Below are 57671 nucleotides of genomic sequence, written 5' to 3'. Positions count from 1 at the left end.
CGAATGGCTGCTCTTCCTCGATGCCGACGACCGCCTGCGCCCCGGTGCGGTCGCGGCGCTGCTGGCGGCGGCCCGCAATGCTCCGCGCGCGGTTCTCGTCTACGGCGACTACAACACGATCGACAGCGAGGGACGGCAGATCGGCCGGCGGGGCCTGCTGAAGGGACGCCGCAAGCCGTCCGGCGACGTGCTGGCGCGGCTCGCGGCCGGCAATTTCATCGTCAATGGCGGCATCGCGCTCGCACGTGCGGAGGCCTTCCGCGCCATCGGCGGCTTCGACCCTTCCCTCAGATATTGCGAGGACTGGCATTGCTGGTGCCGCCTCGCCGCCATCGGCGAGTTCGAGTTCGCACCAAAGCTTCTGCTCGACTATCGCCTGCACACCGCCAACACCATGAATGCGGCCGTGCGGACGCCGAAGGACTTCTTCCCTGCGATCGCGCGGGTGTTCGACGATGGGCTGATCCTGGCGAGACTGCCCGAGGGTACGGCGGCCGGGCTGCGCCAGGCCGCCGAGGTCCATCTCGTCACCTATTCGGCGATGCAGGCCGTCCGCTTCGGCAGATATCGCGACGCCTTGGCTTATCTCGGGATGGTCGGCCGGCGCTCGCTCAAATCGCTGCCCCGCGCCGCGGTCAGGGTCGCCCTCGCCCGTTTGGGCATCTAACCCGCGTCAAGATACGATTTTCGACGCTTCGTAGGGCTTCGGTGCGAAGCCGAATGCTGCGAGCATGGAGCCAAGCGCGACCAGCGCGGGATGCATGGCGACGACGGCCTTCGATGTCGCGAGAAGACGAGCGGAACGCGCCAGCGACAGCGGCAGCCGTCCGAGCATCTGCGCGAACACTCGCGCCCGCGCGCCCGCGCCCTGTGCGGCCTTGTACTGCACGCGATAATTGATAGCGCCAATACGCAGGCCGCGCTTGGCGATCCAGCCGAGGCTGGTGCGGCTTTGCGGCACGGTCTCGGTGATGACCGCCTCAGCCGTCCAGTGGAAGATCATGCCGGCATCGCGGCACCGCACGAAGAAATCGCAATCGCCGCCGCCGAGGAAATTGAAGCGCAGGTCGAACGCGGGACGATCGAACCGCTCGAACGCCGCACGCGTGATCAGGCAGTTGCCACAGCCATAGATCAGCGGCACCGCGCCGCTGTAATCATAGGCGGGGCAGAAGGCGGGATGATGTGCGAGCCAGGGCTTGCTGTCGTCGTCGAAGACCGGCAGCACCGGCCCGCCGACCACGTCGGCGCCGGTCGCCTCCGCGGTGCGAACCATCAGCTCGAGCCAGTCGGGCGAAGCGATCTCGTCGTCGTCGATCATCAGGAAGCGGGTCGCGGCGGGAAACAGCGCCTGCGCCGTCTCGAAGGCGGCGTTGATCGCCTGGCAATTGCCCTGCCGCTTCTCGACCAGGCAAACGCCCTGGAGCCGGCCGTCGGCCAGATACTCCGCGGCAACCGGCGCGCTTTCGCGCCCCGCCGCGTCGTTCTCGACCATGACCACCGCGAAGGAGCGCGGGGTGCGCTGGCTCACGAGCGAGTCCAGTGTCAGCCGCAGATGGTGCGGGCGGCGGAAGCAGGGAATGCAGACGACGATGCCGACCGACAGGTCGATGACGCGGGAGCTCGCCGCGATCTCCCGGTTGGGATCGCGCACGGCATCCGAGATCCGGCTGGCGGAAAGGTCTGTCGGGATCAGCGTCATGGCATCCTAGATGTCCGATATGTATTGAAAAAGCCCTGCGTCAATCACGCAGTAATCGGCGCTGTCCTGCGACGGCACATCGCCGCGGGACAGATCAGTCCCAAAATGAACGGCGGGCCCGAGGCTCGCGACGGCGCAACGCCGCGGATCTCCCGCCCTTCATACGCTTAACCGCTTTTGCGCGTTTCTCCTGCAAGTCCCCGCATACGTGATAGTGCAATTCGCAGTCCATCACGCGCACGACAGCGCAACATGGACAATGCCGTAGTTAACGCCTGCCCGCATTAACCCGACCGTAAGCACCGCGACCGGTGAAGCGGCGCGGCATCGGATTTGCTCTTCGGGCATGCGAGATTTTTCCTGTAAATTTGAGTCGAACAAGCGCGGTCAGAAAAAATGAACAAGCCAGCCTCGATCGATTTCGCGACAGCCACGGCGATTCAAATCCCAGCGGCCGGTGCACGCACCCAGGCGCTGCACGATCTGGTCCCCGGCGAAGCCCGCGACAGCCTGCTCGCCGTCCACGACGTGCTACGCCGCGAGCTGCCGCAGGGCCAGCTCGCCACCTACGAGGCCGGCGGCGGCTCGTGCAGCGTCCTGCCACCGGAACTGCTCAACCGCAGCAAGGTCACCGTCGTCGACATCGACGAGGACCAGGTCCGCAACAACACCTACGCGGACGAGGCGATCCTCGGCGACGTGCAGACTTACAGCTTTGGACGCGAAACCTTCGATCTGGTGATCTGCTACAACGTGATCGAGCATCTGCCCCATGTCGATGCCGCGCTCCTGAATTTCCGCGACGCGCTCAAGCCCGGCGGAATGATCCTGATCGGCGCACCCAATCCGCGCTCGCTGTCGGGCGTCGTCACCAAATACTCGCCGCACTGGTTTCATGTCTGGTTCTACCGGAATATCCGCGGCATCAAGGATGCCGGCCTGCCCGGCGAGCCGCCGTTCCCGACCTTCTTCCATCCGCTGGTGACGCTGCCGCGGCTCGAAGCATTCGCCGCGGCCAACGGCCTCGAGACGATCTACCGCCGCGAGGTCGAGAGTCCGCGCTATCCCGAGATGCGCCGGCGCAAGCCGCTGTTCGCCGCTCTGGTCGATGCCGGCGCCGCCGTGATGAACGCCGTGCTGCCGGACAGGATCGACGTTCGCCGCGGCGATTACCACGTCATCCTACGGAAGCGCTGACAATCATGACACGCGCGCGGTCCATCGCAGGACGAGCGAAGCCTGGCGGCCTCGCTGCGCGCGGTAACGAACCGTTAATTCCTTGGGGACCTCAGCGTCACCGCGACGCGTCGAAGAGTGGCATGCGCTTAAACGCTTTGTTTGCCATTTCGGTGAATAGTCCCTCAATGAGTATGGTTAATTTTCCCTGTTGCGTTGATTGGGCACCTATATCCCGGGTGCGTGGCGTAAAGCGAAGAGTAACCCCTCAGCCCGCGGTCGTTGGAATGAAAGCTGGGGACTATGCTTGACTACAACCAGCCGATAGATCGGGCCGGACCGGAGGCCCCGCAGCAGAGGTCTCAAGCCGGCTTCAACGTGCTGGAGCTCGTCAATCTGCTCTGGCGGCGGAAGATCGCGATTGCCGCTGCCGCGCTCCTCGGCGCGACGCTTGCCGTCACCGCGGGCAAGAGCGTGACGCCCCGCTACACCGCCACCGCCCAGCTCTATGTCGACCCGCGCGAGCTTCAGCTCGTCGATCGCGAGCTCACGCCGCGTGCCCAGGACGTCTCCGGCATGGCCATGGTGGTGGAGAGCCAGGCGCGCCTGATTACCTCGAACAGCGTGCTGCTCCAGGTGATCCAGCAGGCCAATCTGGACAAGGATCCCGAATTCGGCGGCGGCGGTGATGCCAGGAGCCTGCTGTCGTCGCTGCTCGGCCTGATCGGCCTTCAGCCCCGCGCGCCCTCCGCCGCGGAGACGAAGGAAGTGCAGCTCGCGGCGCTCGACGCGCTGAACAGGCACATCACGGTCCGCAAGACCGAGAAGAGCTTCATCGTCGACATCGAGGTCTGGTCGACCGATCCGGCGAAAGCGGCGATGCTCGCCAACACGCTGACAAATGCCTACCTCGCCGAATCCCGCAACTCGCAGGCTTCGGCCGCGCGGCGCGCCACCAACGATCTCTCCGGCCGCCTCAAGGAGTTGCGCGAGCGGCTGCGCAGTGCCGAGACCGCGCTCGCCACCTACAAGGCCCAGAACAATTTCGTCGGCACCCAGGACGCGCTGATCAGCGACCAGCAGCTCTCCGCCAGCAACCAGCGGCTTTCCGCGGCCCGCGCGGCGACGATGGACGCACAGGCGCGGCTCGACCAGATCGAGGCGAGCCGGCGCACCGCTGCCGATGCCGGCGCGAATTCGGAAGCGCTGCAATCGCCGACCATCGCGAACCTGCGCGCGCAATATGCCGACGCGCGCAAGAAGTATGCGGAGCAGGCCGGCGAGCTCGGCCCGCGGCATCCGGCGCTGCGCCAGACCGAGAAGCAGGTCGAGGATCTCAAGCGCACCATCAACGAAGAGATCGATCGCTTCGCGCAGTCCGCCAAGAACGATCTGACGCGCGCCCGCGACTTTGAAGCCTCGCTCAACCGGGCGCTGGAAGCGCAGAAGCGGCAGAGCGTCCAGCTGAGCCAGGCCGCCGTGCGCCTGCGCGAGCTCGAACGCGAGGCCGATGCCAGCCGCGACGTCTATCAATCCTTCCTCAAGCGCTCGCGCGAGACCGAGGAGCAGGAGACCCTGAACACCTCGGCGGCCCGCGTCATCGGCGAAGCCACCGTGCCGCAGCGGCGCTCGTTCCCGCCGGCGATGAGCATGTTCGCCATGATCGGCTTCATCTTCGGCGCGCTCGCTGCTGCAAGCTGGTTCGTCGCGGCCGAGCTGCTGTCCGCCGGTGCGACCGCGCCGGCAGCGCCCACACCGGCCCGTCGTGAGCGCACGCCGGCACAGCGGCCTCCGCGCGCGCCGGAGGTTTCACGGACACCGGAGGTAGCCCAGCCGCAGCCGGCTCCGCGAGCTCCGGAAATTGCGCAATCTCTACCGGAGCTCGCCGCGCCATCGCTGCAGCCGGAGATGGACGAAAATACGCTGATCGGAAAGCCGCTGATCGCGCGCCTCCAGGAGGCCGACGTCATTCACACGCTCGGCGCCATCCTCGCCACCGGCGGCGGTGTCGATCTGACCCGGCTTGGCTGGCCGACGCTGCGCCCCGGCTTTCCGCTGACGACGCTGCTCAACGCCTGGCGCGACATGCGCACTGCTGTGGCCCGGCGTGCCGGCGGCAAGGCCATGCCGGTCATCGCGCTCGTCGGCGCGGGCGAGACCACCGGGCGCAGCGTGACCGCGCTGAATTTCGCACTCGCGGCCGCGCGCGACGGCGCCCGCGTGCTGATGATCGATGCCGACCATCAGGCACACTCGCTCTCCAACAAGGTGAGCCGCCCCGGCAAGAGCGAGCCGAGCCGACTCGGCTGGCTCTCGATCGGCAGCAAGGCCTCGCGCGAGATCAAGACGGTCAACGGCATCTCGGTGCTGCCGGCCGCCGACGGCGATGCCGGCAAGGCGACTGAAGCCATGCGCAAGGCCATCGAGCAGGCGCGCGCCGCCGGCGGCTACGATCTCGTGATCCTCGACGGCCCCGTGACGCCGCTTGGTGCGGCCAGCCGCAAGCTGCTCGACGACGCCGACGCGCTGGTGGCGGTGCTGCCGACCAGCCTCGACATCAACGACGGCCTGGAAGAAATCCTGAACACGCTCGGCCGCGCCGAGCGCAAGCTCGTCGGCGTCGTGCTCGACGAGCTCACCCCCGCAACTCAAGCGCGCCAGCGAGGCAGACAATATGCTTGAGCGCCGCGTCAATCTGGACGGCCGGGCCGCAACCGCCGACGTGCCGCGGATCACTATCGGCGGCCTTCGCATGGCCGCGCTCGACCTGGAAGCAACTGCCGATTTCATGATCGAGGCGACCGATCCTGACAATCGCATCGGCCGTCCGCTGCACCTGACCTCGGCCAATGGCGAGGTGTTGGCGCGCTGCTCGACCGAACCGGAGACCGAACGCCTGTTCCGCGGCGCCGACCTCATCAACGCCGATGGCCAGCCCCTGGTCGCGGCGTCAAAGCTGCAATCCTGGTTTCCGCTGCCGGAGCGCGTCGCCACCACCGATTTGTTCCACGTGGTCGCGCGCAAGGCCGAAGCCGTCGGCCGCACTTTCTACATGTTCGGTGCCAGCGAGGAAGAGAACGCCGCGGCGGTCGCGAATGTCCAGCAGCTGTATCCAAACCTCAAGATCGTCGGGTACAGCCACGGCTATCTGCGCGGCGACGCCCTGCGCGCGAAAGTCGAGGAGATCAACGCGCTCGCGCCGGATTACCTCTGGGTCGCGCTCGGCGTGCCCAACGAGCAGGCATTCGTCGAGCAATACACGCCGCTGCTGACCAATGTTGGCGTTATCAAGACATCCGGCGGCTTGTTCAACTTTTTATCGGGCAGCCGGTCCCGCGCGCCGCAATGGATGCAGAAGATCGGGCTCGAATGGGCCTGGCGCACAATGCTCGAGCCACGCCGCCTGCTCTGGCGCTATTTGACCACCAACCCTCGCGCGCTCTATCTTCTCTTCAGCCGCAAACGGCCTTCCAATCGCTGAGAGAAGAGTAGAAGACGACATGACCGACCGACCGACCGTCCTCGTCACCGGGGGCGCGGGCTATATTGGCTCGCATGCCTGCCGCGCACTGTCTGCCGCCGGCTATCAGCCCGTCGTTTATGACAATCTCTCGACAGGTCATCGCAGCTTCGTCGCGGGTCCGCTGGTGACGGGCGACCTGCTCGACGGCGCCGCGCTGGCGCGCGCCTTCGCCGACCACAAGGTCACGGCGGTGATGCATTTCGCGGCGGCAAGCCTCGTCGGCGAGTCCATGACCGACCCGCAGAAATACTACATCAACAACGTCCAGGGCACGCTGTCGCTGCTGCAGGCGATGCGCAACGCAGGCTGCCAGCGCATCGTGTTCTCCTCGACCGGCGCCGTCTACGGCAACGCCGATTCCAAGGAGCTGCCGGAGGACTTCCCCTGCGCACCGATCAATCCCTACGGCGCGTCGAAATGGATGATCGAGCGCATGCTCGCCGATTATCGCGCAGCCTATGGCTTCGGCGCGTTCTGCCTGCGCTATTTCAACGCCAGCGGCGCCGACCAGGCCGGCGGCATCGGCGAGTTGCGTGACAACGAAACGCATCTCATTCCGCGCGCCATGATGGCGCTCCAGGGCCATGTCGACTTCGCCGTGTTCGGCGACGATTACGACACGCCCGACGGCACCGCGATCCGCGACTACATCCACGTCACCGACCTCGCTGCGGCGCATGTCGCAGCACTGAAGCTCCTGGAAACGGGACATGCCGGCGGCAGCTTCAATCTCGGCACCGGTTCCGGCTTTTCGGTCCGCGAGATCCTGAACGCCATCAGGCAGGAGACCGGCCGCGAGGTGCCGCACACCATGAAGCCGCGTCGCGCCGGCGATCCCACTTATCTGGTCGCCGATGCCTCCGCCGCGCGAAAAGTGCTGAACTTCGTGCCGCGCCATTCCGATCTAAAGACGGTGATCCGGACTGCCTGGGCCTGGCACCAGACAGCGCATCCGCTCAGGACGCGCTAGACACCCGTATTACGGCTTGCCGGTCGGGCCCCCGAGCGGCTAAAGAGATGATCACAGCCGGCGGCGGCGCATGTCCCGACCGCCGCATGTTGCTCTTATGGCCGCCAATGGAAGCGGCATGTGAGGCTCCGCCAATAGCGCGAGCCTGTTCTTCACAGCGAAGGCCACGATCGAGTCCGGGCATCGGCCTGCTTTCAGGCGCGGCCCAGGGAGCACGGAGCGAATGCATCAGGCCGCAAGCCTGCAATTCGAGCGCGTGATGGACGAGCTCGTCCTATGGCACGCCGTGCCGGAGGACGAACGCTCGCCCGCACCGGCCTGGTGGTGGGGACCGGCGATGGCGGTGGTCGACGCGCACGAGCCGATGCGACAGGTGTGGTGTTGTGAGCTGGGCCTCGGCGACGGCTCGAGCTTTGCCGAAGGTGCGCATGCCCTCCTCGAGCTGTTCGCCGAGCAAACCTCGCAGCCCTGGCCGGATGATTTTCCGCGCAAAGCGGACATCAAGCAAGACAACGTCCGCGAGCTGCACCCGCAGCCGTCAGATGACAGCGCGTTTCAGCCGTAACGCCGCGGCTTCGGTCGCAGCGAGGTCAGGCTCCGGCTGGAGCGGCGGCGCGACAGGCAGCTCCATCGGCCGCAGCAGCTCGGCCATCTGCCGCGCCGGCACCGGTTTGGAGATGAGGAAGCCCTGCATCTCGTCGCAGCCATGGGCGCGCAGGAACGCCTCCTGCTCGGCGTTCTCGACACCTTCGGCGACCACGGTCATGCCGAGCGCCTTGCCCATGCTGATGATCGCCTGCGCGATCGCCTGGTCCTCCGAATCCTGCGGCAGGTCGCGCACGAAGGAGCGGTCGATCTTGATGGTGTCGATCGGAAAATGCTTCATCAGCGACATCGACGAATAGCCGGTGCCGAAATCGTCGATGGCGAGGCGGATGCCGCGGCTCTGGATGGCGTCGAGCACCTTCAGCGCGCGACCGACATTGCGCATCATCATGCTCTCGGTGACCTCGAGCTGGAGCAGCACCGGCGACATGCCGGAGGCCGCCAGCGCCTCGTCGACGTCCTGCAACAGATGTTCGTCGACAAACTGTCGCGGCGACAGGTTGACCGCCATCGACACCGGCAACAGACCGCGGCGCTGCCAGGCCATGGCCTGCGCGCAAGCCTCTTTCACGACCCAGCGGCCGATCGGAACGATCAACCCGGTCTCTTCCGCAAGCGGAATGAATTGCGCCGGCGAGATGCTGCCGAGATCCGGGTGCGTCCAGCGCAGCAGCGCTTCCACGCCGGTGATCTGGCCGGTCTCCATGTCCACCTTGGGCTGGTAGTTCAGCGAGAACTGCTCGCGCTCCAGCGCCCGGCGCAACGCGCTCTCGAGCGACAGCCGCTCGATCGACTGCGTCTTCACCTCCTTGGAGAAGAAGCGATAGCCGTTCTTGCCGTCTTCCTTGGCGAGATACATCGCCATGTCGGCGTTCTTGGTCAGCGTCTGAACGTCGGAGCCGTTGGCCGGATACATCGCGATGCCGATCGAGGCCGTGGTGTGGCACTCGTGGCCGGCCAGCTCCATGGGCTCGGCGAGCGCCACGAGCAGTCCGGTCGCGATGCGCTGGACGTCGTCGATCTCACCGCACTGGTCGAGGATCACCACGAACTCGTCGCCGCCGAGGCGTGCGACAACGTCGGTTTCCCGCAGCGCGCCGCGCAGCCGGCTCCCCACTTCGAGCAGGAGCAGATCGCCGGCCTCATGGCCGAGCGAATCGTTGATGACCTTGAAGCGGTCGAGATCGATGAACAACACCGCGAAGCGGTGATCGTGGCGCTGAGCTTCGTCGATCGCCTCCCGCAACAGCCCGTTGAAGGTCTCGCGGTTCGGCAGGTCGGTCAGGCTGTCATGCGAGGCGAGGTATTCGATCCGCTCGTCGGCCTCGTTCTTCTCGTCGGCGCGATCGAAATTCTCCATCGCGAAGGAGACGTTGTCGGCGAGGCGCTGCAACAGCTCGACGAACTCGGCCGTGAAAGTCTCCTGCTCGGTCGACATGTAGATCATGACGCCGACGGGCTGATCGTGCGTGATCAACGGGAACGCCGCGCCGGAGCGCGCGCCGTCGCCTTGCAGGACGGCGTGGAAGGCGCTCACACGGCTGTCGTTGACATAGTCGTTGCTGACACAGGGCTGCCGGGTGCGGAACGCGGTGCCGCTCATGCCGCGCCCCTCGGGCCGGTCGGCGTCGATGGAGAGACGAACGTTCCTCGTGGTCTCGGCGGACGGCCCTGCGGCCGCGACGATCGCGAGCTGGTCGCTGTCGGCCTTGGCGAGCGCAATGGTCGTCGAGGTGAACTTGCCGCCGGTGGACGCGGCCTGACACACCAGCTCGAACAGCTCGGTGCGCGACTTGGCCCGCACGATCGCCTCATTGGTGGCGCTCAGCGCGGCGAACATGCGCGTCAGGCGCTCCTTCTGCGCCTCGGCCCGTGACCGCTCCTCGGCCCGGGCGAAATTGTCGAGCGCAAAAGAGACGTTCTCCGCGAGGCGCCCCAGCAACTGGATGAGGTCGGGCGTGAATGTGCCTTCGTCCGGCGAAAGGAACAGAAGGACGCCGACGGCATCGGTGCCGTTCTTCAGCAGCGGGAAGCAGCCGCCGGATTTCGTCCCTTGATCCCGCGCGATGCGACGCCAGTGCGTCGCACGAACGTCCGTGAGGAGCTCGTTCGCGACGCAAGGAGCCTTGGTGCGAAATGCGGTGCCGGCGAGCCCGCGTCCTTCGGGCTCGTCGGCAGACGTTCCGAAACGCCAGTTCTCGACGTGACTGCGACACTCGCCCTTGGTGACGACGATGTCGAGATAGCGCCCCGTCGGATCGACCATGGCGATGGTGGCAGACGTGAACGTGCCGCCGAGCACGGCGGCCTCGCACACGGCTTCGAACAACTCGGCGCGGGACTTCACGCGCATGATCGCTTCGTTGGTCGCGCTCAGCGCCTCCAACATGCCCCGAAGACGGTTGCGCTGCATTTCGGCCTTCGCCTTCTCGTCGGCGCGATCGAAGTTCTCGAGCGCGAAGGCGACATTGGCCTGGAGCCGTTGCAGCAGCTCGACGAATTCGGGCGTGAACGTGCCGCGTTCCGGCGAGTTGAAGAGGAAGACGCCTTCGACGCTGTCGCCATTGAACAGCGGCAGCGCCGCGGAGGAGCCGATGCCGTTCCGACGAGCGTTGGCCGCCCAGGGCGCGATCCGGTCGTCGGACTGCACATCATTGCTGATGCAAGGCTGGCGCGTGCGGAAAGCGGTTCCCGTCAGCCCTCGGCCTTCAGGCACCTGGTCGGACGTGGAGAATTTGAAATTTCGGACCATATCCGCGTTCGGCCCGTAGCAAGCAACGACGCGAAGCAGCTCGGCATCGTGATCGACGAGCGCGATGTTGGCCGAGGTGAACTTGGCGCCTTTCGCCGTCGCTTCGCAAACGAGGTCGAACAGCTCGGCCCGCGAGCGTGCGCGCAGGATCGCCTCATTGGTCGCGCTCAGCGCCGCGTACATGCGCGCCAGGCGGTCTTCCTCCTCGGCGATCCGCGCCTTCTCGGCCTCACGGTCGAAATTGTCGATCGCGAAGCAGACGTTCTCGGCGATGCGCAGCATGAGTGCGACGACCCCCTCGTCCTTCGCCCAGGACTTGCTGAGGAAGGACAGGATGACGCCGATGCTCTCGCCGTTCCGGATCAGGGGGGCCGCGATGCAGGCGGCAACACCCGTGTTGAGATTGGCCTGCTCCCACGGCGTTCCCCTGGTGCGACGCGCGAGATCGCGTTCGACATGGGGCTTCTGGGTTCGAAACACCTCGCCGGAAATGCCGCGACCATAGGGATTCTCGGGGTCGACGGAGTAGTGGGTCCGGGCCACGATCTCCAGATTCTCGCCGGTGCCGGCGACAGGCTTCAGCCAATGCGAGTCCTGCTCCTTCAGCAGAACGAAGGTCGCCAGCGACTTGCCGCCGTGCACCGAGGCGTCGCACACGAGCTGATACAATTCCCGCTCGGTCTTCGCACGCAGGATGGCTTCGTTGGTAGCGCTGAGCGCGCCAAACATGCGGTTGAGCCGCCGCGTCGCGAGCTCGCTGGTCTGCCGCGCGGTCTCGCGCGCGAAATTGTCGAGCGCATAGGAGATGTTGGCCGACATCCGCTCGAACAGCGACACCATCTGCTCGTTCAGCGAGCCGGCTTCCCTGCGGGTCACATACAGCACGCCGACGCTCTTACCGCTGCAGAGCAGCGGCAGCGCAGCCGCCGCGCCGATGTGGGCCTTGGCTGCGCCCTCGCGCCACGCCAGCGAGCGAGGATCATTCAGGTAATCGTTGCTGATGCTCAGCTTCTGATTGCGAAAGGCTTCGCCGCCGACACCCGCTCCCTCGGGCGTGACGGAGTCGGTCGTGATCTCGAGCGAACGCAGCCGCGCAACGTCATCGCCGCAACCGGCCGCAAAGCACAGCCGCCGGCCATCCGGCCCCACCAGGAAAACCGCAACGGCCAAAAAGTTTCCGCTCGAAAACCCGGCGTCGCAGACCTTCTGGTACAGCTCGTCCGGCGATTTCGCGTAAAGGATCGCTTCGTTGATGGCGCTCAACGCTGCAAAGGTGCGCGCGAGGGTCGTCTGCACGGTCTCAGCTCCCGGGCATTTCTGCCTAATTCTCCCGGGTGCTTTATGAACGGCGACGGCCTAAGTGGTCGTTATTGCGCGCTGCAAACCCTCGATCAAAGTGAACGAGCTGCGAACGGCCGGCGCCAAACTGTCGGGAATGCCGCCGCACGGGAGGATTCTTCGACGAAAGGCGCGCTCTCTTTACGATTTTGCAGCCCTGTATTGGTTTACGGGAGATTGATATCGCTCCCACGCTTTGAGACGATGGCTCCCAACAAGCAGCCCGTTAAGGGCACAATGCCGAGGGAACGCCATGCCCGTCGTCAAGACCGACCGCCTCACGCTCATCAGCGCCGCGCTGCTCCGCGCCGCCGGAGCTTCCGACGAAGAGGCCGATGCGGTGGCCACAGGCTGCGTCAACGCCAACCTCGCCGGTCACGACTCTCACGGCGTGATCGCGGTTCCGACCTACATCGATCGCATCAAGGCCGGCCACATCGTGCCCGGCGCCAAATGGACCATCGTCCAGGAATCGCCGACCACGACCGTGATCGACGGCCAGTGGGGGTTCGGCTTCCACGTCAACGCCAAGGCGATGGCGCTGACGATCGAGAAGGCGAAGACGGCGAACGTCGCCGCCTGCACCGTGTTCCGGCAAAGCCATGTCGGCCGCCTCGCCGCCTATCCGTTGATGGCGATGCGCGAAGGCATGATCGGGATTGCGACGGCGGATTCCGGCCGCTCGCCGAAGCACGTGGCGCCGTTCGGCGGCAAGGAGGCGCGGCTCGGCACCAACCCGATCTCGATCGCGGTGCCGTCCGATCTCGACGCGCCGTTCTATCTCGACATGGCAACCTCGGCGGTTGCGGCCGGCAAGATCCAGCTCGCGGTCGCCCGCGGCGAGGAGATTCCGACGGGCTGGATCATCGATGCCGAGGGACGGCACACCACCGACCCCACGCAATATCGCAAGGGCGGCGCGCTGCTGCCGCTCGGCGGCACCGAGGGCTACAAGGGCAGCGGTCTCGCCGCGATGGTCGAGGTGCTGTGCGGCCTGCTCACCGGCCTCGGCTTCGGCGTCGAACCGACCGGACGTCACAATGACGGCTGCTTCATGGCCGTGTTCAACGTCGCCGCGTTCCGTCCGCTGAAGGATTTCAAGCGCGAGGTCGCCGAATTCGCGCGCTATCTGAAATCGACGCCACCCTCCGAAGGGAGCAAGGGCGTGTACTATCCCGGCGAGATCGAGGGGTTGCGCGAGCAGCAACGCCTGCGCGACGGCATCGAGATCGAGGATGCGACCTGGGAAAAGCTGCGCGCGCTGGCGGGCGAGTACCGGCTCGACACCGTCCTTGATCTGGCCTGACGGAATTTGGGAGAACAGCATGACGCGGCAGATGGTACTGGTCGGCTTCCTCCAGGCGCAGAACTGCACGAATTTGCCGAGCTCGTGGCGGCATCCGGACTCGCGCGACGATTCGATGTCGGCGGACTATTATCAAGAGATCGCGAAAATCCTCGAAGCCGGCAAGTTCCACATGGCGTTCTTCGACGATCGGCTGGCGATGCCGGACCGCTACGGCAACGATCATGCCCACACCGTCGAATACGGCATCCGCTGCGTGAAGATGGATCCGCTGATCGTGCTGACCACGATGGGCATGGTCACCGACAAGCTCGGCCTCGGCGCCACTTGCTCGACCACCTATTACGAGCCCTTCGACGTCGCCCGCCGCTTCGCGACCCTCGATTTGATGTCCGGCGGGCGCGCGGGCTGGAACGTCGTCACCTCGCTCAATGACGGCGAGGCCCTCAACATGGGTCGCGATTCCCATCCCGAACATGATTCGCGCTACGACCGCGCCGACGAATTCATGGAAGTCGTGCTCGGGCATTGGGACACTTGGGAAGACGGCGCGCTCATCATGGACAAAAAGAGCGGCCGTTTTGCCGATCCGGCCAAGGTGAAGCGGCTCGATCACAAGGGGGCGGCCTTCAAGTCCCGCGGACCCTTCACCGTGCCGCGCTCGGACCAGGGCCATCCCGTCATCATCCAGGCCGGCGCATCCGGCCGCGGCCAACGCTTTGCCGGCCATTGGGGTGAGGTGATCTTCACGGCTGCGCGCAATCTCGCTGGTGCCAAGGAAGGTTATGCCGCCGTTCGAAACGAGGCAGCCAAGGCTGGCCGCGATCCCGATCAGATGCGCCTTTGCAATTTGACGACGCCGGTCTGCGCCGCGACCAGGGCCGAGGCTGAGGACAAGATGGCGCTGATCAACAAACTGCCGCTCGAGATCGACGCGCTGTCGCTGCTGGCCGAAGCGCTCAACTACGATTTCGCCTCCAAGGACCTCGACGAGCCTTTGACGACGGACGATCTGAAGAGCATGCAGGGCATTCTGGGCCTCCGCGACGGTGTGCTGAAGAATTCCGGCAAGAGCAATCCGAGCGCGCGCGACTTCGTCACCTTCTCCGGCCGCGGCCAGGTCCACGACGCCATGGTCGGCGGTCCCAAGGAGATCGCAGACAGGCTGGAAGAGATGTTCGTCGAGCGTGGCTGTGATGGGTTCGTCATCGCCGCGACCTATGTGCCCGGTTCCTACGCCGATTTCGTGCAACATATCGTACCGGAATTGCAGCGCCGCGGCCTGTTCCAGAAGGACTATCGCGGCAAAACGCTGCGGGAAAATCTCGGGCTGAAGCGGCCCGTGGCCGGCGCCTGGAAGGTACAGCCGCGCGATGCCGCGGAATAACTGGAGGATCCGACATGCGCTGGCTGAAATTCACTGCCTCGGACAAGACCTCCTGGGGAATTGCCGAGGGCGACCAGGTGATCGCGGTCGACGGCGATCCCTTTGGCGAATGGCAGCGCACCTCGCGCACGCATCCGCTGGCGCAGGTTCGGATCGAGCTGCCGCTGATCCCGCGCACCTTCTATTGCGTGGGCTTGAACTATCTGAAGCACCTGAAGGAAGCCGCCGACAAGCGCGGCGAGGTGCCGGCCGTCCCTGATAGACCCGAGATCGGCTACCGCGCCCAGAACGCGCTGATCGCGCATGACGAGGACGTCGTGATCCCGTCCTTTGCGACGGACAAGATCCACTATGAAGGCGAGCTCGTCGTCGTGATCGGCAAGAAGGTGAAGCATCTCACCAAGCAGAATGCGATGGATTGCGTGTTCGGCTACACCATCGGCAACGACGTCAGCGAACGCAGCTGGCAGAAGGCCGACCGCAGCCTGTGGCGCTCGAAGAATGCCGACACGTTCAAGCCGATGGGCCCGTGGATCGAAACCGAGGCCAATCTGGCGAAAATGGAAACCGTCGTCCGGGTCAACGGCAAGGAGACCAACCGCTTCTACACCAACGACATGATCTTCGGCGTCGTGCCGTTCCTGGTCGAGCTGACCAAGTACTTCACGCTGTGGCCCGGCGACGTGATCTGGATGGGCACGGACGGCGCCTCGCCTGACATCGGGCACGGCGACGTGGTGGAGATCGACATCACGGGCGTGGGGACGTTGCGGAACAGGTTTGTGCGGGAGCAACGGTAGTCCTCATCCTGAGGAGCTTGCGAAGCAAGCGTCTCGAAGGATGAAGGCCCGGCTCTCGGCCTCGCCCTTCGAGACGGCCGCTGCGCGGCCTCCTCAGGGTGAGGAGATAGAGTTGTATACGCCGCGAGATCAACGGTGCCGTAGGGTGGGCAAAGCGAAGCGTGCCCACCACCTTCGCAAATCGAGGCGAGATGGTGGGCACGGCGCTATGCGCCTTTGCCTACCCTACGGCACTTCCCGCGCAATCAAAACGGCAGCGCCACACTCGTCTTGATCTCCTTCAGCACCACGTTGCTGCGCACGTAGCGGATGCCGGGAATGCGGAACATGAACTCGTCGAGGAACCTGTTGTAGGCCGCCATGTCCTGCACGACGACGCGCAAATGATAGTCGGCGTCGCCCGTGGTCGCGAAACACTCCAGCACTTCGCGCCGCGTGGTCACCCGCGCGACGAACTCGTCGACGAATTTGGCATCGTGCCGCTCCAGCGAGACATGCAGGATGGCTGACATCGCAAAGCCCGCCTGCTCGCGCGCGATCAGCGCGGCATAGCCCTGGATGACGCCGGCCTCCTCCAGCGCACGCACCCGGCGCCAGCACGCCGAGGTGGACATGCCGACCTCGTCGGCGAGCTGCTGGTTAGTGGCGCGGCCGTCCGTCTGGAGATGGGCGAGAATCCGCGCGTCCTGCTCTTCAATCATGGAAGCCCCCGATTCGGTAACTTCTACCGAATCATGCCATTTTCCGCAAAATTTTACCGAATTATCGATCAAGACAGGGTGAATAGGCAAGACCTACCAGCCTCCCCGGCATACCCTACCGTCATCAGGCAGGATGCCGCACGAGGTCCGCCATGGACGCCGTTCCATCACTCGACAGCTACGAGCTCTCAGACCGCTACGACCGCGAGGAGGGCCGCGTCTTCCTCACGGGCACGCAGGCCATCGTCCGCATCACGCTCGACCAGGCGCGGCGCGACCGCGCCGCCGGGCTGAACACCGCCGGCTTCATCTCCGGCTATCGCGGCTCGCCGCTCGGCGGCGTCGATCTCGAGCTCTGGCGCATCCAGGAGCGGCTCAAGCGGGATCGCATCGAATTTCTCCCTGCGGTGAACGAGGACCTCGCGGCAACGGCAGTGCTCGGCTCGCAGCAGGTCGAGACGCAGGCAGATCGCGAAGTCGATGGCGTGTTCGGGCTCTGGTACGGCAAGGGCCCCGGCGTCGATCGCTCCGGCGACGCCCTCAAGCACGGCAACGCCTATGGCTCCTCGCCGCGTGGCGGCGTGCTGGTCGTCGCCGGCGACGACCATGGCTGCGTCTCCTCCTCGATGCCGCACCAGTCCGATGTCGCCTTCATGAGCTGGTTCATGCCGACGCTGCACCCCGCAAGCGTCAGCGAATATCTCGAATTCGGCGAATATGGTTACGCGCTGAGCCGCTTCTCCGGCATGTGGGTCGGCTTCAAGGCGATTTCGGAAATCGTGGAGTCAGGCGCATCCGTCGCGCTGCGCCCGCCACGCGTCTTCAACACGCCCGATTTCACTCCGCCGCCGGGTGGCCTGCACTATCGCTGGCCCGACCTGCCGGGCCCCCAGATCGAGGAGCGGCTGGAGGCGAAGAAGCACGCGGTTTACGCCTTTGCAAAAGCCAATCCGATCGATCGCCACATCTACGATATTCCCAACGCCACATACGGCATCGTCACGACGGGCAAGGCGCATCTCGACCTGATGGAGGCCCTGCGGCTGATGGGCCTCGATGAAGCGGCCTGCCGCAACATCGGGATCGACGTCTACAAGGTCGGCATGGTCTGGCCGCTGGCGCTGCATGACGCGATGGACTTCGTGAAGGGCAAGCGCGAGATCCTCGTGGTCGAGGAAAAGCGCGGCATCATCGAGAGCCAGTTCAAGGAATATTTTTACGACTATCCAGGCTCAAAGCCCGAGCGCATGGTCGGCAAGCACGACGAGCGAGGGGCGCGGCTGATCTCCTGGATCGGCGAATTGTCGCCGCGTGCGCTTGCTGGCGTGCTCGCACGCCGGCTCGATCCGATGTTCCCAGGCCTCAATCTCGCCGCACGCGCGGCCGGCTTGATGCCCGAGGCCGCGCGCGCGATCAACGTCAGCGGTGCGACGCGCACGCCGTATTTCTGCTCCGGATGTCCGCACAACACGTCGACGAAGGTGCCGGAAGGCTCAAAGGCACTGGCCGGCATCGGCTGCCATTTCATGGCGAGCTGGATGGACCGCGAGACCTCCTCGCTGATCCAGATGGGCGGCGAAGGCGTCAACTGGGCGGCGTCGTCTCGCTTCACCGGCCACAAGCACGTGTTCCAGAATCTCGGCGAAGGCACCTACTACCACTCCGGCTCGATGGCGATCCGGCAGGCGATCGCCGCCAGGGCCAACATCACCTACAAGATCCTGTTCAACGATGCCGTGGCGATGACCGGCGGCCAGCCGGTCGACGGTCCCATCAGCGTGCATGCTATCGCCCACAGCGTTCGCGCCGAAGGCGTGGGGCGCATCGCGCTGGTGTCGGACGATCCCGCGCAGTTCTTGCCGGCAGACCTGCCGATCGGCGTGACCATCCATCCTCGCGAGGAAATGGACGCCGTGCAGCGCGAGCTGCGAGACATTTCCGGCGTCTCTGTCCTGATCTATCAACAGACCTGCGCCACCGAGAAGCGTCGCCGGCGCAAACGCGGACAGATGGCCGACCCAAGGCGCTTTGCCTATATCAACGATCTCGTCTGCGAAGGCTGCGGCGACTGCTCGGTCGAATCCAACTGCCTCAGTGTCGAGCCGAGGGAGACGCCGTTCGGTCGCAAGCGCCAGATCAATCTCTCGTCCTGCAACAAGGATTTTTCCTGCCTCAACGGCTTCTGCCCGAGCTTCGTCACCGTCGAAGGCGCGACGCGCCGGAAGAAGAGTGCGAGCGAGATCGACGTAGTCGGTCGCGCGGCTACGCTTCCCCTGCCCGCTCCCGCCACGCTCGATCGTCCCTACGATTTGCTCGTGACCGGCGTCGGCGGCACCGGCGTGATCACGGTCGGCGCGCTGATCGGCATGGCCGCGCATCTGGAGCGGCGTGGCGTCTCCGTGCTGGATTTCACCGGCTTTGCACAGAAATTTGGTCCCGTGCTGAGCTTCATCCGCCTTGCGTCAAGTCCGGACGCGCTGCACCAGGTCCGCATCGACCAGGGCGCGGCCGACGCGCTGATCGGCTGCGACCTCGTCGTCAGTTCCTCACCTAAGGCGTCCGGCACCTATCGCCGCGGCATGCGCGCCGCGGTCAACACCGCGGAGATGCCGACCGGCGACGTCGTCCGCTTCCGCGACGCCGATCTCGCCTCGCCTGCCCGCCTGCGCGCGATCCGGCAAGTCATTGGCAACGACAATCTCGACACCATCAACGCCAACGCGCTCGCCGAGCGGCTGCTCGGCGATGCCGTCTATGCCAACATCATCATGCTCGGTTTCGCCTGGCAGCGCGGGCTGATTCCGGTCGCGCTGCCGGCGCTGCTGCGCGCGATCGAGCTCAACGGCGTCGCGGTCGAGCGCAACAAGCAGGCCCTTGCCTGGGGCCGGATCGCCGTAGCCGATCCGGAATTTTTGCCGGGGGGCGACGAGGCGCCCGAAGCCGAGACGCTCGATCAGATCATCGATCGCCGCGCCGATTTCCTCGCCGCCTATCAAGACGCCGCCTATGCGATGCGCTATCGGGCGACCGTCGCGAGGGTCCGCCGGGCCGAAGCCGCTCTGAGCAGTGAGGTGCTGACCGAGGCGGTCGCGCGCGCCCTGTTCAAGCTGATGGCCTACAAGGACGAATACGAGGTGGCGCGTCTGCACATGCAGAGCGGTTTCCTCGGCGAGCTGAAGCGCGAGTTCGAGGACGGTTTTCGCGTCCAATATCACCTCGCGCCACCGTTCCTGCCGTCAAAACCTGACGCACGCGGCCGTCCGCGCAAGCGCGCTTTCGGCCAGTGGATCCAGATGCCGCTCGCGATGCTGGCGCGGTTGAAGGGATTGCGCGGGACACCGTTCGATCCGTTCGGCTACACGGATGAGCGGCGCACTGAACGGGAATTGATCGCCTGGTATGAAGGCCTGATCGAACGCATGCTCGGGCAGCTCGACGCAGCGCATCTACCCGACCTCGTTGCCGTCGCAAAGGCGCCGATGGAGATCCGCGGCTACGGACCAGTGAAGGACACCGCGATCGCCAAGGTGAAGCCCGAGGTCGCGCGGCTGCTCACGAATTTGACGACGTCGGTAACGCAAAAGATGCACGCCCACGGTTGACGCGGCACCAGTGAGGCCTCAGCCTCCGGACTTTAGGCGGCACCCTGTTGGCGCCCCTGCAATCGGATGACGCATCATGGATTTCGACCAGTTGACCCTGAGTCAGGCCGTCGTCGACCTGCGCGCCGGGAAAGTCACGAGCACCGCACTCACGACGGAAGCACTGAGCCGCGCCAAAGCCCATGCCGAGCTCAATGCCTTCGTCACGCTGGACGAGGCGGGCGCCCTGAAGGCCGCGGCTGCGTTCGACGCATCGGGCGACAAGACAAAACCGCTCGGCGGCGTGCCCATCGTGATCAAGGACAATATCGAGGTCGCGGGACTGCCCTGCAGCGCCGGCACACGGGCACTGAAGGACTACGTTCCGAAGGCCGATGCGCCCGTAGTCGCGAAGCTGCGGGCTGCAGGCGCCGTCATCATCGGCAAGACCAGCATGCACGAGCTCGCCTTCGGCATCTCCGGCTACAACACCGCGTTCAAGACCGGCGCGGAGTTCGGCGTGCGCAACGCTTATGACCGCACGCTGATCGCCGGCGGCTCCTCGTCCGGCACGGGCGCCGCGCTCGGCGCGCGGATCGTCGCGGGCGGGCTCGGCACCGACACCGGCGGATCGGTCCGGGTCCCCGCCGCGCTGAACGGATGCGCCGCGTTGCGCCCGACGGTCGGGCGCTATCCGCAAGCTGGCATCGCGCCGATCTCGCACACCCGCGACACCGCGGGGCCTATGGCCGCGACGATGGCAGATGTCGCGCTGCTCGATCGCGTGATCGCCGGCGGCGACGAGGTTACGCCGGCTGATCTGAAGCAGGTGCGGATCGGCATCGCAAGATCGATGCTGACCAATCTCGACGCCGATACGGAAGCCGCGTTCCACGCGGCGATCGCAAAAGTGAAGGCGCAGGGCGTCACGGTCGTCGAGATCGAGATGCCTGAGCTCGCCGAGCTCAACGGCCAGGTCAGCTTTCCCGTCGCGTTGTATGAGGCCTATGAGACATGGTCGCCTATCTCAAGCACACCGGGACCGGCCTCAGCGTCGAGGCGCTGGCAGAGAATATCTCCAGCGCCGACGTGAAAGGCATCTATGATGGCATGGTGATCCCGCGAAAACTGCCCGGACCCGACAACGCGCTGTTCGACGCGAGGCCGATCTATGACGCCGCGATCAAGACCGCACGCCCCGCGCTCCAGGCGCTCTACGGCAATACGTTTGCCAGCAACAAGCTCGACGCCGTCGCCTTCCCGACCACGCCGCGCGTTGCAATTGCCTCCAACCCGGACGCCAGCAGTCTCGAGAATTTCGGCCTGATCATCCAGAACACCGATCCCGGCAGCAATGCCGGCATTCCCGGCGTCCAGATCCCGATCGCGCTTGGCGCGACAAGCAAATTGCCGATCGGACTTGAGCTGGATGGCCCGGCGGGCAGCGATCGCCGCCTGCTTGGGATCGGCATGGCGCTCGACAGCGTGTTTGGGCGGCTGCCCGCGCCACACTAACGCTATTGTAGGGTGGGCAAAGCGAAGCGTGCCCACCATTGGTGCCGATTAGAAAAGATGGTGGGCACAGCGCTTCGCGCCTTTGCCCACCCTACAGTTCTGCCGCCGCCGCACTTGAGGCAAGCACATATCCACCTCCTCACCCTGAGGAGCTTGCGAAGCAAGCGTCTCGAAGGGCGAGGCCACCAGCGGGGCCCTCATCCTTCGAGACGCGCGTTCCGCGCTCCTCAGGATGAGGAACGATGACGTCTCACGCATACGGATTGATCAGCTTCTGCTGCTCGGCGCTGTGCTGGACGAGCATGTCGATGAAGGTCCTGACCTTCGCCGACAGATGATGCCGATGCGGATAGACCGCGTTCATCGACATCTCGACCGGCCGGTACTCCGGCAGGAGGCGCACCAGCCGGCCCGCATCGAGGTCATCACCCACCAGAAAGCCGGCCGCAAGACTGATGCCGGCGCCCTGCAACGCGGCCTCGCGCAGCGCTTCGCCGCTATTGGTGATCAGATTGCCTGAGACGCGCACCGAGGCCGGCGTGCCCTTGCGATCGAAGAAGCGCCACTCGTCGAAGGGATAGTTGATGTGGCGTACGCAATTGTGCCCGGCGAGTTCTTCGAGCGTCTGCACGCGCCCATGCGCCTCGATATAGCCGTGCGAGCAGCACAGCACGTGCCGCCAGGTCGCCAGGCTCCGCACGATCAGGCTGGAGTCCGGCGGCGCGACCATGCGCAGCGCGAGATCAAAGCCCTCCTCGATCAGGTCGACATTGGTCTCGCCCATGCGCAGATCGACCTTGACCTCCGGATAGGTCGCGAGGAATTCGGCCATCACGGGCGCGACGAACGGCACCATGTGGGTGGCGGTGTGAATGCGCAGCGTGCCGCGCGGCGTCGATTGCAGCGCGCCGGCGATGTCATCGGCTTGTTCGAGATCGGCGAGGATCTGGGTCGAGCGGTCGTAATAGGCCTTGCCGATTTCGGTGAGGCTCACTTTTCGCGTGGTGCGGTTCAGCAGACGAACCCCGAGCCGGTCCTCCAGCGCCTGGACGTGGTTGCTCACCATGGTCGTGGACATGTTGAGCCGGCGGGCGGCGGCGGAAAATCCGCCATTTTCGACCACCCGGACGAAGGCGGTGAGACTGGTGAAGCGGTCCATCGGTCTGGCTCCGGATTATCCGCTATGGGTGGATAATGCTTCCATTTCTTCCGGGATTATCACAAGCGGGAAGACAGCGCATCTTGCCGGCATCAACGGCGCACCGTTCGGATCGGGGCGGTTGGGAATTCCGAGGATGCCATGTCGAGCGCTTCTTATGTCACTGAAACCAATCAGAAACTCAGCTTTCGCCCGTCCCGGCAGGCGGTCAAGCGGGCGGCCATCGGCTTGGCACTGGCCCTCGGAATCGCCGCGGCCGGCGACTTCGGCTACAACTACCTGAGCACCGGCCGCTACCTCGAATCCACCGACGACGCCTATGTGAAGGCGGATTCCACCATCATCGCACCCAAGGTTTCCGGCTACATCGCGAAGGTGCTGGTTGGCGACAACGAGAAGGTCCGGGCCGGCCAGCTCCTCGCCAAGATCGACGACCGCGACTTCAAAGCCGCGCTCGACCAGGCCCGCGCCGACGTCGCCGCCGGCGAAGCCTCGGTGCGCAACATCGACGCCCAGCTCGAGCTGCAGCAGCCGATCATCGAGCAGAGCACGGCCGACGTGGCCGCGGCCGACGCCAATCTGAAATTCGCCCAGGAAGAACGCGCCCGCTACGACGACCTGATGAAGTCGGGCTCCGGCACGATCCAGCGTGCGCAGCAGACCGATGCGGCACTGCGCGCCAGCAACGCGCAATTGCAGCACGCCAAGTCGGGCCTGGTGGCCGCACAGCGCAAGGTCGATGTGCTCACCACCCAGCGCGCCCAGGCCACGGCGCAGCTCGACCGCGCCCGCGCGGTCGCACTGCAGGCAGAGCTGAACCTGTCCTACACCGAGATCACCGCACCGGTGGACGGCACGGTCGGCGCACGCTCATTACGCGTCGGCCAGTATGTGCAGGCCGGCACGCAATTGATGGCGGTGGTGCCGCTCGATGCGGTCTATGTCGTCGCGAACTTCAAGGAGACGCAGCTCACGCATGTGCGTGCGGGCCAGCCGGTCGAGCTGCAGGTCGACAGTTTTCGCAATCGCACGCTTCGCGGTCACGTCGACAGCCTTTCGCCGGCCAGCGGACTTGAATTCGCGCTGCTGCCGCCCGATAACGCCACCGGAAATTTCACCAAGATCGTGCAACGCGTGCCGGTGAAGATCGTGCTCGATGACCACAGCCTGACCGGCCTGCTCAGGCCCGGCATGTCGGCGGTGCCGACCATCGACACCAAGGCGACGGTGCTGGCCGAGCGCGAGACGGCCAAGCGACTCGCCGACAACACACCCCGCCCGAACGGCGGCTGAGGCGGGGAAGACCGGCAGATTATCAAGTCCTGCCGGACGATCCTTCCCACACTTCCTCGATTATCGAAACCAACCGCCTAATGCATCCTGTCTCCGTGACCGAGACGAGGCTTCCATGAGCACGCTCCAACCGACCGTCGACGCCGCCTCCACTGCCAGCATTCCCGCCCCTGCTGCGCCCGCCACGCCGGCCGTTTCCGCAAAAACCTGGATCGCGGTGATCGGCGCGACTCTCGGCGCCTTCATGGCAGTGCTGAATATCCAGATCGTCAACGCTTCGCTCGCCGACATCCAGGGCGCGATCGGCGCCGGCATCGACGACGGTGGCTGGATCTCGACCTCCTACCTGATCGCCGAGATCGTCGTGATCCCGCTCTCCGGCTGGCTCGCGCAGGTGTTCTCGATCCGCATCTATTTGCTCACCAATGCGGTCCTGTTCCTGGTTCTGTCCGCGGCCTGCGCGCTGGCGCAGGACCTGCCGCAAATGATCGTGCTGCGCGCGGTGCAAGGTTTCACCGGCGGCGTGCTGATCCCGATGGCCTTCACGCTCATCATCACGCTGCTGCCGCGCACCAAGCAGCCCGTCGGCCTTGCGCTGTTCGCGCTGTCGGCGACGTTCGCACCGGCGATCGGCCCGACCATCGGCGGCTATCTCACCGAGAATTTCGGCTGGCAGTACATCTTCTACGTCAACCTCGTGCCCGGCGCGATCATGGTCGGCATGCTCTGGTACGCGCTCGACGCCAAGCCCATGAAGCTTGCGCTGCTGCGCGAGGGCGATTGGGCCGGCATCATCACCATGGCGATCGGCCTGTCGGCGCTTCAGACCGTGCTGGAAGAGGGCAACAAGGACGACTGGTTCGGCTCGCCTTTCATCGTCAAGCTGTCGGTCATCGCGGCCACCGCGCTGACCGCCTTCCTGATCATCGAGCTCACGGCGAAGAAGCCGCTGCTCAACTTGCGCCTGCTGGTGCGTCGCAATTTCGGCTTCGGCATGCTCGCGAACTTCCTGCTCGGTGTCGCGCTCTACGGTTCGGTGTTCATCCTGCCGCAATATCTGGCGCGCATTCAGGGCTACAATGCCGAGCAGATCGGCATGGTGCTGGCCTGGACCGGACTGCCGCAACTCGTGCTGATCCCGCTGGTGCCGCGCCTGATGCAGAAGTTCGACGCGCGGATCATCATCGGCGTCGGCTTCGTCCTGTTCGCGGCCTCGAACTTCCTGAACATTTATATGACCAACGATTACGCTGCCGACCAGCTGTTGTGGCCCAATGTCGTCCGTGCGATCGGCCAAGCGCTCGTGATGGCGCCGTTGTCGGCTGTGGCGACCGCCGGCATCGAAGCGGAGAATGCTGGCTCGGCCTCGGGCCTGTTCAACATGATGCGTAATCTCGGCGGCGCCGTCGGCATCGCCCTGCTCCAGACCGTGCTGACCAAGCGCGAGCAATATCACTCCAACGTGCTGATGCAGTCGGTCTCGGTGTTCGAGCAGGCGACGCGGACGCGGCTGGAGCAGCTTACCCAATATTTCATCAATCACGGCGTGCTCGACCGCGCCGACGCCGCGCATCGCGCCTATGTCGCGATCGGCCACACCGTGCAGAAGCAGGCTTACATCTTCGCCTTCAGCGACACCTTCTACCTGCTCGGCATGGCACTGATCGTGGCCCTGATCGCCGTATTCTTCCTGAAGAAACCCGGCCAGACCTCGACCGGTGGAGCTCACTGAGATCAACCCAAGAGACTAACTCAAGCAAAGGAGAACGACCATGAAGCCCCGCATGAACTTCTACCAGGCCGCCCCCGACACGATGAAGGCGCTGATGGCGCTGGAGGAGCAGATCCAATCCACGGGACTCGAGAAATCGCTGATCGAGCTCGTCAAGATCCGGGCGTCGCAGATCAACGGCTGCGCCTTCTGCATCAACATGCACACCGAGGACGCCCGCAAGCGCGGCGAGACCGAACAGCGCATCTATCTGCTCAACGCCTGGCGCGAATCCCCGCTCTATACCGATCGCGAGCGGGCCGCGCTCGCCTGGACGGAATCAGTGACGCTGATCTCCGAGACCCACGCGCCGGACGACGTCTACGAGCAGGTCCGCGCGCAATTCTCCGATGCGGAGACGGTGAACCTGACGATGCTGATCGGGGCGATCAATGCCTGGAACCGAATCGCGATCGCGTTCCGCGCGGTGCATCCGGTGAAGGTGAAGGCGTCCGTGGCGTGAGGGGTGGTGTTTCCCCACGCACAACTGTCATGCCCCGCGAAGGCGGGGCATCCAGTATTCCAGAGGCCGTACTGATTCAACCGCGAGGCCGCAGCGTACTGGATCGCCCGGTCAAGCCGGGCGATGACAGCTGAGCGTGCGGCTCAGACCGCCGTCGCCTTGGCGAACTCGATATAAATCTCCCGCAGCCGCGTGGCCATCGGGCCGGGCTTGCCATCGGCGACCTTCTTGCCGTCGATCGCAACCACCGGCTGGACGAACAGCGACGCCGAGGTGGCGAAGGCTTCCTTGGCGGCGAGCGCCTCGGCGACCGTGAAGGAACGTTCCTCGACGCGAAGCTGACGCTCTTCGGCGAGCGCCACAACGGCCTTGCGGGTGCAGCCCGGCAGGATCGCGTTGGAGTTCTTGCGGGTCACGATGACGTCGTCCTTGGTCAGGATGAACGCCGAGGACGAACCGCCCTCGGTGACGTAGCCGTCTTCCAGCATCCAGGCCTCGCCGGCACCGGCTTCGGCCGCAGCCTGCTTCGCCAGAACCTGCGCGAGCAGTGCCACGCTCTTGATGTCGCGCCGCTCCCACCGGATGTCGGGCACGGTGATCACGTTGATGCCGGTCTTGGCCGAGGCGGCGTTGATGATGTCCTTCTCGGAGGTGAACATCACCAGGCTCGACTTGACGTCGCCCTTGGGGAAGGCGAAGTCGCGGCCCTTGTCGGCGCCGCGCGTGACCTGCAGATAGACGAGGCCGTTCTCGACCTTGTTGCGCGCGATCAGCTCCTTCTGGAGCTCGGTGATGCGCTCGACCGTCTCCGGCAACTTCAGCTTGATCTCGCCCACCGAGCGCTCCAGGCGCGTCAGGTGCGAAGCGTTGTCGACCAGCTTGCCGTCGAGCACCGCCGAGACCTCGTAGATGCCGTCGGCGAACAGGAAGCCGCGATCGAGGACCGAGATTTTGGCGTCCGAGAGCGGGACGAATGAGCCGTTGACGTAGGCGATCGAGTCCAAGGCAGGTCTCCTGGGGAGGGAAAGGGGGATTTGCCTGCCCGTATACGGGATTTGTTGGGGCCACGAAACCCTCAACCCGTCATTACGGGGCGGCGCGAAGCGACGAGCCCGGAATCCATAACCCCGGCCGGTGGTTATGGATTCCGGGCCCGCGCCAAGAGGCGCGTCCCGGAACGACAGCAGAGGTTAATGCGACAAAATCTTCGACAGGAACTTCTGCGCGCGGTCGCTGCGCGGCTTGCCGAAGAAGTCCTCCTTCGCCGCGTCCTCGACGATCTCGCCGCGGTCCATGAAGATGACGCGGTTGGCGACCTTGCGGGCAAAGCCCATCTCGTGGGTGACGACCATCATGGTCATGCCTTCGCGGGCGAGATCGACCATGACGTCGAGCACCTCGCTCACCATCTCGGGGTCGAGCGCCGAGGTCGGCTCATCGAACAGCATGACGATCGGGTCCATGGCGAGCGCACGGGCGATCGCGACGCGCTGCTGCTGGCCGCCGGAGAGCTGCGCCGGAAATTTCTGCGCCTGCTCCTTCAAGCCGACGCGGTCCAGGAGCTGCATACCCTTTGCCACAGCCGTGTCGGACGACCGTCCTAGCACCTTCTGCTGCGCGAGGCAGAGGTTGTCGATGATCTTCAGATGCGGGAACAGCTCGAAATGCTGGAACACCATGCCGACGCGCGAACGCAGTTTCGGCAGATTGGTCTTGGGGTCATTGACCTTGGTGCCGTCGACGCTGATGTCGCCCTCCTGGAACGGCTCCAGCGCATTGACGCATTTGATCAGCGTCGACTTGCCCGAGCCCGAGGGGCCGCAGACCACGACGACCTCGCCCTTGGTCACGCTGGTGGTGCAGTCGGTCAGCACCTGGAAGGTCGGGGTGTACCATTTGTTGACGTGGCTGATTTCGATCATGACCGATGCGCTCTATCGAATGATGGCGATGCGCGACTGGAGGCGGCGAACGCCGAAAGACGCGATGCAGGAAATGGTGAAGTAGACGACGGCGGCAAACAGATACATCTCGACCAGACGGCCATCGCGCTGCGCGACCTTGCTGGCCGCGCCGAGGAAGTCCGGGATCGACAGCACATAGACCAGCGAGGTGTCCTGGAACAGCACGATGGTCTGCGTCAGCAACACCGGCAGCATGTTGCGGAACGCCTGCGGCAGCACGACGTAGCGCATGGTCTGCGCGTAAGTCAGGCCGAGCGCGTTGGCGGCGGCCGGCTGGCCGCGCGAGATCGACTGGATCCCGGCGCGCATGATCTCGGAGAAGTACGCCGCCTCGAACATGATGAAGGTGATGAGCGAGGATGCGAACGCGCCGACGCTGATCGGACGCGAGGCGCCGGTCACCCACTGCCCGATATAGGGCACCAGGAAATAGAACCAGAAGATCACCAGCACCAGCGGCAGCGAGCGCATGAAGTCGACATAGACACCCGCGATGCGCCCGAGTGTCTTGTAGCCGGACAGCCGCATCAGGGCGATCGCCGTGCCGAAGATCAGGCCGCCGAAGGCGGCGAGCGCCGTCAGCGTCACCGTGAAGGTCATGCCCTCGTAGAACAGATAGGGCAGCGAGCGGCGGATGACCTCGAAATCGAGATTGCTGAACATGGTGCTATTTCCCCGTGATGTAGCCGGGGATCGCGACCCAGCGCTCGAGGAAGCGCATCGCCGTCACGACAATGGCGTTGACAAGGAGATAGAGCAGGGTCGCTGCCGTGAAAGCCTCGAACACCTGGAACGAGAATTCCTGCATCGAGCGCGCCTGACCAGTCAATTCGATCAGGCCGATCGTGATGGCGACAGCCGTGTTCTTGATGGTGTTGAGGAACTCGGAGGTCAGCGGCGGCAGGATGATGCGGAACGCCATCGGCAGCAGCACGTAGCGATAGCCTTGCATGGTGGTCAGCCCGAGCGCGGTCGCCGCCATTTTTTGGCCGCGCGGCAGCGAGCCGATACCGGCCTGCAATTGTATCGCGACGCGGGCCGACATGAAGAAGCCGATGCCGATCGCGGCCGTCCAGAACGGCGCGTTCGGCAGCTGCTTCAGCCAGAGGCCGGCGGCCTTCGGCAGCAATTCCGGCAGCACGAAGAACCACAGGAACAGCTGCACCAGCAGCGGCATGTTGCGGAAGAACTCGACCCAGCAGAAGCCGAACCAGTAGGCGCCCTTGGACGGCAGCGTGCGCATGACGCCGACGAGCGAGCCGAAGATCAGCGCGATGATCCAGGCGAGCGCCGCCGTCTTGAGGGTCAACACCAGTCCCGACAGCAGCATATCGAGATAGGTGCCGGTCCCCATCGGGTTCGGCTCGAAGAAGATTCCCCAGTTCCAGTGGTAGTTCACGTGTCCCCCGCGCGAACGCGCCAGCTATGGATGTCCCGGCGCCTATGCAAATGTCCGGCCACTCTGGTGTCAAGAGTGGCCGGACATGATCCCGATCCGGAGACCGAGGTTATATCTTACTTATAGTCGTCCGGGTTCGGCGAGTCCGAAGGTTTCGCGAACTCGTTCTTCAGCTCGGCCGAGATCGGGGTGTTGAGGTTGAGGCCCTTCGGCGGGATCTTGGCCGTGAACCACTTATCGTAGATTTTCAGGCCCTCGCCGGAGGTGTAGAGCGCAGCGGTTGCTGCATCGACCACCTTCTTGAACGGCGCGTCGTCCTTGCGCAGCATGATGCCGTAGGGCTCAGGCTTGGAGAACGCGTCCTTGGAGATGACATAGTCGTCCGGCGTCTTCGAGCCGGCAACGAGGCTCGCGAGCAGAACGTCGTCCATCACGAAGGCGACCGCGCGGTCGGTCTCGACCATCAGGAAGGCCTCGGCATGGTCTTTGGCCGGGATGATATTGGCACCCAGGCTCTTCGCGACATTGGCCTCGGTGAGCTGCTTGATGTTGGTGGTGCCGGCGGTGGAGACCACCGTCTTGCCCTTGAGATCGTCGATCGACTTCAGGCCGCTCGACTTCTTGAAGACGTAGCGGCTGGCAGTCAGATAGTGCGTGTTGGTGAAGGCCACCTGCTTCTGGCGGTCGGCATTGTTGGTGGTCGAGCCGCATTCGAGGTCGATCGTGCCGTTGGCCATCAGCGGAATACGGGTCGCCGAGGTCACCGGATTGAGCTTGACCTCGAGCTTGTCGAGCTTGAGCTCCTTCTTCACGGCGTCGACGATCTTGTAGCAGATGTCCATCGCGAACCCGACGGGCTTCTGGTTGTCGTCGAGATAGGAGAACGGGATCGAGGAATCGCGGAAGCCGAGCGTGATGGCGCCGGTGTCCTTGATGTTCTTCAGCGTGCCGGTCAGCTCCTGGGCCCCGGCCTGGCTGACGGCGAAGGTCGCGGCGAGCGCGAGGCCGATGCTACGGAAATGTCTCACTTTTTTATTCCCCTTTCAGGATGATGCGGCCCGGATGCAAGCACAGATTGGGCCGGATTAGAATGTGACTTTCGGCTGGATTGCGGCTCAGGTTAATGGCTCAGCCGAGTGGCTTGGGCAATTCCCCGAGATCCCAGAACAGCCCGGCCATCACCGTCAAGGCCTCTTCGGTCAATGGCAGCAGGATGTGCTCATTGGGCGCATGCTGGGAGCAGCCGGGATAGGAGTGCGGGACCCAGATCGTCGGCAGGCCCAGGATCTCGGAAAACACGTCGTTGGGCAGCGAGCCGCCGAAATTCGGCAAAACGGCCGGCGCCTTGCCGGTGGTCTCCTTCACCGAATCCGCCGCCCACGTGATCCAGGGGCTGTCGAAATCGGTGCGCGACGCCGCAAAGCTCTGGGCGGCCCGCACCTCGACCATCGGAAAGCCCTTTTGCACCAGATGCGCGCGGACCGCATCGATCAGGCCGTCGACCTTGGTGCCGACCACGAAACGCAGTTGCAGCACGGCATTGGCGTGGCCGGGGATGGCATTCGCGGGCTTCTCGATATTTCCGGACGACATCGCCAGCACTTCGAGCGTGTTCCAGGCATAGAGCCGCTCGGCGGCCGACAGCCCTTCCTCGCCCCAGTTCTCCGCGAGCGCCGGCTCGTCCTCGGTCGGCACCACCTGCACGTCGGCGAGATAGCTGCGGATCTGGTTGGTGAGCCGCGGCGGCTTCAGCGCGTCGAGTTGAAGCCGGCCATGGCCGTCGACCAGCGTCGAGATCGCGTTGACGAGAATGGTCGCGGGGTTGGCGAGCACGCCGCCCCAATTGCCGGAATGATGGCCGCCATCGCGCAGATTGACGTCGAGATGAATGCGGATGCCGCCGCGGCAGCCCAGGAACAAGGTCGGCCGGTCGGCCGACAGGCGCGGTCCGTCGGAGGCCATGAACAAATCGGCCTTGAGCGCATCGCGATTGAGGTCGCAGACCTTGCCGAGGTCGGGCGAGCCGATTTCCTCGCCCATTTCGACGATGAATTTTGCGTTGAAGCCGAGCTTGCCGCCGCGGGCCTCGCGCACTGCGCGGAGTGCTGCCATGTTGATGCTGTGCTGGCCCTTGTTGTCGGCGGTGCCACGGCCATAGAGCCGCGTGCCCGCAACCGTCGTGCGCCAGGGATCGCGGCCGTCGCGCCACTCCCCCTCCATGCCGTCGACGACGTCACCATGGCCGTAGATCAGCACGGTTGGCGCTGACGCGCTCTCGTGATGCTCGGCGAACAGGAACGGCGCCTTGCCGCTCGGGGATTCGACGATGCGGCTGGTAAAGTCGAGCGCAGCAAAGGAGGGCATCATCTCCTGTTCCAGATAGGAACGCAGTTCGGCGCCGCGCGACGGATTCTGGCTCTCGGTCTTGAAGGCGACGCGGCGGTCGAGTTCAGCGAGGAACGCGCCGGATTTGAAATCCTCACGGGCGCGGGAGATGGCGTCGGCTCTGGTCATGATTTGCTTTTCGGACTTCGAGGCGAAGGACCCTACCCGAGACAGGGTGGCCTTCGAAAGTGGCGGGGACTTGGACAGTTCTTGTAGTTCTCTTGCGATTTCGTTCTTGCTCTCTTGAGATTGGCTTGCCAAGAGCGGGAGCGCCGCTGATTTTGGCCTTGCCAAGCGCAAGCCTTTCTATTCTTGGCCCTTGCCAAGGGCCAAGAATATGCAAGAACTTCGCCAAGTTGAGGCGCACGTTTATCATTCGAAGAGCGCTCGGTATAGGGCGCCGGGGGATCATCATGGCCAAGCAGATCAGGCTCAACGCCTTTGCGATGAATTGCGTCGCGCATCAATCACCCGGGCTGTGGACCCACCCGCGCGATCGCACCGCCGAATATAACCGCCTGCCCTACTGGATCGATCTCGCCAGGACACTGGAACGCGGCCGTTTCGACGGTTTGTTCCTGGCCGACGTGCTCGGGGTCTATGACGTCTATGGCAACAGCCCTGACGCGGCCTTGCGCAATGCAGCGCAGACGCCGTCGAACGAGCCGCTGCTGCTGCTCTCGGCGATGGCGGCGGTGACGAAAAATCTCGGCTTCGGCGTCACCAGCAACCTGTCCTTCGAGCCGCCCTACCCGTTCGCGCGGCGGATGTCGACGCTCGACCATCTCACCGAGGGACGGATCGGCTGGAATGTCGTCACCGGCTATCTCGACAGCGCCGCGCGCGGCGCCGGCAAGGACAAGCAGACCGGACACGACGATCGCTACGACATCGCCGACGAATATATGGAGGTGGTCTACAAGCTCTGGGAAGGGAGCTGGGAGGACGACGCGGTGCTGCGCGACCGCAAGCGCGGCATCTTCACCGATCCGAGCAAGGTTCATCGCATCAATCATGAGAGCGCGAATTACCGCATCAACAACACCATCCATCTCAGCGAGCCATCGCCGCAGCGGACGCCCGTGCTGTACCAGGCCGGCACCTCGCCGCGCGGCCGGCAATTCGCGGCGAAGCATGCCGAATGCGTGTTCATGTCAGGACCGTCGGCCAAGATCATTGCGCCGCGCGTCTCCGCGATCCGCCAGGAAGCCGCCGCGCTCGGCCGCAATCCGGCGGAGATCCTGATGTTCAACATGATGACGATCATCCTCGGCAACACGGAAGCCGAAGCGGCGGCCAAGTATGCCGACTACCGGTCGCATATCAGTCCGGAAGGCGCGCTGGCCCTGATGTCGGGATGGACCGGCATCGACTTCTCCGGCTACGAGCTCGACCAGCAGGTGCGTCACGTCCAGAACGACGCCGGCCGCAGCGCACTCGATAACGTCACCCGCGGCGACCCCGACCGCGTCTGGACCGTCCGCGACGTCATCGAGCATGTCGGCATCGGTGGCGCCGGCCCGGTCGTGGTCGGCACGCCCGAGAGCGTCGCCGACAAGATCGAGGATTGGTTCGAGAAGACTGACGTCGACGGCCTCAACGTCGCCTTTGCGATCTCGCCCGGCGATTTCGAGGATATCGCCGACATGCTGGTGCCGGAGCTGACCAAGCGCGGCCGCTACAAGCCGGAATATGCAAAGGGCACGCTGCGGGAGAAGCTGTTCGGCGACGGCCGTGCGCGGCTCGACGCACCGCATCCGGCGGCGGGGTATCGGGTGGGGAAGAAGGGGTAGAAGCCGCTAGGTACGCTGTCATGCCCCGGCTTGCCGCCTTCGCCAAAAGGCTTCGGCGGCCGAGTACCCTTGTGGTCCCGGCGTAGCCTTGGCGGAGCCGGGACCGGGGCATCCAGTACGCCGCGGCCTATCGAGGAATCACAGCCGTCTCTGGAATACTGGATCGCCCGATCAAGTCGGGCGATGACAGCTGAGAACGTGGCGAGCACCGACGCGATGGCGCGCTGCCCTACACCTTCCCGTCCACCATTACCTCGATCAGCTTCGTCCCCGGCCGACCGAACGCCGACGCCAGCGTCGCCTTCAACTCGCGGGGATCACTCACCTTGATCGCCTCGCAGCCGAGCGCCTTCGCAATCCCTGCGAAATCCACCGGCGGATCGACGAAATCCATGCCGACGTAATTGTCGTCACCATGGAAGGCGAGCAGGCGCTGCTTGATGATGCGGTAGCCGCCATTGTTGGCGATGACGACGTTGAGCGGCAGCTTGTGATGCGCCGCCGTCCACAGCGACTGGATCGAATACATCGCGCTGCCGTCGCCGGAGAAGCAAACCACCGGGCGATCCGGATTGGCGATGCTGGCGCCGACGGAGGCCGGCAGGCCCCAGCCGATGCCGCCGGAGGCAAGCCCATGATAGCCGAAGCGGTCGCGGTGCGGACGCAGCGCCGTGATCTGGCGGCTCGAGGTGAGCCCTTCGTCGACGAGGATCGCATGATCGGGCATGGCCTCGACCATTTGCAGCACCAGGAAGTCGGGATCGATGGGGCTGCGGCCGGCGCTCTTGCCGATCTGCTCGACCAGCGCGGCACGCCGCGCGGTCCAGTTCTTCGGCGCGAGTTCGACGAGGCGCTGCTTTGCACGGCTTGCCAGCGCGGCGCCGCCCATCTCCTTCAGCATCGGGATCAGCGCCCGCAGCGTTTCCTTCAGATCCGCCTTCAGCGCGATTTCAGCCCCGTAGTTCTTGGCGATCTCCCAATCGACGAGGCCGATCTGCACGATGCCCAGGCCATCCGGCAGCGCATCGACTTCGCTGTAGACGGACATGCGCAAGGGATCGCCGCCAAGCGCGATCAGAAGATCGTAAGGTGCGAGTGTGTCGCGCGCGACCTTCTGCACGCGGGCCAGCGTACCGAGGAAGCTCGGGCTTTCCGAGAGGAAATGCGAGCCGTAGGGCGTCGAGGATTGATAGGCGGCCGCACCAAGCAGCTCGGCGAGTTCGGCGGCCTCCTTCAGTGCATCGCTCTTGACCACCTCGTCCATGGTGACGATGACGGGACGTTCAGCCTTGAGCAGCCGCGCGGCAAACGCCTTCAGCGCCTCGTCCGACGGCTTTACGCGAGCATCGATCCGGGTGGAGCGACCGAGATCGATGCCGGCCTCGCTGTTGAGGATGTCGCCCGGCAGCGAGATGAACACCGGCCCGGTCGGCGGCGTCATCGCGACCTTGGCGGCGCGGCGGACGATGCGCGGCAGATCTTCCAGCCGCGTCACCTCGACCGCCCATTTCACCAGCGGCTCGGCCATACGCACCAGCGGGCCATAAAGCACCGGCTCCATCAGGCCGTGGCCCTGCTCCTGCTGGCCGGCGGTCAGGATCATCGGCGTGCCCGTGAACTGGGCGTTGTAGAGCGAGCCCATCGCGTTGCCGAGCCCCGGCGCGACATGGACGTTGCAGGCGACGAGCTTGCCGGAGGCGCGGCTGTAGCCATCCGCGATCGCCACCACCAGGCTCTCCTGCATTGCCATCACATAGGTGAGATCAGGATGGTCCTTCAGCGCGTGCATGATCGGCAGCTCAGTGGTGCCGGGATTGCCGAACAGATGGGTGATGCCCTCGTCCTTGAGCAGCGCGAGAAAAGCGGAGCGGCCGGTAATCTTGTTCTTCATGTTTCCTCCAGGCCCCGCGGGCGCTGCCGCAAGGTGAGGCATGATGGCCGAACTTGGCCGAGGCACGCAAGGAAGCGCCGTCATGGCAGACTTGCGTCGGCGCGGGCAAGCTGGGAACATGCTCGGGCGTAAACCTGCACGGGGAGACGCGATGGCCTATGACGAGAACACCGCGGCGCGGGTGCGCAAATTGCTGGCGGGTCAGCGAGACGTCGCGGAAAAGAAGATGATGGGCGGCCTCTGCTTCATGGTGAACAACACCATGTGCTGCACCGTAAGCGGGCGCGGCGGCATGCTGATCCGTGTCGGCCCGGACGCGCATGCACGCATGCTGCAGGAGCCGCACGCCAGCCCGATGGAAATGCGCGGGCGCATCATGACCGGCTTTGTGCGCGTCGCGCCGGACGGCTATCAGAGCGATGCCGATCTGAAAAAATGGGTCAAGCGCGGGCTCGACTTCGTGGCGGCGAATGCGGCGGGACGCAAAGCGGCGCCGCGGAAGGCTGTTGCGGCGAAGACCAAGGTCGCCGCCAAGGCTAAAGCACCTCCTCGCGGCCGAGCTCGAAAGGGTCTTCGCCGCTAGCGCGCTTCTTCTTTTTCGAGCGCTGCCAGACCACGCCCGGAAAGCCCTTCAGCGGCACCAGCGGCTCGCCGGTATAGGCCCATTCCTGAAGCTCTTCGATCGCGATGTGATAGAGCGGCTGGCGGCCGGTGCGCTCGTTGAATAGTGCGCGGGGGATGTTGACCATGTGCGGTCCGCGCGGCCGCTCGTACGCGATCGGCGTGCCGCAATGGGCGCAGAAGCTGCGCGCGGTCCTGGTGGCCTTGTCCTCGTAGCGGGCGAGCGCGGTTTTCCCCGAGGTGATGCGAAAGCGCTTCTTCCAGCTTCCGACATAGGTCGCATAGGCCGCGCCGTGGGCACGGCGGCTACTGGCCGAATGATCATGCCAGGCCCAACGCGCGGGGACGTCGATCTCGAAGGTGACCTTGCCGCAGAGGCATTGGCCGGTGGCGGTTCCTGCGGCGACTGCGGCTTTGGCCATGGTAGGTCCTTCCGTCGTCATTGCGAGCGCAGCGAAGCAATCCAGACTGCCTCTGCGGAAAGACTCTGGATGGCTTCGCTACGCTCGCAATGACGGAGTTTGTGGGCTCGTCGGAGCTACGAATATAGACCTGTAGCCCGGATGGAGCGAAGCGCAATCCGGGGAAGTCTATCGGCGAGGTGAGAAACCCGGATTTCGCTGCGCTCCATCCGGGCTACGAAGGTCTCTACGCCGTCGCGAGCTCGTCATACACCGGGTAATCCGTATACCCCTTCTCCTCGCCGCCGTAGAACGTCGCGCGGTTATACGGCGTGATCGGATAGTCGTGCCGAAGGCGGCGCGGCAGATCTGGGTTGGAGATGAAGATGCGGCCGAAGGCGATGATGTCGGCATGGCCGTCGGCGATCGCCGCATTCGCGGTCTCGCCGGTGAAGCCGCCGGCGGTCATCAGCACGCCGCTGTAGAGCGGACGAAACAGCACCATCGCCGACGGCACGTTCTCCCAGTGGACGTCGGCACGGCCAGCGCCGCTGGAGCGCGGCTCGATGAAGTGAAGATAGGCAAGGCCGAGCTTGTCGAGCGTCTTCACGACGTGGGTGTAGAGGGGCATCGGATCGGGCTCGCCGGAATCGTTGGCGATGCCGTGGGGCGACAGCCGCACGCCGACGCGGTTCGCGCCCCAGACGTCGATGGCCGCCTGCGTGACTTCCAGGAGCAGCCGCGCGCGGTTCTCGATCGAACCGCCATATTGATCGGTGCGCTGGTTGCTGCGTGATTGCAGGAATTGCTCGAGCAGATAGCCGTTGGCGCCGTGGATCTCGACGCCGTCGAAGCCGGCGGCAAGCGCGTTCTTCGCGCCCTGCCGGAACGCCTCAACGACGCCCTTGACCTCGTCGGTCTCCAGCGCGCGCGGGGTCTCGTAATCAGAAATCTTGCCGTCGGCGGTCATCGCCTTCATGCCTTCGGCCTTGATCGCAATCGCCGAAGCCGAGACCGGCGGCTCACCGCCGTGGAAGGACGAATGCGAAACGCGGCCGACATGCCAGAGCTGAAGGAAGATGATGCCGCCCTTGGCGTGCACGGCATCCGTCACCTTGCGCCAGCCGGCGATCTGCGCCTCCGAATAGATGCCAGGCGTCGCGGGGTTGCCGCGGCCATGCGAGAGCACGGGGGACGCTTCAGCGATGATCAAGCCGCCTTGCGTGGCGCGCTGACCGTAATATTCGGCGTTGAGCGGCCGCGGCGAAAAACTCGCGCGCTCGGCGCGCATGCGCGTCAGCGGCGCCAACGCGACGCGATGCGCCAGCTTGTACGGACCGACCTGCAACGGTTTGAACAACGCCTCGAATTTCATGTGATCCCCGGAATGATCGATGAGAGGACGGGGATCATATGAGAAAGAGTGGCAGCCCGGAAGTCGCTTGGGTGGATGGCTGGCCAGCCGAAAGAAGCGGCAGAAGCAAAAAGCCCCGGGCCGGGCCCGGGGCTTGCTGTCCGTCCAGAACGGCGGATCAGTATTTCGCGACGACCGGGCCCGAGCCGAACTTGTAGTTCAGGCCGACCCGCGCGATGTGGCCGGTGAAATCCGCGGTTGCGTCAAAGCCACGCGCGGGGCCCGGAGTGAACGGGAACAGCGGATTGAAGAAAGTGTATTTCTCGCTGCCGAGATCATAATAGAGATATTCGAGCTTGACGCTCCAGTTCGACGCAAAGCGGTACTCGCCGCCACCGCCGACGGCCCAGCCCGCGCGCCAGCTTTCCGACGTCCCCGCCCCACAGATCACGTTGAGGCAGGGCGTGCCGGCCGCAAGCGTGGGATCCACGATCGACGTCGACGCCTTGACATGTCCATAGGCAAGACCGCCGGTCGCGTAGAGCATCAGGTCGGGTGTAACGGTGGCACCGATCCGGCCGCGCACGGTCCCCAACCAGTCGACCTTCTGCTCTTGCCTGGTCATGATGTCCGGAAAGACCGGCAGGGTTCGGGAGACCGTCGAACTGCCCTTGATGCCGGCGGCCGCGATATCGGCTTCGACGCCCCATACCAGGGAGCCCGTCTGCACATTGTAGCCGGCCTGCACGCCGCCCAGCACACCACGCGGGTTTGTTGCCAATGACGGCGGGACAAGGCCACCCGCGAGGGCCACGTCGAGCACACCCGCGGTGAAAACCGGGTCGTGCGGCACGAGCTTGATCGCATCATCGCTCCAGCCATATCCGACATTCACGCCGGCGTAGAAGCCCGACCAGTTGTAGGCGACGGGCAATTGCGGCGCCTTGTAGAGCGGCGCACGCGCGGCGATATCGGCTGCGACCGCGGGCTGCGTCGAGGCGACGCCCAAAGCCACAAGCATGATCGAAGTGAAGCGAAGCATTCTCGATATCCCAACCCGAACATTGACGTTGACCAGCAGTAACGGGCCGACGTTCGAAATGGGATAACAATCCTTGCGAGATCGCGGACAACAGCCGTTTCAAAACGCTTGTAGCGCCCGGGCAACAACTTCTGGTCGTCGCAAGCAGCCTCTCGTCGCCGCAAGCAAGATCAGCCGCTGAAACCCGGACGCGGCAGCAGAAACGCCCTACGCCGTCTTGATCCAGACGGCCTTCACGTTGAGATATTCCTCGACATGCTGCTTGCCGGATTCGCGGCCGTAGCCGCTCATCTTGTAGCCGCCGAAGGGTACGGCCGGGTCCATCGCCTGGTAGCAGTTCACCCACACCGAGCCGGCGCGCAAGCTCTTCGCCACCGCATGGGCCTTGCTGACGTCGCGCGTCCACAGGCCCGAGCCGAGGCCGAAGGTGGTGTTGTTGGCGCGCTTGACCAGCTCGTCCATGTCCTTGAACGCGATCGCGGAGATGACGGGACCAAAAATCTCCTCCTGCGCGATGCGCATGTTGTCCTGCACGCCCGCGAACACCGTCGGCGAGACGAAGAAGCCCTTCGACAGCGCGCCTTCGGTGACGCGGCCGCCGCCGGCGAGCGCACGCGCGCCTTCCTTCTGGCCGATGTCGAGATAGCCGGTGACGCGCTTGAGTTGCTCCTCGGACACGAGCGGGCCGATCTGCACATTGGGATCGAGGCCGTTGCCGACCTGCAGCTTCTTGCCGAACTCGGCGACGCGGCCGACGAACTCTTCGTAGACCGACTGCTCGACGAACAGGCGCGTGCCGGCGCTGCAGATCTGGCCGGAATTGGCGAACACCGCCATCGCGGCGCCGGGGACGGCGGCATCGAGATCAGCATCGGCAAACACGATGTCCGGCGACTTTCCGCCGAGCTCGAGCGAGACGCGCTTGAGGTTGCCGGCCGAGGCGCGGATGATCGATTGTCCCGTGACATGCGAGCCGGTGAAGGCGACCTTGTCGACGTCGTGATGCGAAGCAAGCGCGGCGCCCGCGGTCTCGCCATAGCCGGGCACGACGTTGATGACGCCGGGCGGAATGCCGGCTTCCATCGCCAGTTCGGCGATGCGCAGCGAGGTGAGCGGCGCCTCTTCGGCAGGCTTCAGCACCACGGTGCAGCCGGTCGCGATGGCCGGGCCGATCTTCCAGATCGTCGCGGTAAGCGGGCCGTTCCAGGGAATGATGGCGCCGACGACGCCGATCGGCTCCTTCAGCGTGTAGGAGAAGATTTCGCCGGGCAGCGAGTTCTCGATGGTCTCGCCATGGATCGCGGTGGTCTGGCCGGCGTAATAGCGCAGCATGCCGACGGCGCGCAGACGATAGGCGCGGGTGCGGCTGAGGGGCGCGCCCATGTCGAGCGTGTCGAGCTGCGACAATTCGTCGAAATTCTTCTCGACGAGGTCGGCGAGCTTGAGCAGCAGGTTCTGCCGCTCGAACGGTTTGACTTTGCTCCAGGGGCCTTCGAAGGCACGGCGAGCGGCGGCGACCGCACGGTCGATGTCTTCCTTGTCGCCCTCGGCGACCGTCGCCAGCAATTCGCCGGTGGCGGGGTTGTGGGTCTCGAAGCGCTTGCCTGAGGCAGCATCGACCCACTTCCCGTCGATCAGCATCTGCTTGTAGGACCCGTTGGCGAACGGATGGCGCGTGATCGGAATAGCCTGCGACACAGCCATGGCTGCACTCCCTGTCAAATGATTGATTGGTTCGATCTGGGCGGGATCGTTAGGTCAAATAGAATACAGCGCCGCCGGAAAGGCGTAAAGGCGGCGTGGAACGAAGACCTCCCATGCCGACTTGTGCAGGGTCGCGCGAGTGCCATGTTATAGCTCGACCGAGCCCTTCCCCGGAGACCAACCATGCCACATTCCGCCATCGTCAAAGACAATGTCGCCGTGATCACGGGCGGCGCATCCGGTATCGGATTGGCTGCCGCGCTGGCCTTCGCGCGCGCCGGCATGAAGGTGTGCATCGCAGATGTGGATCAGGCGCGGCTGGCGGAAGCTGCAACAAAACTGTCATCCGTCACGCCTGCCACACATGTGATGACGTTCGCGGTCGATGTCAGCAAGGCCGAGAGCGTGACGGAACTGGAACGCGGCGTGCGCGAGCGCTTCGGCGGCACCGACATCCTCATGAACAATGCCGGCATCCAGCCGGGCAGCACGCTGTTCGGCGAGCCCGACAACTGGCAGCGGATCATCGGCGTCAACATGTGGGGCATCATCAACGGCTCGCGCATCTTCGCACCCGGCATGATCGCGCGCGGCAAGGCTGGGCTGATCATCAACACCGGCTCGAAGCAGGGCATCACCACGCCGCCCGGCGATCCCGCCTACAACGTCTCCAAGGCCGGCGTGAAGGCTTTTACGGAAGCGCTCCAACACGAGCTGCGCAACACGAAGGACTGCCGCATCACCGCGCATCTGCTGATCCCCGGCTTCGTCTTCACCGGCCTGACCGCGAAGGGCCGCACCGAGAAGCCGGCCGGGGCCTGGACGGCTGAGCAGACCGTGGATTTCATGCTGGCACGGCTGGAAGCCGGCGACTTCTACATCCTCTGCCCGGACAACGACGTGCCGCGCGAGCTCGACGAGAAGCGGATGCTGTGGGCGGCGGGAGACATCGTCGAGAACCGCCCGCCGCTGTCGCGCTGGCACCCGGACTATGCCGACGCGTTCGCGAAGTTCGTGAAGGGGGACTGACTATCAGACCCTCATGGTGAGGAGCGCGGAACGCGCGTCTCGAACCATGAAGGCCCCGCTGCGACAGCTCGGCCTCTATCCTTCGAGACGCCCGCTTTCAGCGGGCTCCTCAGGATGAGGAGCTAGAGCCTCGCGGCGCAGCAATACCGCGCAAGCGCCCTACAGCGTTTCCTGCTGATGCCCGCAATTCTTGCACGCGAATTTGACCCGGCTCTGGCCCTTTTCCGCCTGCACCCGGTTCGGGGCGCCGCACTTGCCGCAGACGGCCTCGATGCGGGTCGAGCCCTGCTTGACGACGATGGTCTTCTTTTCCATCGATTCGCGGATCAGGCGCTCGGCCTCCTCACGCAGGGATTGTTTCGACAAAGCTCATCTCCGCCTCTGGAAAGCGCGAGAGCCATAACGCACCTGCGTTGGAATCTCAATCGGCAATGCCGGCTCAGACCTCGACAATCACATAGCTGTCTTCGACATGCACCGGAAACGTCTCGGCGACATATGGGCCCTTCTGCAACTCTTCGCCACGTTCCACCGCGACCGGATAGGACCGGATCTTGACCCGTTTCGGATCGAACCAGGACTGGCCGTTGCGCATGTCGAATTCCCAGCCGTGCCAGGGACAGCGCAGCATCTCGCCGACGCGCGAGCGCTCATAGATTCCGGGCTCGGGCGAGGTCAGCCGCGCCACGCAAGCGGCCTTCTCCAGCGGCGCGCCCTCGTGCGGGCAGCGGTTCAACAGTGCGAAGAACTCGCCATTGACGTGGAACACGACGATGTCGCGGCCCGCGATATCGACGACCTTGTTGCCGCCGGGCGGGATCTCCGAGGTGCGCGCGACGATGTGACGGGCCATATCCGTTCAGAACCTCTTTGCTCAGAACTTGTAGACCGCGCGGGCATTGGTGCTGAAGATCTTCTTCCGCTCGGCTTCAGAGAGCGGCGTCTTGAAGGCGAAGCGCGGATCGTCGAAATCCCAGTGCGGATAGTCCGACGAGAACAACAGCCTGTCGATGCCGACCCATTCGATCAGCGAACGCAGATGCCGCGCCTCGTCGGGCTCGTCGATCGGCTGCGTCGTGAACCAGAAATGCTCGCGCACATATTCCGACGGCTTGCGCCTGAGATGCGGCACCTCACTGCGGAAGCGCTCGAAATGCTGGTCCATCCGCCACACCGCCGAGGGGATCCAGCCGAAGCCGCCCTCGATGAAGACGATCTTCAGCTTCGGAAACCGCTCCGGCACGCCTTCGATGACGAGGCTCGCAAGCTGCGCCGCGATGGTGTGTGCGTTGGACTGGTGCTCCTCGACATAATAGGACGGCCAGCCGCCGCCGGTCGGCGCATGCCCGCCATAGCCGCCGACATGGATGCCGAGTGGCAGGTCCAGCGCCTCGGCGCGCTCGTAGATCGGCCAGTAGCGACGGCGGCCGAGCGGCTCGTTGGCGCGCGGCGAGACGTTGATCTGGATGTATTCGCCGATTTTGGCGCAGCGCTCGATCTCGGCGATGGCGAGATCCACGCCGTCCTGCCCGACCAGGATCGACGCCTTCAGGCGCGGATCGCGATGCGACCAGAACGCCAGTTGCCAATCGTTGATGGCGCGCTGGATCGCGGCGCCGAATTCCAGGTTCTGCTGCGAGAAGATGAAGAGATCGAGCACCTGCAAAATGCCGAACTCGACATCGAGCGGATCGAGATGCTGCTTCTGCATGAAGGCGAGATCAGAGCCGGGCGGCCCGCCGGTCGGCGGCCACGCATCACGCCGTGCGATCAAGGGCGATGACCGCGGATAGGGCGTGGTGAAGAGATAAGGCGTGCGCAGATGGCTGCCATACTCCTTCAGATGCTGCTGCCAGCGTTTCGGCAGGAACTCGTTGAGATCATCGGTCGAGCGCAAGCTCGGATGCACGTCGCAATCGACGATGCGCAACCGCGAGGCGGCGGGCTTTTCTTCGTCGAGCAGCGGGCGGTCGATGACGTCACTCATGCGATCCTCCAAACTTTTTGTTTGCGCATGATCTTATCGGAAAACCGGTACCCACTTTTCCGGATCATGCGTCAATTCAGCGACAACCGCGGAAACGTCTCCAGCGGATTGTCGACGCACATCTTCGCGATGATGCTCTTCGGCAGGTTCGGCGGAATCGGATCGTCGCCGTCGAACTGCCAGTGTGGATAGTCGGACGCGAACAGGAACATCTTTTCCGAGCCGATCTGGTCGATGATCTCCTCGACGCTTTTGGCGTCGCCCGGCGCATCGAAGGGCTGCATGGTGACGCGGAAATTGTCGCGGATGATTGCAGCCGGCTCGCGTTCGACCCAGGGAACCTCGACGCGGACGCCGCGCCAGGTCTTGTTGGCGCGCCACATGAAGGCCGGCAGCCAGCTCACGCCGGATTCCATCAGCACGACCTTCAGGTTGGGAAACTTGCCGAAAACGCCTTCATAAATGAGGCTCAGGATCTGCGCCTGAAACGCCTGCGCCTCGACGAAGTAATATTCGTAGCGGTGCGACGGCCAGCCGGCCGAGCTCGGCGCCTGACGATATTGCGTACCGGCATGGATCGCCAGCGGTAGCTGGTACTTCTCGGCGAGCCGGTACACCGGCCAGAAATGCGGCCGACCCAACAGCGTCTCGCCCTGCGCCAATACCAGGATGGAGACGAAACGATTGTCGCCGGCGCGGCGCTCGATCTCCTCGATCGCGAGATCCGGATCCTGCATCGGCACCACGATGGAGGCCCGAAGGCGCGGATCGCGCGACAGCCATTCGGCGGCGATCCAGTCGTTGATAGCCTTGCAGAAGTCTGCCGCCATGTAGGCGTCGAACACGGCCTGCGCGCCATAGAGCACGTTGAGGATCGCGTGGCTGGCGCCCAATTGATCAAAGGCGCCCTTCTGCACCATGGCGAGGTCGGAGCCGGGCTTGACGCCATTGGCCGGCCGCCAGTCGGCACGGCCGGTCAGCGGCATGCTCGGCGGATAGGAGGTGAGATCAAGCCCGTCGATGGCGCGGCTCACGACCTGCTCTTTCCAGTGATCGCTGAGATAAGGAAGCAGCGTCGTGCGCGTGCCACCAACCGCCGGGTGGATGTCGCAGTCGATCCGCGTCACCGCCATGGAGCTTCCTCGTGCAATCTTATTGGCGGCGTTCTTGTGCGCCGCTTGCGCAGAGTGCCCCTGCCCGTGCCGGCGCGCAAGGTCGCCCGCCCGCGCGATCCGTCATGGCTCGGTTGCATTTCGCAGGCGCGATATGAAGATCCGCGATTCGTCGCACGCGGCGACCGCTCGATGGTGGATGGTCTCACGGCGCGAGCGGTGGATGCTACGGCATCCGCCGCTCCATACTGCAGCTATTTCGCGCTTTTATGCGCTCTCGCCTCAAGCCGCCTTGGACACTTCCATCAGCAGTCGCTCGGCCTTGGCATCCTCGATCCGGTTCACCAGCCGGCTGCTCTCGTGATTGTCGCGCACCGTCTTGGTCAAGGTGATGCAGGTCTGGATCAGCATCACGATGCCCATGGTGAGATATCCCTTCATCCAGAGATCGATCGGCAGGAAGAAGATGCCGATGGCGACGAGGAACGCGGAGGCTGCGAAGGACGCGTAAGTGAAGGTCACCCAGGCGCTGCTGTGGGGCTGGCCGTTCTGGTTCATGATGGTCTCCTGTTGGTTCGAATGATGATTGGGTTTGGGATCAGGCGGTCGGCATGCGCTTGGACTTCAACCGCGCCAGCACGTCGTCCGCGGTCGTCTTGAGCCGGGGGCCAAAGCCCTGCTCGGCGAGCCGTTCGGCGGTGGCGAGCGGACCGCTGGCCGCATCGAGCTCGACCAGCGCGTCGTCAGCGGCCTGGGCTTCCATCTGCCGGTCGCGCAGGCGCCTCAAGGTGCTCTCCGCCTCCGGCAGCGTGGATTCGTAAGGGCGTGCCGCCTCAATGCCGCTGCGACGAAGCGAGCGCACCGCTTCCGAGGCACGGGCGACACGACGGCCGCGATCGAGCTCGGTGATGCGGGCCTGCGCGCTTGCGACGTGGCGCTTCAGCCTGATGATCTCGGTCGCGAACAATGCGCGTGCGGTCATCGCCGCATCGCGATCGGCCTCCAAGCCTGCGATGGCTTCGGCAGCATCCTTGGCGAGGTCCTCGCGGCCACCGTCGAGCGCCGCAACCGCGCGGGTCTCGAGGTCGGCGATGCGGGCCACGGTCGCCTCGAGCTTGCGGCCTTCCTGCTGGTCCTGGGCGATTGCCAGCGCCAGGGTCCGCTTGCTGCGCTCGACGGCGGCGGCCGCGTCGCGCATCTGCTGGTCGAGGATCAGAAGGGTCGTACGGTCTTCCAGTTCCTCGCCTGCGGCGGCCACGCTGCCGCGGAAAAGTGTCACTACGGTCTTGAACATTTGCTGCTCCCTGTTATGAGCGTTGCTCACAGATGGTTTGTAGCAGAAACCTTGAACATCGTTCAATAAATATTTGAGCGTCGCTCAAGAATTTGATTAATAAATGACTAAAGCCTTGGAACGTCGAGAGAAATTGCGGGCCGACCTGATCCAGGCGGCCGAGCGGATGATCGCTGAGCGCGGGTTGGCGGGTCTCAAAACCCGCGATCTCGCCCGCGAGATCGGCTGCGCCAATGGCGCGGTCTACAATCTCGTCGCCGACGTGGACGAGTTGGTCCTGCGCGTCGGCTCGCGCACGTTACTCCGGCTCGACAAGGTGCTCAGCGCGGCGGTGAGCGCGGGCAATCCGTCGCCGCAGGAGACGCTGGTCCGCATCGCGATCGCCTATTGCGATTTCGCCGCAGAAAATCTCGAGCTCTGGCGCGCAATGTTCGAGCATCGCATGGCGCCCGGCAAGGAAGTCCCCGACTGGTCCGTCGACGACCAGTTGCAGCTGTTCCGCCACATCTACGCGCCGCTGGCAGCGTTGTTTCCGGACAGAGGGACCGAAGAGCTCGGCATCACCGCACGCAGCCTGTTCTCGGCCGTGCATGGCATGGTGGCGCTGGGGCTCGAGCAGAGGCTGGTCGCCGTGCCGCTGCCGGCGCTGCGGAAGGAAATCGCGGGCCTGGTGCGGGCGATGATCGACGGCTTGATCGCGCGGGCGGCGTAGAAGCCGAGAGAGCGCAGCGAAACCGGCGGCGACGCCTGACTAAAATTTCGCCTGTCGCATCGCTGGCAGCACGCTTAGCTTTCGCCGCATCTCGTCCTCTCTCCGGAGTCTCCCATGCCCCTCCTCATCCGCGGCGGCACCGTCGTCAATCATGATCATTCGCGCCGTGCGGACGTGCTGATCGACGGCGAGACCATCGTCGCGATGGGAACATCGCTCGATGCACCGACGGGCGCGGAGATCGTCGATGCCGGCGGCGCCTATGTCATCCCGGGCGGGATCGATCCGCACACCCATCTCGAAATGCCGTTCATGGGCACGGTGACCGCCGACGATTTCGAATCCGGGACGAAGGCGGCGCTGACCGGCGGCACCACCATGGTGGTGGATTTCTGCCTGCCCGATCCCGGCCAGTCGATGCTCGCGGCCTATCAGGAGTGGCGGCACAAATCCGAGAAGGCGGCGATCGACTACGGCTTCCACATGGCGGTGACGTCGTGGTCGAAGCAGATCTATGACGAGATGGAGACCGTGGTCAAAACCTACGGCATCAACACCTTCAAGCATTTCATGGCCTACAAGGGCGCGCTAATGGTGAACGATGACGAGCTCTACAACTCGTTCGCGCGCTGCGCCCATCTCGGCGCCATGCCGGTGGTGCATGCGGAAAACGGCGACGTCGTCGCCTTGATGCAGGAAGCGCTGATCGCGCGCGGCGTCACCGGCCCCGAGGGCCACGCCTACTCGCGGCCGCCGGAGGTCGAGGGCGAGGCCACCAACCGCGCCATCATGATCGCCGACATGACGGGCACGCCGGTCTATATCGTGCACACGAGCTGCCGCGAAGCGCATGAGGCGATTGCCCGCGCACGGGCTGCTGGGAAACGCGTCTACGGCGAGCCGTTGATCCAGCATCTGCTGCTGGATGCCGGCGAGTACCAGAACAGGGACTGGGATCATTCCGCGCAGCGCGTGATGTCGCCGCCGTTCCGCGACAGATCGCATCAGGACAGTCTTTGGGCCGGCCTGCAATCAGGCTCGCTCCAGGTGGTCGCCACCGACCATTGCGCCTTCACCACCGAGCAGAAGCGGTTCGGGCTCGGCGATTTCAGGAAGATCCCGAACGGCACCGGCGGCCTCGAAGATCGGCTCGCATTGTTGTGGACCGCGGGCGTCGCGACGGGGCGGCTCACGAAGGAAGAATTCGTCGCGGTGACCTCGGCGAACATCGCGCGCATCCTCAATATCTACCCGCGCAAGGGCGCCGTCGCCGTCGGTTCGGACGCCGATGTCGTGGTGTGGGACCCCAGGGCGAGCAAGACCATCAGCGCGAAGCGGCAGATGAGCCGGATCGACTACAACGTGTTCGAAGGCTTTGCCTGCACCGGCGGACCGGCCGCGACGCTGTCGCGTGGCCGCATCGTCTGGAAGGCTGGCGATCTGCGCGCCGAGGCCGGCGACGGGCACTATGTCGAGCGTCCGGCGTTCTCGCCGGTGCATGTCGCCAACTCGACGTGGAAGCAACTGACCGCCCCGCGTGCGGTCACACGCGGAGCGGTGACGCCGTAACGATCAGGCCGCCTTGCCGGCCCGCAACCGGTCGAGCACCGGCAACAGTTCGGACGGATCGGGGCGTTGCGTATAGTCCGGGTTCACCTCCGCATAGGCGATGATGCCGTCGCGGCCGATGACGTAGCGCGCGGGCATCGGCAGCACCCAGGCCGGATTGTCGTTGAACGTCGGCAGGTCGTTCTTGAAGGACTTGTAGAGCGAGACGAGATCGGCCGGCAGCGCGAAGCGGATGCCGAAGGCGTCGGCGAGGCCGCTCGCGACGTCGCTCAGGATCGGGAACGACAGCTTGTTCTCGCGCTCCGACTTGCGGCTGTTCGGCGCTGTCTGCGGCGAGATCGCAACGAGGCTCGCACCACGCGCGGCGATCTCCGGCAGCGTCTCCTGCAGCGCCTGGAGCTCGAGGTTGCAATACGGGCACCAGACGCCGCGATAGAACGACACGACCAGCGGTCCCTTCGCGAGCAGGTCGCGCGACGCGACCTGCTTGCCGTCGGGATCCCTGAGGATGAATTCCGGCGCGGCGTCGCCGGCCTTCTTGGCGCGCTGCGCCTGGCCGCTCGCGATCAGTTCGGCGGTGGCGCGGTGCATGGTGTCGAGCGCCTCCTTGCTGGGCTTGAGCGGGAAGCGGCCGGCTTCGAAGTCGGCTTTGAAGGCATCGAGTTTGTCTTGCAGGGCCATGGGTAGCTCCATCTTTTGCTGTTGGCCCGTCCTATCTGGATCATTTGAAAATGAAGGGGTATACGGTCGATACGGACAACATTTATCTGGATTTCAAATGAGTGATCGACTGCAAGAATTGGCCGTGTTCGTCCGCGCGGCGGAGAGCGGCAGCTTTTCGAAGGCCGCACGCGAGCTCGGCCTGTCGCAGCCCTCGGTGTCCCGCATCATCGGCGAGCTGGAGGCCCGGCTGGGCGTCAAGCTGCTGCTGCGAACCACGCGCCGCATCACCGTCACCGACGCCGGCGCGCTGTTCCTCACCCGCGCACGCGAAGTGCTGGCCGATATCGAGGACGCCGAGGACGCCGCGCGCGGCATCGACTCGCTGCGTGGCACGATCCGCATCACGATGCCCGTCATGTACGGCGCCCGGAACATCATCCCGCGCCTGCCGAAATTCCTGGCTGCGCATCCGCTGCTGCGCGTCGAGCTATCCGTGGTCGACGAACGCCAGGACCTCGTCGCCGAGGGGACCGATGTCGCCATTCGGCTCGGCCTGCTCAACGACTCCGGCTTTGGCGCGCGAAGTCTCGGGATATTGCCGCGCCTCGTGGTGGCATCGCCGTCTTATCTTGCCATCTGTGGCACACCGAAAACGCCGGCGGACCTCGCGTCCCACGATTGCATTTTCGGACCAGGCCAGTCCGGCCGCACCAGTTGGTCGTTCACGCGGAACGGAACGGAGACATCGGTCGATGTCCGCGGCCGCATCACCACCGATTCCGGCCCCGGCGTATTCGCCTGTGTGCAGGCGGGGCTCGGCATCGCGATCACATCGCCAATCATGGCCGGACCCGAGATCGCCGCCGGCACGCTGGTCCCCCTGTTGAAGAGCTACAAGCTTTCGCCCATCGACGTCTACGCCGTCTTCCCGGGTGGCCGCCGCCCCTCGACCAAGGTGCGCGCTCTGGTGGACTATCTCGCGACCGACATGAAGCAGACGCCATGAGCGACGCGCCGGACCGTTCCGCGGGCACAGCGGGCTGCGACACCATGCGTCGCATTTACTGGCATGGCGCTTGCCTCCTTTGGTCGCAATTGGCTCAAGGAGGCATCGATGAATGCATCGTCTTTCGACATCAGCCGCCGCAATGTGTTGCTGGGAGGCCTTGGCGCAGCTGGATTGACCGCCATCGCACCTCGCTTCGCCACTGCCCAAGGGCGTAGCGAGACACTGCTGGTGGTGCAGGAGCTCGGGCCGAACTCGCTCGACATGCAGGGCGTCGGCTCCAACCAGACCGTGAACGGCCTGTCCTGGAACTGCTACGACCGCCTGCTGACCTACGCCTCCAAGACGTTGCCCGACGGGACCGCGTCCTATGATCGCGAGAAGCTCGCGCCTGAACTCGCCGAGAGCTGGGAGGTCGCAGCCGACGACATGTCCTGCACCTTCAAGCTTCGCAAGGACGCGAAATTCCACGACGGCACGCCTGTTACCGCCAAGGACGTCAAATGGTCGTTCGACCGCGCCGTGAAGGTCGGCGGCTTTCCGACCTTCCAGATGTCGGCGGGTTCGCTGGAGAAGCCCGAGCAGTTCGTGGTGGTCGACGATCACACCTTCCGTATCGATTATATCCGCAAGGACAAGATGCTGCTGTTCAACGTCGCCGTCGTCGTGCCCTTTATCATCAATTCCGAACTCGCCAAGAAGAACGCGACGGCGGAAGATCCCTGGGCGCTGGCTTGGCTGAGGACCAACGAGGCCGGTGGCGGCGCCTACAGGATCGAAAGCTGGAAGCCAGGAAGCGAGACCGTGCTGGCGCGCTTCGACGACTGGAAGAGCGGACCGCTGCCGAAGATCAGGCGCGTGATCGCGCGCGACGTCCCCTCGGCCGGCACGCGCCGCGCGATGCTGGAGCGGGGCGATGCGGATATTTCCAGCGGCTTTGCGCCGCGCGATTTCGAGCAGATCATTCGGGAGGGCAAGGTCAAGGTATCGGGGGTGCCGATCCCGAATGCGCTCTGGTACATCGCACTCAACACGGCGAAGCCGCCGTTCGACAATGTGAAGCTACGGCAGGCCATCGCCTGGGCGATGCCTTATGAGCAGATCCAGAGCAGCGCGTTCTTCGGCCGCGCCGTTCCTATGTATGGCGGAGCCGCCGAAGTCTCAAAGCCGGTCTGGCCGCAGCCGTTTCCCTATGTCACCGATCTCGACAAGGCCAAGGCGTTGATGAAGGAAGCAGGCTTTGAGTCTGGCCTGGAGACGACCTTGTCGCTCGACACGGGCACTGCGACCGTCGGCGAGCCGACCGCCATTCTGATCCAGGAGAACCTCGCCAAGATCGGCATCAAGGCGTCCATCGAAAAAATCCCCGGCGCGAACTGGCGCACGACGCTGAACAAGAAGGAGCTGCCGCTCGCGCTCAACCGCTTCAGCGGTTGGCTCGATTATCCCGAGTACTATTTCTACTGGAATTTCCACGGCAACAATTCGATCTTCAACATCTCGTCATACCAGAACAAGGCGATGGACGCGCTGATCGACAAGGCGCGCTTCACGGCGGATGCGGCGGAATACGACCGGTGCGTGAAGGATTTCATCGCGCTCTGCATGCGCGACGTTCCCGTCGTTCCGCTCAACCAGCCGATCCACGACGTCGCCATGCAGAAGGCCATCACCGGCTACGAGTTCTGGTTTCACCGCGAACCCGACTACCGCCAGTTCGCGAAGGGCTGATGCCGCTCGACAACGCGGACGACGTCCGAGGCGGCCCGCGCCTGCTCGGTCGGAAAGCCCAGCGCCAACCGTGCCGCGCTGGTGCGCAGCATCGCGGCGTCGAGCTTGCCCTGCCGCGCCCCATCCAGCGCACAGGCGAAGACCCGGTAGAATTGCGCGCCGTCATAGGCAACCAGCAGCAAATCGACGCCGGCGTTGATCGCCTCGACCACGGCTTTGCAGACGTCGTGCTGGTAGATCGCACCCATCACGAGGTCGTCGGTCATCACCATGCCCTGGTAACCCCACTTGTCGCGGATGATGCCATCAATAACGCGTTTCGAATGCGAGGCGGCGCGATCGGGATCGACGGTCGTGAGCGTCACGTGCCCAACCATGAGCGCGCTGCGCGAATGCGACAACACCTCGCGGAACGGCAGCCAGTCGGTGGCTTCGAGCTCTTTTACCGGCGTATCGAGCTTGGCGCTGAAATGATGCGTGTCCGTGCGGACGCGGCCGATGCCGGGAAAATGCTTCAGCGTAGCACCGACGCCTGACTCTTCCAGCCCGCGCACATAGGCGCTCGCGATCGTGCTGACGACGGCAGGGTCGGTCGCGATCGCGCGCTGACCGATCAGCGTGTGAAAATCGAGACGATTGCGCCGAACCGGCGGCTTGAGGTCGAGCACCGGCGCGAGGTTGAGGTTGACGCCGAGCCCGGCGAGCTCGCGGCCGTGGATACGGCCGAACTCTTGGGCCCTGGCCTGCTGTTCGTCGGGGGCGAGCCCGCTGAGCGTCGCCAGCGCCGGCACCTTCGTCAGCGGCGGCGCGAGATGTCCGACGATGCCGCCCTCTTGGTCTGCCGCAACGACCAGCGGCGGCAGGCCGGCGGCGCGCCGCTTGTCCTGGAGCGCCGCGATCTCGGCGCGCAACGTCTCGACGGTCCGGCCGTGGATGTTGCGCCGGGTCACGTAGACGCCGCCGATCAAGCCCTGCTCGGCAAGGCGCGCAACCTCGGGAAAGGAGGAATAGCCCACCATGAAGTGAGGTCCGAGCTGACGCGCCTCGGTGGCGCTCGCGGCGAGCACGTCGTGCTTGCGCAGCTCGAACTTCAGATGCGCCGCCGACATCAGGACCGGCGGCAGGCACCAGAGCACGACGAGCAGCTTGCCCGCGATGGTACGCCAACGCCCTTTGCGTAGCAGCAGGATGACGATCGCGAGGCTTGCGACGACAAGCGCGAGGTTTCCCGCGCCGCGCAGCGGGACCAGATAGGGATCGTTCTTGTTGGCGGCCGCGAATGCGACGAGAGGCGCGGCCAGCCAGAGCAGGACGAGACCGATACGACCGAGGAATTGCATGATGCGTCACACGCTATGAGTGGCGAATGCTTCGCACCTATCAAAGCGAATCACGCTGTGCGAGAGGCAAACGCGCGCCTGCACGAAAACTGCAAAAGACTCCTGAAACCGTGCAGACGATGGTCCCGCCTTCTGCACAAGCGCCGTTCAGACTTCGTGATGCCACCCATCACGAAAGGTCATTTGGACATGACGAGCCTGGCTTCGACGATAGCAGCGGAAATCCAGCCGATCAGGCATTCCTCGATCCCGGCCAAGGTCGGCCTCGCGCTGGTGCTGGCCACGCTCGCCGACTGGCTGTTCTACGGCCAGCGGATCGGGCTGTCGCTGACGCTCTTTGCGATCGCGATGGCCTGCGTGTCGGTGCTCTTCAATCATGCGGCCCTGGATCTGCGGCGCGCCATGATCGGCACGGCCATTCTCGTCGCCGGCCTCGTTCCGGCCATCGAGGAGCTCAACATGCTGTCCTTCCTGATCCTCACCATGGCGCTGGCCATTGCGCATTTGATCGCGACCAATCCGGAAACGACCGAGCTCACGGAGCGTGCCCGCGCGCTGCGCAACTTTGTCCTGTTCGGTCCCTTCAGGTTCTTCCTCGAGGCGCTCCAGGTCTTCAACATGTCGGCGTTCACCCGCGGCCTTGCACTCTGGCTGCTCCCGGCAACGCTCAGCACTGTCTTCGTCGCGCTGTTCGCTGCGGCCAATCCGGTGATCGAGCAGTGGGTGTCCCTGCTCAATCCAAAGCTCATCCTCGAATATATCAGCATCCCGCGCCTGCTGTTCTGGGCCATGATGCTGGCGCTGGTTTGGCCGTTCATCCATGTGCGCTGGCGGCGCAGGACGATTGTCACCACCGCCGTTGCCGACGGCCCCGTGCCGCCCCCGCTCCCGCCCTTGGTCTCGGCCGAATTTCTGAACCCCTCCACCATTCTGCGCTCGTTGATCCTGTTCAACCTGCTGTTCGCGGCGCAGTCCATCCTCGACGGCATCTATCTCTGGGGCCATGTGGCGCTGCCCGACAATTTGACCTATGCGGCCTACGCCCATCGCGGCGCCTATCCGCTGATAGCGACGGCGTTGCTCGCCGCTGCCTTCGTGCTGGTCGCGATGCGCCCGGGCGGGGCGGCCGAGAAATCGAAGGTGATCCGGCCGCTGGTCTATCTCTGGGTCGGGCAGAACGTGCTGCTCGTCGCCTCCTCCATCCTCCGCCTCGATCTCTATGTCGACATCTACATGCTGACCTATTGGCGGATCGCGGCCTTCATCTGGATGGGGCTGGTGGCGCTCGGGCTGGTCCTGATCTTGGCGCGCATCGCGCTCAACCGGTCCAACCAATGGCTGGTCGGTGCCAATCTGATCGCGCTGGCGATCGTGCTCTATGGCTGCTCGCTTGTGAACTTCGATGCGTTCATTGCCGACTACAATGTCACCCACAGCCGGGAAGCATCGGGCAAAGGCGTGCAGATCGACATCAACTATCTCCTGACGCTCGGGCCGCAGGCGCTGCCTGCCATCGACAAGGCCATCTTGCTCCGGCCCGGCGCCCCCGAGAGCTGCCTTGTGTCGCGCCGCGACCGCCTTGTAGAACAGCAGCGCCAGGATCTGGCCTGGCGGAGCTGGGGCTTTCGGAGCTGGCGGCTCCAGCGCAGGCTGGACGCGCGGGCGAAGGATCAGCAGGCAGGCTGAGGAAGCGGAGAGGTTCTTGGCGCATCGCATTCTCATCGTCGACGACGAGGGCCACATCCGCGAGGTCATCCGCGTCGCCTTGAAGAAGGCCGGCATGGACGTGATCGAGGCGCGCGACGGCAAGGAGGCACTCGCCCGCTTTGCCGCCGGCAGGCCCGATCTGATCGTGCTCGACATCGGCATGCCTGAGTTCGACGGTCTCGACGTCTGCCGCGAGATCCGCAAGACCTCCGACGTGCCGATCCTGTTCCTGTCGGCACGCGACGAGGAGATCGACCGCATCCTCGGCCTCGAGATTGGCGGCGACGATTACGTGACGAAGCCGTTCAGCCCGCGCGAGTTGGTGGCGCGGGTCAACGTCATCCTGCGCCGCCTCAGCCCGCGCAATGGCGAGGCCAAGGCCGGGCCGGGCGCGCTGTCGCAAGGCGGCCTGCTGATCGATCCCGAACAGCATGTCGCGACCTTCGCCGGCACGCCGCTAAAGCTGACCGCGATCGAGTTCGGCATTTTACGCGCGTTCCTGACCCGGCCGACCTCGGTGTTCAACCGCGAGCAGCTGATGCGGGCGGCCTATCAGCTCAACATCCAGGTCTCCGACCGCACCATCGACAGCCACATCCGCAACATCCGCGCCAAGCTCGCGGCGCTGGCCTGCGACAACGTGATCGAGACCATCCACGGCGTCGGCTTCAAGCTCGGCCGCTGCGAGAAAGAGGCATGAGCGCAGCGCCCGACAAATGGCGGCCGTCGCTCACCCTCGTGATCTTCACGGTGCTGGCGACCGTCGGCGTGCTGCCGCTGGTCGGCCTGTTCTTCTTCCGCCTCTACGACAACCAGCTCATCCGCCAGACCCAGGCCGAGCTGATTGCGCAGAGCCGCGTGCTCGCGACGATCTATGCGCAGGAGGTCACAGCGCGGCTCGACAGCGGCCTGACACTCGGCGCCGAGGTGCCGCCCAACGTGCTGCCCGACCCCGGCGACCAGGTCACCCCGATCCGTCCCGCGCTCGACCTCACCGCTAACGATCTCTTGCGGCGGCGGCCGGATGCGCAAGCAGCGCCCCAGCCGGCGCAGCCAGCCTATGTCGAGATCGGCGCAAGACTGACGCCGATCATCCGCGAGACCCAGAAGGTGACGCTGGCGGGCTTTCGCATCCTCGATCCGCAGGGCGTGGTGATCGCCGGGCGCTACGAGGTCGGGCAATCGCTCGCCCATATCGAGGAGGTCGCGGACGCGCTGCACGGGCAGTACCGCGCCACGCTGCGCAACCGCGTCCCGGATCGGCCGCCGCCGCCAATCTATTCGTTCAGCCGCGGCCTCGGCGTGCACGTGTTCTCGGCAATGCCCGTCATCGTCAACAACCGCGTCGCCGGGGTGATCTACACCACGCGGACGCCGAGCAACATCTTTGACCATCTCTACCAGGAGCGGGCCAAGTTCGTGCTGGCGGGGCTCGCCGTCATCCTCGGCACGATCGCGATCGGCCTCGTATTCTCGCGCACCATCACGCTGCCGATGCGCGAGCTGATCGACCGCGCCGCGCGCATCGGCCGCGGCGATCGCGAGGCGTTTCGGCCGCTCCGGCATTACGGCACCCGCGAATTCGCCCAGCTGTCGCACAGTTTTCTCGGCATGGCCGAGCAGCTGGCGCGGCGCTCGGACTATATCGCGACGTTCTCGGCCCACCTCACCCACGAGCTGAAATCGCCGCTGACCTCGATCAAGGGCGCGGCCGAGCTGTTGCAGGATTCGTTTCAAGGAAAGCCGGAAGGCCTGACGCCGGCCGAGCAGAAGACGTTCATCGCCAACATCCTGTCGGACACGCAGCGGCTGGAGGCGATGGCGCAGCGGCTGCGCGAGCTCGCCCGCGCCGAAAGCCTGCCGCAGAACGAACGCACCGAGCTTGCGCCCGTGATCGCCGACCTCAGGAGCCGGTTTCCGGCAAGCTCAATCGAGGCCAGCGGCCGCCTCGATCGGACGATCGGTATGTCCGGCGAGAAGGCGCTGATCGTGCTGTCGCATCTCGCCGACAACGCGATGCGGCACCGGGCGAGGACCATCAGGCTGGAGGCGGTGGACGAGCGGACGACCCTGCTTGTGACGGTCTGCAATGACGGCGAGCCGATTTCGGCGCCGAACCGCGACAGGATCTTTGATGCGTTCTTCACCACCCGCCGCGACCAGGGCGGCACCGGGATGGGGCTGGCGATCGCGCGCGCGGTGATGGCGAGCCATGGCGGCTCGATCAAGCTGAAGCCGACCGACGAGGGCGCGGCCTTCGAGCTCCAGTTTCCGATAGCCTAGATCGCGAACACCCAGGCGGCGACGATGGTGCCGATGGTGACCAGACCGGCGATGGTCCAGCCGGCGGCATATTCCAGCTCGGGATGACCGGTCGCCCGCATGATCTCTGCCGGATCGGCGGTATGCTTCTCTGCCATGACAGCCTCGCACGTTTTTTTCCGTGTCCTATGTAAGTCGCTTCAGCCGCCAATAGGTTCCATCACGGAAATGCGAGGAATGATGCAACTTGGTCTGTTCGCCGAACCGCAAGCCGGTCCTGGCGGGCTTCGCTATACCGATGACTTCGTCGAGGCCGCCGTCGAGCAGGACTTGATCGGCCGCATCGCAGCATTGCCGCTGCAGCGCTTCCAGTTCGGCGCCTTCGAGGGCAACCGCCGGGTGGCGTCGTTCGGCTATCGTTATGATTATTCGCTGCAACGGCTGGCCGAGGCCGAGCCGATCCCGGACTGGGTCCTGCCCGTGGTGCGGCAGGTCGAGGCCTGGGCGGGCCTCGCTGGCGGCAGCGTCCGGCAGGTGCTCTGCACCGAATATGACACCGGCGTCGGCATCGGCTGGCACCGCGACAAGCCGCATTTCAAGGAGATCCTCGGCCTGTCGCTGGGCTCGCCGTGCAAATTCCGCTTCCGCCGCCGCAGCGGCGA

At 64.8% G+C, this 57671-nt stretch carries 48 protein-coding genes and 1 pseudogene (2 of these 49 running past the window's edge); 25 read left to right on the top strand and 24 right to left on the bottom strand.

Annotation, left to right across the window (positions count from 1 at the left end):
* A protein-coding gene (locus tag AB7535_RS43110; protein ID WP_085403441.1) for a glycosyltransferase crosses the window boundary here: on the top strand, window positions 1-667 show its 3' portion. The gene continues 320 nt to the left of window position 1, outside the view; 667 of the gene's 987 nt are visible here — the last part of the coding sequence; its start codon lies beyond the left edge, outside the window; it ends in the stop codon at window positions 665-667.
* 6 nt (window positions 668-673) lie between these two features.
* Here AB7535_RS43110 and AB7535_RS43105 read toward each other — a convergent pair whose 3' ends face one another.
* Window positions 674-1702: a glycosyltransferase family 2 protein gene (locus AB7535_RS43105; RefSeq protein ID WP_085403397.1), complete on the bottom strand. Its 1029-nt coding sequence runs from the start codon at window positions 1700-1702 to the stop codon at window positions 674-676.
* Between the two features lie 396 nt (window positions 1703-2098).
* Between AB7535_RS43105 and AB7535_RS43100 the strand changes: the two genes are divergently transcribed.
* The 5 genes from AB7535_RS43100 (at window position 2099) to AB7535_RS43080 (ending at window position 7936) form a co-directional block, all read left to right on the top strand.
* Window positions 2099-2899, top strand: coding sequence for a class I SAM-dependent methyltransferase (locus AB7535_RS43100; protein ID WP_085403398.1), 801 nt, complete (start codon window positions 2099-2101; stop codon window positions 2897-2899).
* A gap of 282 nt (window positions 2900-3181) precedes the next feature.
* Window positions 3182-5560 (top strand): exopolysaccharide transport family protein, encoded by a 2379-nt coding sequence (locus tag AB7535_RS43095; protein WP_439037198.1) that lies wholly within the window; start codon window positions 3182-3184, stop codon window positions 5558-5560.
* Window positions 5553-6359 (top strand): WecB/TagA/CpsF family glycosyltransferase, encoded by an 807-nt coding sequence (locus AB7535_RS43090; protein WP_085403400.1) that lies wholly within the window; start codon window positions 5553-5555, stop codon window positions 6357-6359. Before AB7535_RS43095 ends, AB7535_RS43090 begins: the two co-directional genes overlap by 8 nt.
* A 19-nt stretch (window positions 6360-6378) precedes the next feature.
* On the top strand, window positions 6379-7371 hold the full coding sequence (gene galE, locus AB7535_RS43085; RefSeq protein ID WP_085403401.1) for a UDP-glucose 4-epimerase GalE: 993 nt from the start codon (window positions 6379-6381) through the stop codon (window positions 7369-7371).
* A 223-nt stretch (window positions 7372-7594) separates the two neighbouring features.
* Window positions 7595-7936, top strand: a complete 342-nt coding sequence (locus AB7535_RS43080; RefSeq protein ID WP_063985656.1) for a hypothetical protein — start codon at window positions 7595-7597, stop codon at window positions 7934-7936.
* On the opposite strand, the gene AB7535_RS43075 is transcribed toward AB7535_RS43080, so the two are convergent.
* Window positions 7910-12025, bottom strand: a complete 4116-nt coding sequence (locus AB7535_RS43075; protein ID WP_085403402.1) for a bifunctional diguanylate cyclase/phosphodiesterase — start codon at window positions 12023-12025, stop codon at window positions 7910-7912. The two genes, AB7535_RS43080 and AB7535_RS43075, sit on opposite strands and share 27 nt — an antisense overlap.
* 295 nt (window positions 12026-12320) lie before the next feature.
* On the opposite strand from AB7535_RS43075, the gene AB7535_RS43070 reads away from it, so the two are divergent.
* The 3 genes from AB7535_RS43070 to AB7535_RS43060 are packed head-to-tail and all read left to right on the top strand — an operon-like array spanning window position 12321 to window position 15560.
* Window positions 12321-13373: an Ldh family oxidoreductase gene (locus tag AB7535_RS43070; protein WP_085403403.1), complete on the top strand. Its 1053-nt coding sequence runs from the start codon at window positions 12321-12323 to the stop codon at window positions 13371-13373.
* 19 nt (window positions 13374-13392) lie between these two features.
* Window positions 13393-14760 carry an LLM class flavin-dependent oxidoreductase gene (locus AB7535_RS43065; protein WP_085403404.1) on the top strand — a complete coding sequence of 456 codons (1368 nt, stop codon included), beginning with the start codon at window positions 13393-13395 and terminating at the stop codon, window positions 14758-14760.
* Between the two features lie 14 nt (window positions 14761-14774).
* Window positions 14775-15560 carry a fumarylacetoacetate hydrolase family protein gene (locus tag AB7535_RS43060; protein ID WP_085403405.1) on the top strand — a complete coding sequence of 262 codons (786 nt, stop codon included), beginning with the start codon at window positions 14775-14777 and terminating at the stop codon, window positions 15558-15560.
* A gap of 245 nt (window positions 15561-15805) precedes the next feature.
* Here the strand turns inward: AB7535_RS43060 and AB7535_RS43055 are convergent, their stop codons facing one another.
* Entirely contained in the window at window positions 15806-16261 is a 456-nt protein-coding gene (locus AB7535_RS43055) for an Lrp/AsnC family transcriptional regulator (RefSeq protein ID WP_014491864.1), read from the bottom strand.
* 152 nt (window positions 16262-16413) lie between these two features.
* Here AB7535_RS43055 and AB7535_RS43050 point away from each other — a divergent pair, with 152 nt between their 5' ends.
* Together AB7535_RS43050 and iaaH are read left to right on the top strand one after the other, a co-directional pair.
* Window positions 16414-19863 carry an indolepyruvate ferredoxin oxidoreductase family protein gene (locus AB7535_RS43050; RefSeq protein WP_085403406.1) on the top strand — a complete coding sequence of 1150 codons (3450 nt, stop codon included), beginning with the start codon at window positions 16414-16416 and terminating at the stop codon, window positions 19861-19863.
* Between the two features lie 76 nt (window positions 19864-19939).
* Window positions 19940-21357, top strand: a pseudogene (iaaH, locus tag AB7535_RS43045) (indoleacetamide hydrolase).
* 250 nt (window positions 21358-21607) lie between these two features.
* Here iaaH and AB7535_RS43040 read toward each other — a convergent pair.
* Window positions 21608-22516, bottom strand: coding sequence for a LysR family transcriptional regulator (locus AB7535_RS43040; RefSeq protein ID WP_085403408.1), 909 nt, complete (start codon window positions 22514-22516; stop codon window positions 21608-21610).
* A gap of 141 nt (window positions 22517-22657) precedes the next feature.
* Between AB7535_RS43040 and AB7535_RS43035 the strand changes: the two genes are divergently transcribed.
* From AB7535_RS43035 to AB7535_RS43025, 3 genes are all read left to right on the top strand, one after another.
* On the top strand, window positions 22658-23809 hold the full coding sequence (locus AB7535_RS43035) for an HlyD family secretion protein (protein ID WP_085403409.1): 1152 nt from the start codon (window positions 22658-22660) through the stop codon (window positions 23807-23809).
* 115 nt (window positions 23810-23924) lie between these two features.
* Window positions 23925-25541 carry an MDR family MFS transporter gene (locus AB7535_RS43030; protein ID WP_085403410.1) on the top strand — a complete coding sequence of 539 codons (1617 nt, stop codon included), beginning with the start codon at window positions 23925-23927 and terminating at the stop codon, window positions 25539-25541.
* 40 nt (window positions 25542-25581) lie between these two features.
* Window positions 25582-26043 carry a carboxymuconolactone decarboxylase family protein gene (locus AB7535_RS43025; protein ID WP_007615070.1) on the top strand — a complete coding sequence of 154 codons (462 nt, stop codon included), beginning with the start codon at window positions 25582-25584 and terminating at the stop codon, window positions 26041-26043.
* A 143-nt stretch (window positions 26044-26186) separates the two neighbouring features.
* Here AB7535_RS43025 and AB7535_RS43020 read toward each other — a convergent pair whose 3' ends face one another.
* The 6 genes from AB7535_RS43020 to AB7535_RS42995 all read right to left on the bottom strand — a co-directional run bounded on the left by AB7535_RS43020 (window position 26187) and on the right by AB7535_RS42995 (window position 31920).
* Window positions 26187-27047 carry a D-amino-acid transaminase gene (locus AB7535_RS43020; RefSeq protein ID WP_063985665.1) on the bottom strand — a complete coding sequence of 287 codons (861 nt, stop codon included), beginning with the start codon at window positions 27045-27047 and terminating at the stop codon, window positions 26187-26189.
* A 186-nt stretch (window positions 27048-27233) separates the two neighbouring features.
* Window positions 27234-27965: an amino acid ABC transporter ATP-binding protein gene (locus tag AB7535_RS43015; protein ID WP_014491857.1), complete on the bottom strand. Its 732-nt coding sequence runs from the start codon at window positions 27963-27965 to the stop codon at window positions 27234-27236.
* A gap of 12 nt (window positions 27966-27977) precedes the next feature.
* On the bottom strand, window positions 27978-28670 hold the full coding sequence (locus tag AB7535_RS43010) for an amino acid ABC transporter permease (protein ID WP_063985666.1): 693 nt from the start codon (window positions 28668-28670) through the stop codon (window positions 27978-27980).
* Between the two features lie 4 nt (window positions 28671-28674).
* Window positions 28675-29406, bottom strand: a complete 732-nt coding sequence (locus tag AB7535_RS43005; protein ID WP_085403411.1) for an amino acid ABC transporter permease — start codon at window positions 29404-29406, stop codon at window positions 28675-28677.
* Between the two features lie 116 nt (window positions 29407-29522).
* Window positions 29523-30434, bottom strand: coding sequence for an amino acid ABC transporter substrate-binding protein (locus AB7535_RS43000; RefSeq protein WP_063985668.1), 912 nt, complete (start codon window positions 30432-30434; stop codon window positions 29523-29525).
* Window positions 30435-30534: 100 nt separating this feature from the next.
* Window positions 30535-31920 (bottom strand): M20 family metallopeptidase, encoded by a 1386-nt coding sequence (locus tag AB7535_RS42995; RefSeq protein WP_085403412.1) that lies wholly within the window; start codon window positions 31918-31920, stop codon window positions 30535-30537.
* 284 nt (window positions 31921-32204) lie between these two features.
* On the opposite strand from AB7535_RS42995, the gene AB7535_RS42990 reads away from it, so the two are divergent.
* A complete protein-coding gene (locus AB7535_RS42990; RefSeq protein WP_085403413.1) occupies window positions 32205-33584 on the top strand; it encodes an LLM class flavin-dependent oxidoreductase in 1380 nt (459 codons plus the stop codon).
* 229 nt (window positions 33585-33813) lie between these two features.
* Here the strand turns inward: AB7535_RS42990 and AB7535_RS42985 are convergent, their stop codons facing one another.
* Entirely contained in the window at window positions 33814-35475 is a 1662-nt protein-coding gene (locus AB7535_RS42985) for a thiamine pyrophosphate-binding protein (protein WP_085403414.1), read from the bottom strand.
* A 151-nt stretch (window positions 35476-35626) separates the two neighbouring features.
* On the opposite strand from AB7535_RS42985, the gene AB7535_RS42980 reads away from it, so the two are divergent.
* Window positions 35627-36058, top strand: coding sequence for a TfoX/Sxy family protein (locus tag AB7535_RS42980; RefSeq protein ID WP_085403415.1), 432 nt, complete (start codon window positions 35627-35629; stop codon window positions 36056-36058).
* Here AB7535_RS42980 and AB7535_RS42975 read toward each other — a convergent pair.
* From AB7535_RS42975 to AB7535_RS42960, 4 genes are all read right to left on the bottom strand, one after another.
* Entirely contained in the window at window positions 36012-36518 is a 507-nt protein-coding gene (locus AB7535_RS42975; RefSeq protein ID WP_041954128.1) for a GFA family protein, read from the bottom strand. The genes AB7535_RS42980 and AB7535_RS42975 overlap by 47 nt on opposite strands.
* A gap of 226 nt (window positions 36519-36744) precedes the next feature.
* Window positions 36745-37872, bottom strand: coding sequence for an alkene reductase (locus AB7535_RS42970; protein ID WP_085403416.1), 1128 nt, complete (start codon window positions 37870-37872; stop codon window positions 36745-36747).
* A gap of 157 nt (window positions 37873-38029) precedes the next feature.
* On the bottom strand, window positions 38030-38893 hold the full coding sequence (locus AB7535_RS42965; RefSeq protein ID WP_085403417.1) for an outer membrane protein: 864 nt from the start codon (window positions 38891-38893) through the stop codon (window positions 38030-38032).
* 207 nt (window positions 38894-39100) lie between these two features.
* Window positions 39101-40597, bottom strand: coding sequence for an aldehyde dehydrogenase family protein (locus AB7535_RS42960; protein ID WP_135214800.1), 1497 nt, complete (start codon window positions 40595-40597; stop codon window positions 39101-39103).
* 183 nt (window positions 40598-40780) lie between these two features.
* On the opposite strand from AB7535_RS42960, the gene AB7535_RS42955 reads away from it, so the two are divergent.
* The gene (locus tag AB7535_RS42955; protein WP_085403419.1) at window positions 40781-41626 is read left to right on the top strand and encodes an SDR family NAD(P)-dependent oxidoreductase; all 846 of its coding nucleotides are present in this window, start codon (window positions 40781-40783) and stop codon (window positions 41624-41626) included.
* 159 nt (window positions 41627-41785) lie between these two features.
* On the opposite strand, the gene AB7535_RS42950 is transcribed toward AB7535_RS42955, so the two are convergent.
* From AB7535_RS42950 to AB7535_RS42925, 6 genes are all read right to left on the bottom strand, one after another.
* Window positions 41786-41992, bottom strand: a complete 207-nt coding sequence (locus AB7535_RS42950) for a hypothetical protein (protein ID WP_014491844.1) — start codon at window positions 41990-41992, stop codon at window positions 41786-41788.
* Between the two features lie 73 nt (window positions 41993-42065).
* Window positions 42066-42479: a Rieske (2Fe-2S) protein gene (locus AB7535_RS42945; RefSeq protein WP_014491843.1), complete on the bottom strand. Its 414-nt coding sequence runs from the start codon at window positions 42477-42479 to the stop codon at window positions 42066-42068.
* 21 nt (window positions 42480-42500) lie between these two features.
* A complete protein-coding gene (locus AB7535_RS42940; protein WP_167768044.1) occupies window positions 42501-43613 on the bottom strand; it encodes an amidohydrolase family protein in 1113 nt (370 codons plus the stop codon).
* Between the two features lie 71 nt (window positions 43614-43684).
* Complete coding sequence (locus tag AB7535_RS42935; protein WP_085403420.1) at window positions 43685-44746, bottom strand: amidohydrolase family protein; 1062 nt, start codon at window positions 44744-44746, stop codon at window positions 43685-43687.
* A gap of 261 nt (window positions 44747-45007) precedes the next feature.
* Window positions 45008-45283: a YiaA/YiaB family inner membrane protein gene (locus AB7535_RS42930; RefSeq protein WP_014491840.1), complete on the bottom strand. Its 276-nt coding sequence runs from the start codon at window positions 45281-45283 to the stop codon at window positions 45008-45010.
* A gap of 40 nt (window positions 45284-45323) precedes the next feature.
* Window positions 45324-46019: a PspA/IM30 family protein gene (locus AB7535_RS42925; protein WP_085403421.1), complete on the bottom strand. Its 696-nt coding sequence runs from the start codon at window positions 46017-46019 to the stop codon at window positions 45324-45326.
* Window positions 46020-46122: 103 nt separating this feature from the next.
* On the opposite strand from AB7535_RS42925, the gene AB7535_RS42920 reads away from it, so the two are divergent.
* Entirely contained in the window at window positions 46123-46731 is a 609-nt protein-coding gene (locus tag AB7535_RS42920; protein WP_085403422.1) for a TetR/AcrR family transcriptional regulator, read from the top strand.
* A 114-nt stretch (window positions 46732-46845) separates the two neighbouring features.
* On the top strand, window positions 46846-48300 hold the full coding sequence (gene hydA, locus AB7535_RS42915; protein WP_085403423.1) for a dihydropyrimidinase: 1455 nt from the start codon (window positions 46846-46848) through the stop codon (window positions 48298-48300).
* A gap of 3 nt (window positions 48301-48303) precedes the next feature.
* On the opposite strand, the gene AB7535_RS42910 is transcribed toward hydA, so the two are convergent.
* Window positions 48304-48981: a peroxiredoxin-like family protein gene (locus tag AB7535_RS42910; protein ID WP_085403442.1), complete on the bottom strand. Its 678-nt coding sequence runs from the start codon at window positions 48979-48981 to the stop codon at window positions 48304-48306.
* Between the two features lie 97 nt (window positions 48982-49078).
* Between AB7535_RS42910 and AB7535_RS42905 the strand changes: the two genes are divergently transcribed.
* Window positions 49079-49969 carry a LysR family transcriptional regulator gene (locus tag AB7535_RS42905; protein WP_071909447.1) on the top strand — a complete coding sequence of 297 codons (891 nt, stop codon included), beginning with the start codon at window positions 49079-49081 and terminating at the stop codon, window positions 49967-49969.
* A gap of 108 nt (window positions 49970-50077) precedes the next feature.
* Complete coding sequence (locus AB7535_RS42900) at window positions 50078-51700, top strand: ABC transporter substrate-binding protein (protein ID WP_085403443.1); 1623 nt, start codon at window positions 50078-50080, stop codon at window positions 51698-51700.
* Here AB7535_RS42900 and AB7535_RS42895 read toward each other — a convergent pair.
* Window positions 51676-53040, bottom strand: coding sequence for a glycoside hydrolase family 3 N-terminal domain-containing protein (locus tag AB7535_RS42895; RefSeq protein ID WP_085403424.1), 1365 nt, complete (start codon window positions 53038-53040; stop codon window positions 51676-51678). The two genes, AB7535_RS42900 and AB7535_RS42895, sit on opposite strands and share 25 nt — an antisense overlap.
* 189 nt (window positions 53041-53229) lie before the next feature.
* Between AB7535_RS42895 and AB7535_RS42890 the strand changes: the two genes are divergently transcribed.
* Genes AB7535_RS42890 through AB7535_RS42880 form a run of 3 tightly spaced genes read left to right on the top strand, consistent with a single transcriptional unit; the run spans window position 53230 to window position 57030 of the window.
* Entirely contained in the window at window positions 53230-54726 is a 1497-nt protein-coding gene (locus AB7535_RS42890; protein WP_085403425.1) for a DUF4153 domain-containing protein, read from the top strand.
* Between the two features lie 16 nt (window positions 54727-54742).
* Window positions 54743-55447 (top strand): response regulator, encoded by a 705-nt coding sequence (locus AB7535_RS42885; protein WP_085403426.1) that lies wholly within the window; start codon window positions 54743-54745, stop codon window positions 55445-55447.
* Window positions 55444-57030 (top strand): ATP-binding protein, encoded by a 1587-nt coding sequence (locus AB7535_RS42880; protein WP_085403427.1) that lies wholly within the window; start codon window positions 55444-55446, stop codon window positions 57028-57030. The genes AB7535_RS42885 and AB7535_RS42880 overlap by 4 nt, the downstream gene beginning before the upstream one ends.
* On the opposite strand, the gene AB7535_RS42875 is transcribed toward AB7535_RS42880, so the two are convergent.
* On the bottom strand, window positions 57027-57167 hold the full coding sequence (locus tag AB7535_RS42875; RefSeq protein ID WP_007597071.1) for a hypothetical protein: 141 nt from the start codon (window positions 57165-57167) through the stop codon (window positions 57027-57029). The two genes, AB7535_RS42880 and AB7535_RS42875, sit on opposite strands and share 4 nt — an antisense overlap.
* Window positions 57168-57246: 79 nt before the next feature.
* On the opposite strand from AB7535_RS42875, the gene AB7535_RS42870 reads away from it, so the two are divergent.
* On the top strand, window positions 57247-57671 hold the 5' portion of the coding sequence (locus tag AB7535_RS42870; protein WP_085403428.1) for an alpha-ketoglutarate-dependent dioxygenase AlkB. Its footprint extends 145 nt past the window's final position; the window shows 425 of its 570 coding nt (coding positions 1-425); its start codon is at window positions 57247-57249; its stop codon lies off the right edge, out of view.

The sequence above is a fragment of the Bradyrhizobium sp. 956_D2_N1_4 genome (genome assembly GCF_052076025.1).
Taxonomy (GTDB): domain Bacteria; phylum Pseudomonadota; class Alphaproteobacteria; order Rhizobiales; family Xanthobacteraceae; genus Bradyrhizobium; species Bradyrhizobium barranii.
This window is presented reverse-complemented; position numbering and strand designations above follow the sequence as displayed.

Excerpts from the sequence above, each read along its gene's own strand:
- AB7535_RS42910 (WP_085403442.1), bottom strand. The coding sequence starts at position 48,981 with ATGGCCCTGCAAGACAAACTCGATGCCTTCAAAGCCGACTTCGAAGCC.
- AB7535_RS42965 (WP_085403417.1), bottom strand. The coding sequence starts at position 38,893 with ATGCTTCGCTTCACTTCGATCATGCTTGTGGCTTTGGGCGTCGCCTCG.
- AB7535_RS42925 (WP_085403421.1), bottom strand. The coding sequence starts at position 46,019 with ATGTTCAAGACCGTAGTGACACTTTTCCGCGGCAGCGTGGCCGCCGCA.
- AB7535_RS43105 (WP_085403397.1), bottom strand. The coding sequence starts at position 1,702 with ATGACGCTGATCCCGACAGACCTTTCCGCCAGCCGGATCTCGGATGCC.
- galE (WP_085403401.1), top strand. The coding sequence starts at position 6,379 with ATGACCGACCGACCGACCGTCCTCGTCACCGGGGGCGCGGGCTATATT.
- AB7535_RS42900 (WP_085403443.1), top strand. The coding sequence starts at position 50,078 with ATGAATGCATCGTCTTTCGACATCAGCCGCCGCAATGTGTTGCTGGGA.
- AB7535_RS42930 (WP_014491840.1), bottom strand. The coding sequence starts at position 45,283 with ATGAACCAGAACGGCCAGCCCCACAGCAGCGCCTGGGTGACCTTCACT.
- AB7535_RS43055 (WP_014491864.1), bottom strand. The coding sequence starts at position 16,261 with ATGATTGAAGAGCAGGACGCGCGGATTCTCGCCCATCTCCAGACGGAC.
- AB7535_RS42980 (WP_085403415.1), top strand. The coding sequence starts at position 35,627 with ATGGCCTATGACGAGAACACCGCGGCGCGGGTGCGCAAATTGCTGGCG.
- AB7535_RS43025 (WP_007615070.1), top strand. The coding sequence starts at position 25,582 with ATGAAGCCCCGCATGAACTTCTACCAGGCCGCCCCCGACACGATGAAG.
- AB7535_RS42960 (WP_135214800.1), bottom strand. The coding sequence starts at position 40,597 with ATGGCTGTGTCGCAGGCTATTCCGATCACGCGCCATCCGTTCGCCAAC.
- AB7535_RS43100 (WP_085403398.1), top strand. The coding sequence starts at position 2,099 with ATGAACAAGCCAGCCTCGATCGATTTCGCGACAGCCACGGCGATTCAA.
- AB7535_RS43080 (WP_063985656.1), top strand. The coding sequence starts at position 7,595 with ATGCATCAGGCCGCAAGCCTGCAATTCGAGCGCGTGATGGACGAGCTC.
- AB7535_RS43095 (WP_439037198.1), top strand. The coding sequence starts at position 3,182 with ATGCTTGACTACAACCAGCCGATAGATCGGGCCGGACCGGAGGCCCCG.
- AB7535_RS42875 (WP_007597071.1), bottom strand. The coding sequence starts at position 57,167 with ATGGCAGAGAAGCATACCGCCGATCCGGCAGAGATCATGCGGGCGACC.
- AB7535_RS42985 (WP_085403414.1), bottom strand. The coding sequence starts at position 35,475 with ATGAAGAACAAGATTACCGGCCGCTCCGCTTTTCTCGCGCTGCTCAAG.
- AB7535_RS42955 (WP_085403419.1), top strand. The coding sequence starts at position 40,781 with ATGCCACATTCCGCCATCGTCAAAGACAATGTCGCCGTGATCACGGGC.
- AB7535_RS43065 (WP_085403404.1), top strand. The coding sequence starts at position 13,393 with ATGACGCGGCAGATGGTACTGGTCGGCTTCCTCCAGGCGCAGAACTGC.
- AB7535_RS42990 (WP_085403413.1), top strand. The coding sequence starts at position 32,205 with ATGGCCAAGCAGATCAGGCTCAACGCCTTTGCGATGAATTGCGTCGCG.
- AB7535_RS43060 (WP_085403405.1), top strand. The coding sequence starts at position 14,775 with ATGCGCTGGCTGAAATTCACTGCCTCGGACAAGACCTCCTGGGGAATT.
- AB7535_RS43040 (WP_085403408.1), bottom strand. The coding sequence starts at position 22,516 with ATGGACCGCTTCACCAGTCTCACCGCCTTCGTCCGGGTGGTCGAAAAT.
- AB7535_RS42890 (WP_085403425.1), top strand. The coding sequence starts at position 53,230 with ATGACGAGCCTGGCTTCGACGATAGCAGCGGAAATCCAGCCGATCAGG.
- AB7535_RS42905 (WP_071909447.1), top strand. The coding sequence starts at position 49,079 with ATGAGTGATCGACTGCAAGAATTGGCCGTGTTCGTCCGCGCGGCGGAG.
- AB7535_RS42940 (WP_167768044.1), bottom strand. The coding sequence starts at position 43,613 with ATGAGTGACGTCATCGACCGCCCGCTGCTCGACGAAGAAAAGCCCGCC.
- AB7535_RS42920 (WP_085403422.1), top strand. The coding sequence starts at position 46,123 with ATGACTAAAGCCTTGGAACGTCGAGAGAAATTGCGGGCCGACCTGATC.
- hydA (WP_085403423.1), top strand. The coding sequence starts at position 46,846 with ATGCCCCTCCTCATCCGCGGCGGCACCGTCGTCAATCATGATCATTCG.
- AB7535_RS42895 (WP_085403424.1), bottom strand. The coding sequence starts at position 53,040 with ATGCAATTCCTCGGTCGTATCGGTCTCGTCCTGCTCTGGCTGGCCGCG.
- AB7535_RS42935 (WP_085403420.1), bottom strand. The coding sequence starts at position 44,746 with ATGGCGGTGACGCGGATCGACTGCGACATCCACCCGGCGGTTGGTGGC.
- AB7535_RS43035 (WP_085403409.1), top strand. The coding sequence starts at position 22,658 with ATGTCGAGCGCTTCTTATGTCACTGAAACCAATCAGAAACTCAGCTTT.
- AB7535_RS42995 (WP_085403412.1), bottom strand. The coding sequence starts at position 31,920 with ATGACCAGAGCCGACGCCATCTCCCGCGCCCGTGAGGATTTCAAATCC.
- AB7535_RS42880 (WP_085403427.1), top strand. The coding sequence starts at position 55,444 with ATGAGCGCAGCGCCCGACAAATGGCGGCCGTCGCTCACCCTCGTGATC.
- AB7535_RS43010 (WP_063985666.1), bottom strand. The coding sequence starts at position 28,670 with ATGTTCAGCAATCTCGATTTCGAGGTCATCCGCCGCTCGCTGCCCTAT.
- AB7535_RS42970 (WP_085403416.1), bottom strand. The coding sequence starts at position 37,872 with ATGAAATTCGAGGCGTTGTTCAAACCGTTGCAGGTCGGTCCGTACAAG.
- AB7535_RS43070 (WP_085403403.1), top strand. The coding sequence starts at position 12,321 with ATGCCCGTCGTCAAGACCGACCGCCTCACGCTCATCAGCGCCGCGCTG.
- AB7535_RS42975 (WP_041954128.1), bottom strand. The coding sequence starts at position 36,518 with ATGGCCAAAGCCGCAGTCGCCGCAGGAACCGCCACCGGCCAATGCCTC.
- AB7535_RS42945 (WP_014491843.1), bottom strand. The coding sequence starts at position 42,479 with ATGGCCCGTCACATCGTCGCGCGCACCTCGGAGATCCCGCCCGGCGGC.
- AB7535_RS43015 (WP_014491857.1), bottom strand. The coding sequence starts at position 27,965 with ATGATCGAAATCAGCCACGTCAACAAATGGTACACCCCGACCTTCCAG.
- AB7535_RS43050 (WP_085403406.1), top strand. The coding sequence starts at position 16,414 with ATGGACGCCGTTCCATCACTCGACAGCTACGAGCTCTCAGACCGCTAC.
- AB7535_RS43090 (WP_085403400.1), top strand. The coding sequence starts at position 5,553 with ATGCTTGAGCGCCGCGTCAATCTGGACGGCCGGGCCGCAACCGCCGAC.
- AB7535_RS43030 (WP_085403410.1), top strand. The coding sequence starts at position 23,925 with ATGAGCACGCTCCAACCGACCGTCGACGCCGCCTCCACTGCCAGCATT.